This window comes from Enterobacter sp. KBR-315C3_2022 (assembly GCF_041399425.1).
Lineage (GTDB): Bacteria > Pseudomonadota > Gammaproteobacteria > Enterobacterales > Enterobacteriaceae > Enterobacter.
On the sequence record NZ_JBGKEB010000020.1, the window covers coordinates 1 to 56,736 of the forward strand.

Genomic DNA, 56,736 nt, shown 5'->3' on the forward strand with positions numbered 1-56,736 from the left:
ATCTCTGGCAGACTGTATGTAAAGGCACGATGAGGTCTCTTCTGTTTTGTTGGCGCAATCAGTAGATCACACTTCATCGTGCTTTTCATTTTTCTGGGGATTCCTCAGCCCAGGGGGAGAGGGAATGGAATGTAGGCCGGGTAAGGCGAAGCCGCCACCCGGCTTTTTTATATCAAATCACCATATTCAACAGCAGCACCCCAATCAGGCCGCACACCGAAATGATGGTTTCCAGCGCGGACCAGGACTTGATGGTTTCACCGATGGTCAGGTTGAAGTACTCCTTGAACAGCCAGAAGCCCGGATCGTTAACGTGAGAGAAAATCACGCTGCCGGAACCAACCGCGATGACCATCAGCTCTGGGCTCACGCCCGTGGTCGCAATCAGCGGCGCAACGATACCGCCGGCGGTGATTGCCGCAACGGTTGCAGAGCCGAGCGCGATGCGCAGAACCGCTGCAATCGACCACGCCATCAGCAGCGGGGAGACGTTGGTTTCATGCATCATGGCCGCGATGTATTTGTCCACGCCGCTGTCGACCAGCACCTGCTTGAACGCGCCGCCGCCGCCGATGATCAGCAGCATCATGGCGATGATTTTGATGGAAGAGGTCAGCGTGTCGTTAATCTGATCCATTGAACGACCGCGGTTAAGGCCGAAGGTGAACATCGCGATCAGCACCGCAATCAGCGTTGCCATTACCGGGTCGCCGAGGAACTCCGCTACCGCCAGGAACGCGTGGCCTTTTGGCAGAACCATCTCCGCCACGGCGCGCATCGCCATCAGAATAACCGGTACCAGCGAGGTCCAGACGCTGACGCCAAAGCCCGGCATCTCTTCTTCGGTAAAGGTTTTCGCGCTGTACAGGCCTTCCGGGATCGGCTTGTCGATGCCCTTCAGGAAGCGTGCGTACACCGGGCCTGCCAGGATGACGGTTGGGATCGCCAGAATGGTACCGAACAGCAGGGTTTTACCCATATCGGCGTGGAAAATGGTGGCAATGGCGGTCGGGCCCGGGTGCGGAGGCAGGAAGCCGTGGGTCACGGACAGCGCCGCCGCCATCGGCACGCCGACGAACAGCAGAGGGATGTTTGCCGCCGCCGCGATGGTGAAGACCAGCGGCAGCATCAGCACGAAGCCGACCTCGTAGAACAGCGCGAAACCGACGGTGAAGCCGGTTAACACCACGGCCCACTGGATGTGCTGCTTGCCGAATTTATCAATAAGCGTGGTGGCGATACGCTGCGCGCCACCGCAGTCCGCCAGCATTTTGCCGAGCATGGCGCCAAAGCCCATGATCAGGGCGAGGCTGCCGAGCGTGCCGCCGACGCCCGCTTTAATCGAGCTAATGACTTTTACCAGCGGCATGCCTTGCATCAAACCGACTGCAAGCGCCACCAGAACCAGAGCGATAAATCCGTTCATTTTGAAGCGGATCATCAAGAGCAGTAATAACACAACACCGATAGCGACGATGACTAATGGCATGATTTACCTGGCCTTTAATTGTTATGGGTAACGTCAATGTTTCGACGACAATGTCCGATTGTCCCAACCGGGAACAGAGCGATAACGGCACTCAGACTGTTGCCTCATAAACGGATAAGTTTAGTCGGCTGTTATGAAGGTGTTGAGTGCCCGCGTGAATGATACGGGTAACATCACGGGATTGAGAATCACCTGGGAAGGCAAAATTTGAATTATGAGACGCAGGTCAATATATCGAGGGGAGGTAAACGCAAAACGGCAACGCGCGTTGCCGTTTTTAGTGTTTGTTCCCTCTCCGTGTGGGAGAGGGCCAGGGTGAGGGCATCAAACCGCACTGTCCCTGTAGGCCCGGTAAGTGCAGCGCCACCGGGCAAAGGCAGACGGCTTAGTAGTAAGAGTGCTCGCCGCGCTGGTGCTCGGTCAGATCGCGCACGCCCTTCAGTTCCGGGAACTCGTTCAGCAGCTGCTTCTCGATCCCTTCCTTCAGCGTCACGTCAACCATGGAGCAGCCGTTACAGCCGCCGCCAAACTGCAGGATTGCCAGGCCGTCTTCGGTGATTTCCATCAGGGAAACACGACCGCCGTGGCCCGCCAGCTGCGGGTTGATCTGCGATTGCAGCAGATACTCAACGCGCTCCATCAGCGGGGCATCGTCAGAGACTTTACGCATTTTCGCGTTTGGCGCCTTCAGCGTCAGCTGGGAGCCGAGCTGATCGGTGACGAAGTCAATTTCCGCATCTTCAAGATACGGCGCGCTCAGCTCATCAACGTACGCGGTGAGCTGTTCAAATTTAAGGGCAGTATCGGTTGCTTCCACCGCGTCCGGAGGACAATAAGAAACACCACATTCTGCATTCGGAGTGCCTGGGTTGATCACAAACACGCGGATCTGCGTCCCTTCTTCCTGATTTGCCAGCAGTTTGGCAAAGTGCGCTTGTGCAGAATCGGAAATACGGATCATAGCTTTGGCCTAATAGTTGACTAAATTACCTGGGTATAATCATACGCCCATTGAAGAAGGGCTACAAGGTACGGCACAGACACCATACCTGAACCGACGCGGCGCCGCTTTGCAAAAGCAGCCGTGAAAGTTCGGCAACGGTGCTGCCCGTGGTGACGACATCATCCACAATCGCGATATGGAGGCCGTTGACCGGCAATTCAAGGCGAAAGGCGTTTTTCAGGTTTCTTTTCCGCCGCCGCGCGCTGAGCTGATGCTGTATTGCGGTGGCGTGCAGGCGCGTCATCGCGGCCGGCTCGTAGCGGCAGCCCAGCCAGCGGGCGAGCGGACGACAGAGCAAATCACTTTGGTTGTAGCCCCGCCGCCAGTGGCGACGCTGGTAAAGCGGCACGTTGACGATCAAATCAACCCGCGGCAGGGCGCGCGTTCGCCGCGCCTGCAAAACGGCGAGCAGCAGCAGGCGTGCCAGCGGCTGCGCCAGGCTGCTCTGGCGTGAAAACTTAAGCCTGTGAATCAGCCCGCTCAGGGGAGGGGCGTAATCATCTACGGCGACCAGCGCATGCCACGGCGGCGATTTTCGCAGGCAACGCCCGCAGGGGATTTTGGGGCTCACGGCCGGTAAGCCGCACTGCGGGCAGCCGGAAAGGCATCCGCTCTGCGCGCGCGTGCAGACGGAGCAAATCCCCCACCCGCTGAGCGCGAGCGGCATTCGGCATAGCCAGCACAGGCCGGGCGCTGTTAGCATGGTCAACCTCCCTGTAAAAAAAGAGAACAATAGCTGATGAAAACGCTGTGGTGGCAGACCGTTGGAACGGGAAATTGCCATCTTGTGCTGCTGCACGGATGGGGACTGAATGCGGAGGTGTGGCGTTGCGTAACGGAGGAACTGGCCTCGCATTTTACGCTGCACCTGGTGGACCTGCCGGGGTATGGTCGCAGCCGGGATTTCGGCGCCATGTCGCTGGAGGAGATGGCGAACGCGGTGCTGGACGCCGCGCCGCAAAAGGCCATCTGGCTCGGCTGGAGCCTGGGCGGTCTGGTGGCAAGCGAGATTGCCCTGACGCACCCCGAGCGCGTGGAGGCGCTGGTCACGGTTGCGTCGTCACCGTGCTTTAGCGCCAGAGAGGCGTGGCCGGGCATCAAGCCGGAGGTGCTGTCCGGGTTCCAGCAGCAGCTGAGCGAGAACTTCCAGCGCACCGTTGAGCGCTTCCTCGCCCTGCAAACGCTGGGAACCGAGACGGCGCGTCAGGACGCCCGCGCGCTGAAAAACACGGTGCTGTCGCTGCCGATGCCGGGAGTAGAGGCGCTGAACGGCGGTCTGGATCTGCTGAAAACGGTCGATCAGCGCGAGGCGATGGCGTCGCTGGCCGTGCCGCATCTGCGCATTTATGGTTATCTAGACGGGCTGGTGCCGCGCAAGGTTGTGCCGCTGCTTGACGCGCGCTGGCCGCAAAGCGAATCGCTGGTGGTTGCCAAAGCGGCGCACGCGCCGTTTATCTCCCATCCGGCCGAGTTTTGCGCGGCGCTGGTTGCGCTACGTCAACGCTTGCGCTGATTGTTTTTCATTCACCCTGGCAAAAGTCACCCGCGGCAACAATACTCAACGTGTCGCTGCGGTTGTTTCGCCGACGATGATCAAAACAACAATCTAAGGAGAGTCCTGTCTATGAAACTTATTACTGGTATTGTTACGTCTCTGGTTATTGGGTCACTGTCCTTCGGCGTAATGGCTGCACAGGAGCTGGAAAAAGACAAGGTGAAAGAGATGAACCTCACCAAAGTGGGTGAGATCACCACCTCGGACACCACCGCGCCGATGGACGCGAAAAAAGAGCTGTCGAAAAAAGCGGATGAGCTGGGCGGAAAATATTTCGTGGTGACCAGCGCGCAGAAAGATACCAAAAACGTGCACGCCACGGCGGTCGTCTACAAGTAAATTTGCCTGACGGCGCTGCGCTAGCGCAGCGCCCACCACTCCCGAATGCACGCCTTGCCTTCCGGGCAGCTTTTACAGCTTCCAGATAAACATCCGCGCGCATCTTCCTGTAGCCGGACGGCCTTACCCATGGCCTCCAGCCTTTCCAGCATGGCATCGATCATCGGCTGCGGCGTGCCAAGCGCGACGCTAATCTGATTAGCCTCCATGCGCCCCTGTAGCGCCAGCAGATCGCGAACCTGAATCAACGATGCCATTCCTGCCGCCTTAGTGACAGTCGCCCGCCGGGCTGCTGCAGCAGCTCGTTGGCGTCTTGCGGGTGGCAAGCAGGTTGACGTTCACGCGGCTGCGCGCCCGGCGCAGCAGGCCGATGACGAGCACGTTGAACAGCAGGACGGCCAGAATACAAACCAGGCTGTAGCGCGGGTGCTGGCTGAAGTTGACCGTCTGGTAGAAGACCGTGGATAGCGAGTACGCAATGTTCAGCCCCCACAGGACGGAGAAGCCCATCCAGCCGCGGCTCGATTCGCGGGCAATCGCGCCCATCACCGAGATGCATGGAATGTAGAGCAGCACGAAAATCAGGTAGCTGTAGGCCGCAGACGCGCTGCCAAACTTCTCACCCATGACGCCCATCGCGCCCGTTGCCATTTCGCCGTCGCCTTTGCTGGCTTCAATCGGGTTCGCCAGCACGCTCAGGCTGAAGGTGTCCTTCAGGCTCTGCCAGGTCTCTTCCACCGCGCCGAGCAGCTCGTCGCCGAGGCTAAACTCTGCCGGATTAAATTCCGCTTCCTGAATGTTTTCGGCGGTATAGAGCGTGTTCAGCGTGCCGACAACCACCTCTTTGGCCATCGCGCCGGTGAACAGGCCCACGGTCGCCTGCCAGTTATCCTCGTGCACGCCAATCGGCTTGAAAATAGGGGTGATGACGCGGCTGACGGAGGCGAGGGCGGAATCGTTAATGTTATCCGCCGCCTGGCCGCTCAGGGTGAAGCTGTTGAGCGCGCTCAGGAAGATGCTCACGATGACAATCACCTTACCCGCGCGCAGCACGAAGCCTTTCAGGCGCTGCCAGGTCTGGATAATCAGGCTTTTAAGGTGCGGAACGTGGTAAACCGGCAGCTCCATCACGAACGGAGACGCTTCGCCGCGCATGATGGTGTGCTTCAGCATCAGGCCGGTCAGGATCGCCATCACGATACCGAGCACGTACAGCGAGAAGACCGCCAGCGCGCCGCTTTGGCCGAAAAAGGCCGCGGCAAAGACGGCGAAAATCGCCAGACGCGCGCCGCAGGACATAAACGGCGCCATCATGATGGTCATCAGGCGTTCGCGCGGCGCGTCGAGGGTGCGCGCGCCCATCACCGACGGCACGTTACAGCCGAAGCCGACGATCAGCGGCACGAACGATTTGCCCGGCAGGCCCAGCGCCTGCATCAGGCGGTCCATCACGAACGCGGCGCGCGCCATGTAGCCGGAGTCCTCAAGGAAGGAGAGGAACAGGTACATCATGCCGATCTGCGGCACCAGCGGCAGCACGGTGTTGATACCGCCGCCCAGACCCTGTGCGAGGAAGATCGTCAGCCACTCCGGGAAGTGCAGGGTGTAGCCGAGCCACTGAATGCCGTGAACGAAGAGGGCAACCGAGCCCGCGTCGAAAATGGGCTGGAGCGCGCCGCCGATGTTAATGGCGAGCAGGAACATCACGTACATCACCAGCAGAAAGACCGGCAGCCCGAGGAAGCGGTTAAGCACGATTTTATCCACGGCGGCGGTAAAGCGGCTTGGCTCCGCCGTTAAGGCGTTACTGACCACTTCGCAGGTGGCGGCGATGGCCTGATAGCGCGCATCGGCAATATGCAGGGCCGGATCGTCGAGTTCATCCTTCAGGCGAGCAAGAGAGATATCAAGCTTATCCGCCGCTTCGCCCGCATAGGCGCGGCTGTAGATATCGCCTTCGAGCATCTGCAGGCCGAGCCACAGGCGCTGCTTCGCAGGCATGCTGCCGTCCATCTCCTGCGCCAGCAAATTGGCTTCGCGCAGCAGCGGCTGGGCGTAATGCACCAGCTCGACGTCATCGTTGCCCGTGTGGCGGTCAATCGCCAGCTTCAGGGCGTCGATGCCGCGCGCGCGGGTGGAGACCAGCGGCACCACGGGGCAGCCCAGACGCGCGGAGAGAGCGTCAATATCAATGCGCAGCTTCTGCTTTTCCGCGATATCGAGCATGTTCAGCGCCACGATGCACGGAATGCCCAGCTCCAGCAGCTGCAGCGTGAGGTAGAGGTTGCGCTCAAGGTTAGAGGCATCGACCACGTTAATGAGTAAATCGGCATCGCCGCTCAGAATATAGTGGCAGGCGATCTGCTCATCGAGCGACGTTTGCGACGAAATGGTGGTTAACGAATAGGTGCCGGGCAGGTCGACCAGCGTGACCTGATTGTCCGTGGTGGTGAACTGGCCTTCTTTGCGCTCAACCGTTACGCCTGCCCAGTTACCGACGCGCTGGCGCGCGCCCGTGAGCTGATTAAATAAGGTTGTCTTGCCGGAATTAGGATTGCCAATTAAGCCAATAGTTAATTTTTTCATTGTATTAGACTCGCTGAACCGCTGGCTGTTATCGGGATAAAGCTTCAACTTCAATTAAGGCGAGGTCTTTCTTTCGCAAAACCAAATTCACCCGCCGAGTTTCGATATGCACCGGATCGCCCAGCGGCGCGACGCGCACAACCTGGAACGACGAGCCGGGCAGCATGCCCAGGGAGAGCAGCTTTTGCCGATAGGCCGGGCTAATTTCACGGGTAAAACCGATAATTTTCCATGCACTGTCTGGAGTGAATTGCATATCACCTACTTTCACGAGAGGTTAAATAATCTACACTGCGATGATAATGAGAATAGTTTTTATCATCAATAATAAAACTGTGACGGAATGTTGTTTGATGTATTAATTCACGGCCGGTTTGACCTTGCTCAATATTTGCGGAAATGTCGTGAAAACGAAAAGGAGAGTATTTGTTAACGGGGTGATAATTCGTGGTTTAAATATGGATGTGCAATCGGTTTCATATATTACAGCCCTATTTTCCCCTCACCCCGACCCTCTCCCCAAAGGGGCGAGGGGGAAAAGACCGCACCGTGCAGTTCCCTCTCCCGAAAGGGGCGAGGGGGAAAAGACCGCACCATGCAGTTCCCTCTCCCGAAGGGGTGATGGGGGAAAAAGAGCGCACCGTGCAGTTCCCTCTCCCTTTTAGGGAGAGGGTTAGGGTGAGGGTTTAGCGTTTTTTACCCATTGCCGCGGCCAGCGCGTCCATCATCGCGCTGTTGCCCGCAGGCTGCGCGTCGCGCCCGCGCGGTTTTGCCGCTTTGGCTGCCGGACGCTGCTGTTCGCGCGCGCCGCCGCCGCTGCCGCGACGGGCGTTGGTTTCGCCAGGCTGCTCGTCCAGACGCATGGTCAGAGCGATACGCTTGCGCTGCAGATCCACTTCCAGCACTTTCACCTTCACGATATCGCCCGCTTTGACCACGGTGTGCGGGTCTTCAACGAACTTGTCGGCCAGGGAAGAGATATGCACCAGGCCATCCTGATGCACGCCGATGTCCACAAACGCGCCAAAGTTGGTGACGTTTGTGACCGCGCCCTCCAGCACCATGCCGGGCAGGAGGTCGTTCATCGTCTCAACGCCGTCGGCGAAGGTCGCGGTTTTAAACTCAGGGCGCGGATCGCGGCCCGGTTTTTCCAGCTCTTTGATGATGTCGGAAACCGTGGGCACGCCGAATTTCTCATCGGTGAAATCGACCGCTTTCAGGTTGCGCAGCGCGCTGTTGTCGCCCATAAGATCTTTCAGCGCCTGCTGGGTGGCGGCCAGAATACGCTCCACGACCGGATAGGCCTCCGGGTGAACGGTAGACGCATCCAGCGGGTTATCGCCGTGGTTGATGCGCAGGAAGCCCGCGCACTGTTCGAACGCTTTCGGCCCCAGACGGCTCACCTTCAGCAGCTGCTGGCGGTTCTGGAACTGGCCGTTCTCATCGCGCCAGGCGACGATGTTCTGCGCCATCATGCGGGTCAGGCCCGCCACGCGGGTGAGCAGCGGAACGGAGGCGGTGTTCAGGTCTACGCCGACGGCGTTTACGCAGTCTTCCACCACCGCGTCCAGCTTGCGCGCCAGCTGCGTCTGGCTCACGTCGTGCTGATACTGGCCCACGCCGATGGATTTCGGATCGATCTTCACCAGCTCCGCCAGCGGGTCCTGCAGGCGGCGGGCGATAGAGACCGCGCCGCGCAGGGAAACGTCCAGATCCGGGAACTCCAGCGCCGCCAGTTCGGACGCGGAATAGACCGACGCGCCCGCTTCGCTGACGATCACCTTCTGCGCCGTCACTTTCGGGAACTGCTTCTGCACGTCGAGATAGAAACGCTCGGTTTCGCGGGACGCGGTGCCGTTGCCGATCGCCACCAGCTCAACGTTGTACTTCTCGCACAGCGCCGCCACGGCGATCGCCGCTTTCGCGGCCTGCCCGGTGTGCGGATAAATGGTGTCGGTCGCCACCAGCTTGCCGGTGCCGTCAACCACCGCCACCTTCACGCCGGTGCGTAGGCCCGGATCGAGGCCCATGGTCGCGCGCAGGCCCGCAGGGGCCGCCATCAGCAGGTCGTGCAGGTTACGGGCGAACACGTTGATCGCTTCGTCTTCGGCGCGCTCGCGCACGGTGCCCATCAGCTCGGTTTCGAGGTGCATCAGCACCTTGATGCGCCAGGTCCAGCTCACCACGCCCTTGCGCCAGCTGTCCGCCGGGGCGTTGTTAAGGCGCAGGCCGAGGTGGTCGATAATAATCTGCTCGCAGTGGCTCTCTTTTGGCGGCTCGTCAAACTGCGGATCGGCGTTGAGAGAGAGCTGAAGCACGCCTTCGTTGCGCCCGCGGAACATCGCCAGCGCGCGGTGGGAAGGGGTGGTAGAGATCGGTTCGTGATGATCGAAGTAGTCGCGGAACTTCGCGCCGTCGTCCTCTCTTCCTGCAACCACGGTGGAGACGATGTGGGCGTTCTTCCACAGATAGTCACGCACTTTGGCGAGCAGGGCGGCGTCTTCGGCGAAGCGCTCCATCAGGATATAGCGTGCGCCGTCGAGGGCGGCCTTGGTGTCCGCGATGCCTTTTTCTGCGTCGATGAATTTCGCCGCTTCGGTTTCCGGATCGTGCGACGGCTCGTTCCACAGCAGGTCGGCCAGCGGCTCCAGGCCCGCTTCAATCGCAATCTGCCCGCGCGTGCGGCGCTTCGGCTTGTACGGCAGATAGAGATCTTCGAGTTCGGTTTTGCTCAGGGTGCCGTTGATGGCTTTTTCCAGGTCGCTGGTCAGCTTGCCCTGTTCGCCGATGGATTTAAGGATCGCCTGACGACGGTCTTCCAGCTCGCGCAGGTAGCCCAGGCGGGTTTCCAGGTTACGCAGCTGTGTGTCATCCAGACCGCCGGTGACTTCCTTACGATAGCGTGCAATAAACGGCACGGTGTTCCCTTCATCAAGCAGGCGAACGGCAGCTTCTACCTGTTCGGCTCTGGCCTGAAGTTCACCCGCAATAATGCGGCAGAGCGAATCTTTCATCATGGCTATATCATCTGTTGGGTCAAAAATCAGGGGATAGTTATACGGGCTGGCACGGCAAAATGCCAGCCGCGGAGGGCGCTCTCGGACTATTTTACGTACTCGATTTCGTTCACGTACCAGCTGGCTTCGCCGCCGGGCGTCTGGACGACGGCGAGATCGCCCACTTCCTTTTTCAGCAGGGCGCGGGCCATCGGCGAATCGATGGAGATGTAATCATTACGACCAAAAATTTCATCATAGCCGACGATGCGAAAGCGCTTGGTGTCGCCATCGTCGTTCTCAATTTCAACCCACGCGCCAAAGAACACCTTCCCCTCCTGCTGCGGGGAGTAATCGACGATTTTAAGGCGCTCAAGGCACTTCGTGAGATAGCGCACCCGCCGGTCAATCTCGCGCAGACGCTTTTTATTGTACTGATAGTCGGCGTTTTCGCTGCGATCGCCCAGGCTTGCCGCCCAGGTCACTTTTTTGGTCACTTCCGGACGCTCCTCGCGCCACAGGTAATCCATCTCTTTTTTGAGCTTGTCGTACCCTTCGCGGGTGATCAGGGGCGTTTTCATACGTTGCCTTAATACTCATAACCGTCTGTGCGCACAATACGTACCACATCGCTAAACAGACAAGATTAATAATGATTTATGTGATGAAATATGCAGATAAGCTGCTGTTAAATATGCTTTGTAACAATTTCGACTAGAATTTATACCAGAATTAGCTGGTCGAACACGTGCACTTTTTTAGAATACGCTGTTATAAGACTATCCGAACCTTTGGGAGTACACACAATGCAAGAGAACTACAAAATCCTGGTCGTGGATGACGACATGCGCCTGCGTGCGCTCCTTGAGCGTTATCTGACGGAGCAGGGCTTCCAGGTTCGTAGCGTCGCCAACGCTGAACAGATGGACCGCCTGCTGACCCGTGAATCCTTCCATCTGATGGTGCTCGACCTGATGCTGCCGGGCGAAGATGGTCTCTCAATCTGCCGCCGTCTGCGCAGCCAAAGCAACCCAATGCCGATCATTATGGTCACGGCGAAGGGGGAAGAGGTTGACCGCATCGTGGGCCTCGAAATCGGCGCGGACGATTATATTCCTAAACCGTTTAACCCGCGCGAGCTGCTGGCGCGTATCCGTGCCGTGCTGCGCCGTCAGGCGAACGAACTGCCCGGCGCGCCGTCGCAGGAAGAGGCGGTGATCGCCTTCGGCAAGTTCAAGCTGAACCTCGGCACGCGCGAAATGTTCCGTGAAGATGAGCCGATGCCGCTCACCAGCGGTGAATTTGCGGTGCTGAAAGCGCTGGTCAGCCATCCGCGCGAGCCGCTTTCGCGCGACAAGCTGATGAACCTGGCGCGCGGTCGCGAATACTCCGCGATGGAGCGCTCCATCGACGTGCAAATTTCCCGCCTGCGCCGCATGGTGGAAGAAGATCCTGCACACCCTCGCTATATCCAGACCGTATGGGGCCTGGGCTACGTGTTCGTACCGGACGGTTCTAAAGCATGAGGCGAATGCGCTTCTCGCCGCGAAGCTCGTTTGCCCGAACCTTACTGTTGATCGTCACCCTGCTGTTCGTCAGCCTGGTGACGACCTATCTGGTGGTGCTGAACTTTGCGATCCTGCCGAGCCTCCAGCAGTTTAATAAAGTCCTCGCGTACGAAGTGCGTATGCTGATGACCGATAAGCTGCAGCTAGAGGACGGCACGCAGCTGGTCGTTCCGCCTGCGTTCCGCCGCGAAATCTACCGCGAGCTGGGCATTTCGCTCTACTCGAACGAAGCGGCGGAAGACGCGGGCCTGCGCTGGGCGCAGCACTACGAATTTCTCAGCCAGCAGATGGCGCAGCAGCTCGGTGGCCCAACGGAAGTGCGCGTTGAGGTCAACAAAAGCTCGCCGGTCGTCTGGCTGAAAACCTGGCTGTCGCCCAACATCTGGGTGCGCGTCCCGCTGACGGAAATCCATCAGGGCGATTTTTCGCCGCTGTTCCGCTATACCCTGGCCATCATGCTGCTGGCGATAGGGGGCGCGTGGCTGTTTATCCGCATTCAGAACCGACCGCTGGTCGACCTGGAGCACGCCGCGCTGCAGGTCGGTAAAGGGATTATTCCTCCGCCGCTGCGCGAGTACGGCGCGTCTGAGGTGCGTTCGGTGACGCGCGCCTTCAACCATATGGCGGCAGGCGTGAAGCAGCTGGCGGATGACCGTACGCTGCTGATGGCGGGCGTGAGCCACGACCTGCGCACGCCGCTGACGCGCATTCGCCTGGCGACGGAAATGATGGGCGAGCAGGATGGCTATCTCGCGGAGTCCATCAACAAGGACATCGAAGAGTGCAACGCCATCATCGAACAGTTCATCGACTACCTGCGCACCGGGCAGGAGATGCCGATGGAGATGGCGGACCTGAACTCGGTGCTCGGTGAAGTGGTGGCGGCGGAAAGCGGCTACGAGCGTGAAATTGATACCGATCTTCAGGCCGGTGAAATTCAGGTGCAGATGCATCCGCTGTCGATCAAGCGCGCGCTGGCAAACATGGTGGTCAACGCGGCGCGCTACGGCAACGGCTGGATTAAGGTCAGCAGCGGCTCAGAGCTTAACCGCGCCTGGTTCCAGGTGGAAGACGATGGTCCGGGCATTAAGCCCGAGCAGCGTAAGCATCTTTTCCAGCCGTTTGTGCGCGGCGACAGCGCGCGCAGCACCAGCGGGACCGGTTTAGGCCTGGCGATTGTGCAGCGTATTGTTGATAACCATAACGGCCTGCTGGAGATTGGCACCAGCGAGCGGGGCGGGTTAAGCATTCGCGCCTGGTTACCGGTGCCGGTCACGCGAGGGCAGGTGAAAGAGGGTTAAAAAAAGGGTGGCATTGGCCACCCTTTTTTGTAGGTCGGGTAAGGCGAAGCCACCACCCGACAAAATATGCCTTCTGCGGGGGGAGGGGGAACATACGGCTGTGGTGATTATTCCGTTCACTTTACGAGCCTTGCTACTCTGAAATCACGTTACTTGTGAACGTGTTAAGGAGGCTCGCCGCCGCCTCCTTAACAATCCGGGCTCCCGGCAGAGAAAATCGCCGCTTCGCGGTGCCCTCAGCTTATTCCTTCCGGCTTTCGGGTCGGGCACCAGCCTGCATCCATGCAGGCTATGCCCTCGCCCCGCATCCCAGCGCGGCGCCCCGGCCGTCAGGAAACGCATCGGCGATTTTCAGCCGGACCGGGATGTCGCTTTCAGCTATTTACTCTGTTAATCAAAATCTAATCGCTTCTGGTTAGAAATTTTCTGGGGATCCCTCAGCCCACGGGGAGAGGGTGAAAACCGCGCCGAGCAGTTCCCTCTCCCCTATGGGGAGAGGGTTAGGGTGAGGGGAGAAGGACTACAGCTTCGGCCCCGCGCTCACCAGCGCAGCGCCCGCCGGGGTGTCGGTATACTTCTCGAAGTTCTCAATAAACAGCTTCGCCAGCGATTCCGCTTTCTCACGCCACTGCTCAGGCGAGCCGTAGGTGTTGCGCGGATCCAGGATGCGCGTTTCCACGCCCGGGAGCTCGGTTGGGATCGCCAGATCGAACATCGGCAGGGTGAAGGTTTCGGCGTTATCCAGTGAACCGTCCAGAATGGCGTCAATGATGGCGCGCGTGTCTTTGATGGAGATACGTTTGCCCGTGCCGTTCCAGCCGGTGTTGACCAGGTATGCCTGCGCGCCGGAAGCCTGCATGCGTTTCACCAGTACTTCCGCGTACTGCGTCGGGTGCAGCGACAGGAACGCCGCGCCGAAGCAGGCGGAGAAGGTTGGGGTTGGCTCGGTTACGCCGCGCTCGGTGCCCGCCAGCTTCGCCGTAAACCCGGAAAGGAAGTGGTACTGCGTCTGGTTGGCCGTCAGGCGAGAAACCGGCGGCAGCACGCCGAACGCGTCTGCGGTCAGGAAAATCACCTTCGTGGCGTGGCCCGCTTTCGACACCGGCTTCACGATGTTGTCGATGTGGTAGATCGGATAAGAGACGCGGGTGTTTTCGGTTTTCGACGCGTCGTCGAAGTCGATGGAGCCGTCGGCGCGCACGGTGACGTTCTCCAGCAGCGCATCGCGGCGGATGGCGTGGAAGATGTCCGGCTCGGCCTCTTCAGACAGGCGAATGGTCTTCGCGTAGCAGCCGCCTTCAAAGTTAAATACGCCGTCGTCGTCCCAGCCGTGCTCGTCATCGCCAATCAGGCGGCGCTTCGGATCGGTAGAGAGCGTGGTTTTCCCGGTGCCGGACAGGCCGAAGAATACCGCCACGTCGCCTTTTTCCCCGACGTTCGCCGAGCAGTGCATGGAGGCAATTCCCTGTAGCGGCAGCAGGTAGTTCATCACCGAGAACATCCCTTTCTTCATTTCGCCGCCATACCAGGTCCCGCCGATCAGCTGAATGCGCTCGGTCAGGTTAAAGGCGATGAAGTTTTCGGAGTTCAGTCCCTGCTCTTTCCACTGCGGGTTCGTGCATTTCGCGCCGTTCATCACGATGAAATCAGGGGTGAAATCCTGCAGCTCTTCGTCGGTTGGGCGAATAAACATGTTCTTCACGAAATGCGCCTGCCAGGCCACTTCGGTAATAAAGCGAACGGAAAGGCGGGTGTCGGCGTTAGCGCCGCAGAACGCATCGACGATAAACAGGCGCTTGCCGGAGAGTTGGTGAGTGACGAGACCTTTCAGATGCTGCCAGGTTTCAGGGGAAAGCGGCTTGTTATCGTTCTTCCCTTTGCCTTTATCGGCCCACCACAGCGTATCGCGGGTGGTGTCGTCACGGACGATGTACTTATCTTTCGGCGAACGGCCGGTAAAGATACCGGTGTCCACGGCGATAGCGCCCAGGTTCGTCAACACGCCTCGCTCGTATCCTTCCAGGTCTGGATTGAGCTCTTCCTGATACAGCGTATCGTAGTCGGGGTTGTAGACGATTTCCTGGACGTCGTGAATACCATAAGCCTTGAGATCTTGCGGGGTTAAACCAGTAACACGCATATCACTGCTCCTTAGCCAATATGTACTGTCTGAAATTGTAGGGTTTTTCTGAGGTTGTTAACCGCGACGGGGCTCATAGATTTACGTATCTGGACAAAACCCTTGCTAACGGAAAACGCTGCGACTCCAGTCACAGGGCGGGCAGATTATCGCAGGAATCGCTTTTTGGTTGGGGAAAATGTTCTTAAAAGGTTAAGGGCTGGTGAATTTAACCATAGGAATGTGAATGTAATCGCATACATGTAGGAAAGTTACGTAAGGGTTACACTGTGAAAAACGATTCACGTCTCCCGATGTCAAACTTTCAGACAAGGCTCCGGGAGCCGGGCCATCGCCTGGGTGGCACAATACGCTTTTCGTGATTAAGGGATGAAAGATGGAAAACAGTGAAGTGTTATCGCCAGCCGCGCGCGTCGCCGTGGTGCTGACGGGGGCGGTGCAGGGATTAATCTGCTATCTGATTAGCTGGTACATCGACTACGCGAGCCTGCCGTACGATACGCTGTGGCTGGTGTGCGTCGTGCCTGCTACCGTGGTGATGACCGCCACGCTCTCGCTTTCCATCACGACGTTTCGACAACCGCTGCTGTGGCTGGCGCTGGGCTTAGCGGGCGCCGCCGTGGCGGGAATGGGTGCCTGGCTAAAATGGCGCGTTTCGGGGCTGGAGAAATGGGACATCCGGGACGCGGTGCTGCTCTTTGGCTTCCATCTGATGCTGATGACGCTGTTCATGTTGCCCTGGCTGCAGCGGCGGCTTGCCCCCGCGTCGACGGAATCATTTTATAGCGATTTTTACGCCAGGAACTGGCATAACGCGCTGACGCTGATAGTCATTTTTGTCTCAAACGGCCTGTTCTGGCTGGTGCTTTTCCTGTGGGCCGAGCTGTTCAAGCTGATTGGGATCGCCTTTTTCGAGCGGCTGTTCTTCGATACCGGCTGGTTTATTGCTGTTTCGCTCGGTGCGGTATCCGCGAGCGCGGCGGTGCTTTCGCGGGTTCAGGGGCGGCTCATCGTCGCCTTACAAAACCTGCTTACGCTGATTGCCACCGGGCTGCTGCCCCTGATGGCGGCGCTGGCCCTGCTCTTCATTGCCGCACTGCCGTTTGTCGGCTTCGAGACCATTTCAGCGCGGATATCCGCGGCGGGCCTGTTAACCACGCTGGCGCTGCTGCTGCTCTTTCTGGTGACCATCGTCTGGCATCCGCAGCGCCGCGCGTTGCCGTATTTCGCGCCGCTTCGCGGCCTGATCCAGCTTGCCATCGTGATTGCGCCGGTTTACCCCCTGCTTGCCGGATGGGCGCTGTGGCTGCGCATTTCGCAGTACGGCTGGTCGCCCGAGCGGCTCTACGGCGTGCTGATAACGGCGGTGGCGCTGGTATGGGCGACGGGCTTTTGCGCCAGCGTAATATTCACCCGGCGTGAACCGCAGAAGCTTCAGGGATACGTTGTTCCCGCGACAGGGCTGCTCTCTCTGACCTTTCTGATGCTGATCTACACCCCCGTGCTCGACCCGTGGCGCATCAGCGTCAACAGCCATATGGCGCGCTATCATGAAGGACGCATCACGGCGGATCAGGTTAGCCTGTATATGCTCAGCAACAGCGGGCGCGAGGGACGAGAGGCGATGAAGGCGCTGCAAAACGATCCGCAGTTCATCGCCAGCCCTAAACGCCTGCGCGAGCTAAACGGGCTGCTTACCGGAAACGCCGGAGGCACCGCAACGGTTCCGACGCTGGAGAAGGTCATCCAGCTCGCCCCGGGTACGCCGCGTCCTGATGAGGCGCTGTGGCAGGCCATGCTCAAGGAGCAGTATCGGTTTGACACCTGCAGCATTGAGCAGAAAAACTGCCTGCTCATGGCGATGGATCTCAACGGTAACGGCAAGCCTGAGGCGGTGGTGTACCAGTTTAGCGCCCACACGATTACCGCTTTCACCCAAACCAATACGGGCTGGAGGATCGCAGGGGATACCTGGAAAATGCCTGAAGGAATAACCCGTGACGGATTTGACCGCGCGCTGAAGCAGGGGAAAGTGAAGCCGGTCGTGAAGCCCTGGACGGACATTGATATTTCCGGGGAGCGGGTGGAGATGAGCTACGACAGCTACAGCAACGCGCAGTGGCGCTAGCCGTTTTTAAGCCGGGTGGCGCTAACGCCAGCCCGGCCTACAAGCCCCGTAGGCCCGTGCAGGCATCGCGCCGCCGGGCAACGGGCTCAGCGCTTAGTGAACCTGCGGATCCGCCGGGGAGGCGTTATTGCGGATCTCTGCGATATCCATCGAATTGAACACGTAGTGCGTGCCGCAGTAGTCGCAGTGCATGTCGATCTCACCGTCTTCCGCCATGATGCTGTCGATCTCTTCGTCCGGCAGCGTTTTCAGGGCACCGGCGCAGCGCTCGCGGGAGCAGGTACACTTGAACTCAACGTCCTGCGGATCGTAAACCGTCACTTCTTCTTCGTGGTACAGACGCCACAGCACGTCGGTCGCCGACAGGGTGAACAGCTCTTCCGCCTTGACGGTTTCCGTCAGCGTTGCCAGGTGCTCGAAGTCGTTGGTCTGCGCGTCCTGTGCAGGCAGAACCTGCAGCAGCATCCCGCCCGCGGCGGGCTGGCCGTCTACTTCACCGGTGCGGATGAACAGGCGGGTTGGCAGCTGTTCAGAGCGCATGAAGTAATCTTCCAGGCAGGCCGCCAGGGTATCGCCTTCCAGGCCGACAACGCCCTGATAGCGCTCGCCTTCTTCCGGCGAGATGGTGATCACCAGATAGCCGTTACCGACCAGCGTTTTCAGGTCCGCATTTTCAGGCACGTCGCCCTGAACGCGCGCGACGCCGCGCATCTGCTGCTGGTTGTTACCGTTAATCACCGCCAGCGTCATCGGGCCATCGCCCTGCAGCTGCACGGTAATATCCCCGGCAAACTTCAGCGTGGCGGTCAGCAGGCTGGTGGCAACCAGCAGTTCGCCCAACAGGTTTTTGACCGGCAGCGGATAGTTGTGGTTTTCCAGAATCTGTTTCCAGGTTTCTGAAACGGTGACCAGCTCGCCGCGAACGGCAAATTGTTCAAACAGATAGCGGTGTAATTGGTCGTGTTGGGCCATAATAGTCTCTCGTGCAGGTGAGGGTTACTCGGTCTCACCGTGTTTAAATTTCATCAGATCGCGGCGCTCTTTTTTATCCGGACGCCGATCCGGGTGTGGCATCGTCAGCGCGTTCAGCTTCCGCGCAAGCGCGGTCTTTTCTCGCTTCTCAATGCTTTCAGCCGTCTCTTCATAAAGCAGTACGGCTTCGGCTGCGGGCCGACGCTGTTCGGTAATGCCTTTAATCACCACCGTTCGTTCGTCGTTGCCCTGGCGCAGCGTCAGGGTGGCATTCACTTCAACCGTCTTGCTCGGCTTGCTGCGCTGGCCGTTGTAATGCACTTTCCCGCCGTCAACCATCTCGCGGGCGAGGGCGCGCGTTTTATAAAAACGGGCGGCCCACAGCCATTTATCCAGTCTTACCCCTTCTGCGGGTTTTTCCTTCATGGCGTCTCCTTCACGGTGAGTGAGGGGATCATCCGGCGATAGTCGTTCAGCCCCGGATGACGCGAATAGCTTTTTTCAGCCAGGCCAGAATCAGGGTTGGTCACGCCTAAGCAATAGCGAATACCAAATTGGGCTGCGGAATCCAGAATCGGCTCGCTGTCGTCAATAAACAGCGTGCGCTCCGGCTGCAAACCGGTCTCTTCCGCCACCGCGTGCCACAACCGCTGATCTTCTTTCGGATAACCAAATGTGTGGGTGGAAAGTAATAAATCAAGGTGTGAAGCCAGTCCGGTATGTTCCAGCTTCACCGCCAGGTTATGCGGATGCGCGTTGGTAAGCAGGATGCGGCGCTTGCCGCTGGCCTTGAGCGCATCCAGGAACGGGACCGTATCTTCACGCAGCGTGGCGCGCGGCCCCTGGGCGGTGGTCATGGCACAAATATCCAAACCGAGCTTCTCGCTCCAGTAGTCGAGACAGTACCAGTTTAGCGTATGCTGCACCGCGCTATATTGCGAACCAATGAATTTCTGCGCTTCTGCCGGGGAGATCCCCTGCTGTTCACCGTAGGTTTCTGGCACCAGCTTTTGCCAGAAGTAGTTATCAAAGGCGAGATCGAGCAGCGTGCCGTCCATATCCAGCAGGACGGTATCGACCTCCTGCCAGGCGATATCAAAATGCATAGGGGAAACTCTCCAGCCAGAAGAAACGTGCGGGACAGGGTAGCACAACTTGTCGCGCCGTGACGTTATCCGTTCAGGCTCTCCGGAGAGGAGATCAGCTTAGGATTGAGGCAATTTTCGTAGTACTGCTGGATCTCCGCCAGGCGGGTGCGGGAGCGCTGATAGCGGCGTATTGCCGTATAGCCGTTCCAGATAATGCACGCCAGCATCGCTATCATCAGCGCAGACGTGCCGAAGTAGCGCCACAGGCCTGCGCTGTCCGGCATGCGGTGGAGATCGACATGGCGCGTGCCGTTGGCGTCAGTGTAAATGCCGGTGACAATGCCCTCGGCGCTGAACGGCGTTTGCATCAGCATCTGCGCGAGGCGCTGGAACGCGGCCCACTGCTCCTGCGCCGGGTAGTCGTACAGCGAAACCTGAGGATAAGGCTGGTCGACCAGGTCGCTGCCTTCATCGCTGGCTATCACGAAGCCGCCCGGCGCCGGGCTATTTAACGCCTGGGCCGCGCGCGTGGTTTCGCGCATCACAAACGGCGCGGTTGAGGTCGCGACCAGGTTATCCAGCGACTCGGCGCTGACCGGGCGCAGCAGCACGTTGACGCCGTCAAGACGGCCCGCCTCGGCGCGCTTCACCAGCGCTTCCCAGTCTTTGCTGTTGCCCAGGTTAACCAGCGCATTTTTAAGACGCACGCACTCGTCCTGCGCGGAGCACAAATCCTGCGTTTTCAGGACGATTTCGGCAAAGTCATCCAGCAGCACCATGCCCGATTTTTGAATCGCGGAGCGCAGGGCAGGGCTGACGCGCGAGTCATCATCCGGCTTTGGATGAAGCTGGCGGTTGACCGTCTGGGTGAGCGCGTTGGCCTTGTTAACCACTTCTGATTCCGGCAGCGGCAGCGGTGCCGCGTCGTTCCAGATGATTTGCGAGCAGTCGAACGGCGTAAACGGCGAGTTCTGGCGCGTGTTCCAGGCGCCGGGCGCATGGATGTTACACATGCCGGTGCCTTTAAGGCGCAGCGTATCGCCCACTTTAACGCCGGCCTCGTCCAGCTGGCTGACGCTGGTGGCTTCTACCGTTTGCGCCCCTTTAATCCACGACAGGGTGAATTTGATCGGCATATCCAGCGGCACGAACAGCAGCAGCATCGCAAAGACCAGCGCCGCGCCGCCCGCAATCACCGTGCTGCGCAGCCAGTGCTGCAGCGGGAAGTTTTTCACCTCGTCGTGCAGGGACAGGTAACGCCCCTGGCGCGCGACGTGGCGGTCAAGGTAGATATCAATATCGGTCTTGTGCCCTAAGTCCTGCGCAATCCACGGCTGCCAGTGGCGCGGATAGATGAGATCGATAATCCCGAGCGAGATATTGTTGATATGCTCCTGGTCGTTCTCACCAAACAGGCCCCAGCGCTTTGGCGTGCCGCGCAGGCAGTGAATCTCACGCAGCGCGGTTTTCGACGGGGGCGCAAAAAGGCCCCACAGCCCGGCCGCCAGCAGCAGAACGCCGCCGCCCGCAAGCCAGGGAACGAAGACGTCCGGCGTCAGCAGGCAGAAGAAAAAGAGCAGGAATGACGCTACGATTAACACCGCCTCGCGAATGCCGTCCGGGCGGCTCAGGGTGTACTCTTCGCGCGTTTCCTGACGAATATTCAGCAGTTCAATCTGCTCCGTCTCTTCGCCGCGAATAGAGGCTTGCGTCGCGCTGGCGCGCTCCAGGGCGAAGCGCGGCGCTTCCTGAACGTACTCGCTCAGGGTGTGGCCATTCAGGGTGATGACCAGCGGCAGCGAGTCGGTATGGATCAGCTCAACGCTGTTTTCATCGTTGATGTACTGCTCCCAAAACGGCGGGAGATGCACCTCGACGGAATCAAGGTAGTAGCGCCATTTATTGGGATCGTCGGTGGTGATGCCGTAGCGGGTGATCGAGCGCGTCACGCACAGCACGGTGTCGCTTTGCGCGTTGAGATTCAGCGTAATGGGTGCGGCCGTGGCCCCCGTTGGCCCAGGCGTAAGCTGAGAACGGTTAAGGGTCTCAAGGTAGTTTTCGACGGTGCTGCGCTCTTCAGACGAGAGCTTGCGCGTGGTGGCACCCGCAAAGGCGTTCAGGAAGGGCAGCCGAAATTGTCGGTATACGCGGCGTCTGTACAACCAACCCGCAATAAATGCGCCAGCCAGCACAGCCGCGAGAAAAATCAAAATGGTGCTCATGCTTTCCCCATCTTACTTATCTTCTTACAGGTGTAGTCAGTCGCACCCTAAACAATGAATGAGAATCTGTGGTTGGCTATCGGCAAGTATGGAGTCGAACTTGAGCATTTTGAAGCGCATCCCAGTGTTCGCTGATGATAGCAAAGGCTTTACTGGCGCGATATCAGCAAATTCCTGGAAACTTTTCAACCTCTTGACATTTGTTTTGAATTGAGAACTGAATCCTGTTACGTTGCAAAAATGTAAATACAGAGCAATTGACATTGCCCAAACCGTGCGGCATATCGCACAATAAAGCCAGTGCACACAGCAAAGACCCTTCAAGATGAGTAAACCATTACAAAAGCCCACGATCCTGAACGTTGAAACGGTTGCGAAATCTCGCCTGTTTACCGTCGAGAGCGTGGATCTCGAGTTCAGCAACGGCGTGCGTCGCGTATATGAACGTATGCGCCCTTCCGCGCGCGAGGCGGTGATGATTGTCCCCATTGTTGACGATCATCTGATCCTGATCCGCGAATACGCCGTTGGCACAGAGTCGTATGAGCTTGGCTTCTCAAAAGGCCTTATCGACCCGGGCGAAACCGTGTTTGAAGCGGCAAACCGTGAGCTGAAAGAAGAGGTGGGCTTTGGTGCAAAAGAGCTGTCGTTCCTGAAAAAGCTAAGCATGGCGCCTTCCTACTTTTCCAGCAAAATGAACATCTTGGTGGCAGAAGATCTCTATCCTGAAAAGCTGGAAGGGGATGAGCCGGAGCCGCTGCCGCAGGTCCGCTGGCCGCTGGCGCACCTGATGGATCTGCTGGAAGACCCGGACTTTACCGAAGCCCGCAACGTGAGCGCGCTGTTCCTGGTGCGGGAGTGGCTAAAGGCGCAGGGGCGGCTGTAGCCCATAAAAAAAGCCGGGTGGTGGCTTCACCTTACCCGGCCTGTATTGTTGCCCGGTTTTGACCGGGCATTTTTTTTTGCTTAAAACAGCTCGTGCGTCTCGCCGTTATCAATCAGCGTCGTTCCCACCTCATGCACCGCCTGCGTGGTTGGCTGCGTGCCTTCGATGAAATACTCCGCGCGGCTGTTGCCGCCGTTGGCCAGCTGGCCGGTGCTGCGATCGATATTGACGGTCACAATGCCCGGCGGCGGGGTCAGCGGCTGCTCCGGCACGCCCTCGAGGACGGCCTTCATGTACGCGTCCCACGCGGGCTGCGCGCTTTTCGCGCCGCCTTCGTAACCGGAAATCTGATCCTTAATCGCGCCAGACGCCGTGGTGCGGCCCAGGTCACGGCGGTGATCGTCAAACCCGATCCACACGGAGGTCACGACGCCCGGGCCATAGCCTGAGAACCACGCATCCTTCGAGCTGTTGGTGGTCCCGGTTTTGCCGCCGATGTCGTGGCGCTGCAGATCGCGGCCCGCTCGCCAGCCGGTTCCCTGCCAGCCCGGCTCGCCGAAGATATTGGTGTTCAGCGCGCTTTTAATCAGGAACGACAGCGGCGTATTGATGACGTGCGGGGCATACTCCTGCGCGCCCGCCTGCGCCACCAGCGCCTGATTGGCCTGCTCCAGCTGAGGCTTCGGCACGGCCAGATTCTGCTGCTCCTGAGAAATGGCAACGTCTTCCATGTCCTTGTTCTCAAGCACGTTTGATTTCGGCGTATCGCCGTAAATCACCGGCAGGTCGCACTCTGGGCAGGCGATTTTCGGTTTTGCTTCGAACAGCACGCCGCCCTGGTCGTTCTCGATTTTGGTGATGAAATACGGATCGACCAGGAAGCCGCCGTTAGCCATGACCGAATAGCCGCGCGCAACCTGAAGCGGCGTAAAGGAGGCCGAGCCCAGCGCCAGCGATTCGGTGTGCACAATGTTCTGCGCCGGGAAGCCGAAGCGCTGCAGGTACTCTGCCGCATAGTCGACGCCCATCGCGCGCATGGCGCGCACCATCACCACGTTTTTCGACTGCCCCAGACCCTGACGAAGGCGAATCGGGCCCGCGTACTGCGCCGGAGAGTTCTTCGGCTGCCAGTCGGAACCTGCACCGGCATCCCAGCGGGAAATTGGCACGTCGTTTAGAATGCTGGCAAGCGTCAGCCCTTTATCCATCGCGGCGGTGTAGAGGAACGGCTTGATGTTCGAGCCGACCTGACGCAGGGCCTGCGTCGCGCGGTTAAACTTGCTCTGGTTGAAATCAAAGCCGCCCACCAGCGCCATGATGGCGCCGTTTTGCGGATTGATGGAGACCAGCGCCGAGTTTACGTCCGGCACCTGCGCCAGCCACCAGGCATCGTCAACCTGACGGACCCAGATCTGCTGCCCGGTTTGCACCGCGTCGGTGACTTTGCGCGGCGTTGGCCCCTGCAGCGTGTCGGAACGGTACGGACGCGCCCAGCGGATGCCGTCCATGCGCAGCGACACCGACGTGCCGTCTGCCATCATGGCGACCGCTTCCTGCGGATTCGCATCGGTGACCACCGCCGGTAGCAGCGGGCCATACGTCGGCAGCGCTTTCAGCGAATCGGTAATTTTTTTGCTATCCCACGCGCTTTCGCCCACTTTCCACAGCACGTTCGACGGGCCGCGATAGCCGTGGCGCATGTCGTAGTCCATCACGTTGTTGCGCAGCGCCTGCTGTGCCGCCTGCTGCACTTTGCGGGTGACGGTGGTGTAGACGCGATATCCGTCTTCGTAGGCATTCTCACCGTAGCGGCTCATCATCTCCTGACGAACCATTTCGGTGAGATACGGCGCGGAGAAGGCGATCTCCGGCGCGTGGTAATTGGCGTCAATCACGTCGCTGCGCGCGCTGTCGTACTCGCTTTGGCTGATGTAGCCTTCGCTCAGCATGCGGGAAAGCACCACGTTACGGCGCGCGGTTGCGCGGTCCAGCGAGTAGAGCGGGTTAAACGTTGACGGCGCTTTAGGCAGGCCGGCAATGGTGGCCATTTCGCTTAAGGTCAGCTGGTCAATCGGCTTGCCGAAGTAGACCTGTGCCGCCGCGCCCACGCCATAGGCGCGATAGCCAAGGTAGATCTTGTTGAGGTAGAGCTCGAGGATCTCATCCTTGTTCAGCAGCTGCTCAATGCGGATCGCGAGAAACACCTCTTTGATCTTACGCATCAGCGTCTTTTCAGGGCTGAGGAAGAAGTTACGCGCCAGCTGCTGCGTAATCGTACTTGCCCCCTGTGACGCGTGGCCGGAGAACAGCGCTACGCTGGCGGCGCGGAAAATACCCACCGGATCGACGCCGTGGTGCTCGTAAAAGCGGCTGTCCTCGGTCGCGATAAAGGCTTTCACCATCACAGGGGGGATTTGGTTAAGGGTCAATGGGATACGGCGTTTTTCACCGTATTGCGCCATCAGCTCGCCATCGGCGCTGTAGACCTGCATAGGGATCTGAAGCCGCACATCACGCAGTGTGGCGACATCGGGCAGCTGTGGCTCAATATATTTGTACAAACCATAAATCGAGCCTGCTCCCAGCAGAATGCAACAGACTGCAAGGATCAATAAATACTTTACGAACTTCACCGGAGATTTCCCATTTGGTTCCACTTGGGCAGTTTCTAAACAATCGCGCGGTAGTATAAAGGCAAGCCTGATTCATTGATATAGCCGTCAACCCGACGGGCGATAAGGAGATCGTGAAGCATGGCTTTCAAAACGTGGCAAACGGGCGTTCATATTCAACACGATAAGGTGCGGATTGTGGCGCTAACGCGGGAGAAGCAGGCCTGGCGCCTGCGGCGCTGGTGGGCCGTTCCGCTGGCCGAGGGCATCATCCGCGACGGGAAAATTATCGAGCCGCAGCGGCTGATTGATGCCCTGCGCGGCTGGCGGCAGGCATTGCCGCACTACCACCGGATATACCTCTCGTTTCCCGCCTCAAGGACGCTGCAAAAGACCCTGCCGCGCCCGGCGATGTCACTGCGCGACAGCGAGCAGGTCTCGTGGGTTGGATCGGCCTTATCGCGCGAGCTGGAGATGCCCGCTGACGCGCTTTGCTTTGACTACACGCAGGACACCTTCAGCAATACCTATCACGTGACGGCCGCACAAAATAAAGAGGTCGATGCGCTTTTGGCGCTGGCCGAAGCGCTGCGCCTGCGGCTGGTGGCGATCGTGCCGGACGCTGGCGCGCTGAGAAACCTTCTTTCAGCCGCTGCGCCCGCGCAGTGCGTCGCATGGCGCGATGAGCACCAGTGGCTCTGGGCGATGCGCCACCAGTGGGGGAGGCGGCTGGTGACGGAGGCGGCCACTCTTGCCGACCTGGCGGCGCTCCTCGCGCTTTCTGCCCGCGAAATTGCCCTGTTCGACGATGCCCGCGACCCGTGGGAAACCGTCGCGCGCTGCCACCCCCCGCTGCCCGACGGCGGTGCGGATTTTACCGTTGCCATTGCGCTGGCGATGAGCGAGACGCAGCCATGAGAACGGCGAATCTCTTTCCGTGGCGATCGCGTCGACAGGCGCGCTGCCTGCGCGTCTGGGGCGGGGCGTTTGCCGCCTCGCTGCTGGCCGTCGTGGCGCTCATCGGCGGGCTTCGCGCGGACGGGGCCGTGACGCTGCGGGCGAAAAGCAGCGTACTGGCGGGCATAAGGGAGGTGAATCAGGCGCTGGCTGCCCGGCAGGCGCAGGGGATCGCCACGCAAACGCAGGCGCTAGAGCCAATGCATCCTCCGGTGCCGTGGCCGTCGGCGCTGGCGTCCGTTGCCAGCGTGCTTCCCCCGCAGGCATGGCTGAGCGAGCTTCGCTATGAGCCGCCCACGCTGGTGCTGACGGGCTATGCCACCGCGCTTCCGGCGCTCTCCACCCTGCGCGGCGAGCTTGGGAAAATCGTGGGGTTCACGCCCGGACAAACGGGTGAATTGCAGCAGGATGCCGAAGGGCGATGGACGTTCATTTTTCAGGTGAAAAGCCAGGGGTAGCGCGTGGACAGCATTTTTGAACGCTGGTGCGAATGCCGCCGCGGCGCGCGAGCGCTCTGCTGGGGGATGGTCTGCCTCGTCGTGACGGCGCTAGCCTGGGCAACGGTGCTCAAGCCGCTGAACAGGCAGCTTGCCGAGCGTCAGGGGCAGCTAAGGCAGGCACTTCGCGGTAACGCCGCGCTGTGGCCCACCGCCCTCAGGGTCGCGCAGGGCACGGCGCCTGAGGCTCGCGTCGCGCAGCCATTCTCGCCGCTGGCCTTTCAGGGGAACGGCACGACGCTGGTGCGCTGGAAGCCGCTGCCCGCGGGCGGCGAGCTTACGCTTGACGCCGACTGGCCGCGCATCCCGGATATTTTCGACCGGCTGGCGCAGCAGAGCGCCGGGGTCAGCGCCTTCGTCATCGCGCCGCACGCCGGACGGTTACGCATCGCGATTCAGCTGGAGCTTTATCATGGGACGTAACGCACGGTGGCTGCTGCTGAGCGCGCTGTATTTGCTGACCGGCATGCGCGATCCCTTCCGTCCGCCGGACGACATTTGCGGCGTGGGGCAACTGGCGCAGTGGCGCTATCAGGGACACGTCAGCGGGCTGGGCATTTTGCAGAACGGGAATAAGCGGTGGTACCGCGTAAAGCCAGGCGATCGGCTGCCGCCGGGCTGGCGGGTTGTCTCTCTGGACGAAAAGGCGCTGGTCGTTGAGGTTGGCGAAACGTGCGATCCCAAAGCGTGGATCTGGCAACGAGAAGGAATAAAAAAGGATGAAGTTAAGGATAGCGATCGTGCTGCTCATGTTCTGCAAGCCGCTGTGGGCCGCGACGCCAAAGCCGGTCACCCTCGCGGTGGATGATGTGCCCGTCGTGCAGGTGCTCCAGGCGCTGGTTGCCCAGGAGAACCGCAACCTGGTGGTATCTCCCGACGTCGGCGGCTCCCTGTCACTGAATCTTACGCGCGTGCCCTGGCGGCAGGCGCTGCAGACGGTGGTCAACAGCGCAGGGCTAGTGATGCGCGAAGAGGGCGGCATTTTTTATGTCAACACGGCGGCGTGGCAGCGCGAGCAGCAGGCGCAAAAGGAGCAGGAGAAGGCGCGAAGGCAGCTTGAGGCTCCGCTGGTGTCGCACAGCATTCCCTTTTCCTACGCGGACGCCGGAGAGCTTCAAAAAGCCGCGGAAAAGCTGTTGAGCCCGAAAGGGAGCTTATCCGTCGACAAACGCACCAACCGCCTGCTGGTACGGGATATCCAGACGACGCTGGACGCGCTTCAGCGCTGGGCCGAGCAGATGGATCTGCCCGTCGAGCAGGTAGAGCTGGCGGCGCACATCGTGACCATTAACGAAAAAAGCCTGCGCGAGCTGGGCGTGAAGTGGAATCTGGCGGAGGCTGCGGACGCGGGCAAAATCGGGCAAATAACCGCACTCGGTGCTGACCTGTCGGTAGCGAATGCCACAACCCACGTCGGGTTTAACATCGGCCGCATCAACGGCAGGCTGCTGGATCTGGAGCTCTCTGCGTTGGAGCAAAAGCAGCAGGTGGATATCATCGCCAGCCCGCGCCTGCTGGCGTCGCATATGCAGCCGGCCAGCATTAAACAGGGCAGCGAGATCCCTTATCAGGTATCCAGCGGGGAAAGCGGTGCAACGTCTGTGGAATTTAAAGAGGCCGTGCTGGGGATGGAGGTCACGCCGGTTGTTCTGCCGGGGGGCCGCGTGCGCCTTAAGCTGCACATCAGCGAAAACATGCCGGGGCAGGTGCTGCAGCAGGCAGACGGCGAAACGCTGGCGATTGATAAACAAGAAATCGAAACGCAGGTGGAAGTGAAAAGCGGCGAGACGCTGGCGCTGGGCGGTATTTTTTCGCAAAAAAATAAAACGGGCCGCGACAGCGTGCCGGGGCTCAGCGCCATTCCCTGGCTCGGGCAGCTGTTTCGCCACGACGGTAAGGACAACGAGCGGCGGGAGCTGGTGGTATTCATTACGCCGCGTCTGGTAGGGATTCATTAATGGGTCACGATCCCCGCAATGATTTTGCAGTCAGTTTGTTGCAGATGTTTGACGTGGGGCATGAATTAGCATACAAGGAGTACCGATTCGAGTTGGACTTACGTCTTGATACGCTATGCGTTTGGTGCGGTGATTTAATCAGTTGCCAAACAAGCCGGAGTATTGAGATAATTTTTAGTCTGACTCTCGCTCTATTGCATATGAGGTTTCAGTTCATGTCCTGCTACGCGAGGTGTCTGCGAAGCGGGGATTACCATTAACGAATAGTCTTAGTAGTACCGAAAAAATGGCAGAGAAACGCAATATCTTTCTGGTTGGGCCTATGGGTGCCGGCAAAAGCACTATTGGGCGTCAGTTAGCTCAACAACTCAATATGGAATTTTACGATTCTGATCAAGAGATTGAGAAACGAACCGGAGCTGATGTGGGCTGGGTCTTCGATGTAGAAGGCGAAGAAGGTTTCCGTGACCGAGAAGAAAAAGTGATCAACGAACTCACGGAAAAACAGGGCATTGTGCTTGCGACTGGCGGCGGCTCTGTGAAATCTCGCGAAACCCGCAACCGTCTCTCCGCCCGTGGCGTTGTGGTCTATCTTGAGACGACCATCGAAAAACAGCTGGCACGCACGCAGCGCGATAAAAAGCGCCCGCTGCTGCAGGTGGAAACGCCGCCACGTGAAGTTCTGGAAGCCCTGGCTGGTGAACGCAATCCTCTGTACGAAGAGATTGCAGATGTGACCATTCGTACTGACGACCAGAGCGCTAAAGTGGTTGCAAACCAGATTATTCATATGCTGGAAAGCAACTGATTCTGGCTTTATATACACTCGCCTGCGGGTAAAAGCATTATTAAGGTGGATGTCGCGTCATGGAGAGGATTACAGTTACTCTCGGGGAACGTAGTTACCCTATCACCATCGCGGCTGGTTTGTTTAACGACCCAGCTTCCTTCTTACCACTGAAAGCGGGTGAACGGGCGATGTTGGTAACCAACGAAACCCTGGCTCCGCTTTATCTCGACCGCGTTCGCCACCTGCTTGAACAGGCGGGCGTGCACGTCGACAGTGTGATTCTGCCTGATGGCGAGCAGTATAAAAGCCTGGCGGTGCTCGATACCGTCTTTACCGCACTACTGCAAAAACCGCATGGTCGCGATACAACACTGCTTGCCCTGGGCGGCGGTGTTGTGGGCGATCTGACGGGGTTTGCCGCCGCCAGCTATCAGCGTGGCGTGCGCTTTATTCAAATTCCTACCACGCTTCTTTCGCAGGTCGACTCTTCTGTCGGCGGTAAAACGGCGGTGAACCATCCCCTCGGCAAAAACATGATCGGCGCGTTCTACCAGCCGGCATCGGTTGTTGTGGATCTCGACTGCCTGAAAACCCTGCCAAAACGCGAGCTGGCCTCCGGGCTGGCTGAAGTGATCAAGTACGGCATTATTCTTGACGGCGAGTTCTTCAACTGGCTGGAAGAGAATATGGATGCCCTGCTGCGCCTTGACGGTTCGGCTATGGCGTACTGCATTCGCCGCTGCTGTGAGCTGAAGGCGGAAGTTGTCGCGGCAGACGAGCGTGAAACGGGCTTACGTGCTTTACTCAATCTGGGGCACACGTTTGGTCACGCCATTGAAGCCGAGATGGGCTATGGCAACTGGCTTCACGGAGAAGCCGTCGCGGCTGGCATGGTGATGGCGGCACGTGCGTCTGAGCGTCTCGGTCAGTTTAAACCGCAAGAGACGGCGCGCATCATTGCACTGCTTGAGCGTGCGGGATTACCGGTCACTGGCCCGCGTGAGATGTCAGCACAGGCGTATTTACCCCACATGATGCGCGATAAAAAAGTATTGGCAGGCGAGATGCGTCTTGTGCTCCCGCTTGCAATAGGGAAAAGTGAAGTGCGCGGTGGAGTATCGCACGATGTCGTTCTTGGCGCTATTGCTGATTGCCAGCAGGCGTAACTACTAGAAAGGTCAGGCCACTTTTACGGGTGGTCGTTTAGCTTCAGGCGAAATGCAAAGACGTTGGCATAAGCCTTTGAGTGGGGTGTTAAATGGATGAATTCAAACCAGAAGACGAGCTGAAACCCGATCCCAGCGATCGTCGTACTGGTCGTTCTCGTCAATCTTCAGAACGTGATAACGAGCCGCAGATCAATTTTGACGATGTCGATCTGGATGCAGACGATCGTCGCCCTTCGCGCACGCGCAACGCGCGCGACGAGCGTGCAGAAGAAGGTTATGAGTCCGATGAAGAGCCAATGGACGAAGAGCCTGTAGAGCGTCGCCCGCGTAAACGTAAAAAAGCCGCAGCCCAAAAGCCGGCCTCCCGACAGTACGTCATGATGGGACTGGGCGTTCTGGTTTTACTTCTGCTGATTATCGGCATTGGTTCAGCCCTGAAATCGCCATCCTCAACCTCAGGTCCGCAAACCGCGTCCACTGAGAAAAATATCGACCTGTCCGGTTCTGATGCAGCCGACCAGGCTAACGGCGCGCAGCCCGCACCGGGCACCACGTCTGCCGAGCAGACTGCCGGTAATACAACCACGCCGCAGGACGTCTCCCTGCCGCCGGTGTCTTCTACCCCGACTCAGGGACAGGCACCCGCCGCGCCTGAAGGCCAGCAGCGCGTTGAGGTTCAGGGCGATCTGAACAACGCGCTGACGCAGCCGCAAAATCAGGAGCAGATGAACAACGTTGCGGTAAGCTCTACGCTGCCGACTGAACCTGCCACCGTTGCGCCAATTCGTGGCGGCAATGCGCAGCAGCAAACTGCCGCAGCAGAAACCAAGCCGCACCAGACTCAAACACAAACAGCGCCGCGCCATGAGCGCAAGCAGGCTGTGATTGAGCCGAAGCGTGAAACCAAACCGCAGACCGTGGCAAAAGCACCTGAAGCGAAAGCGCCAGCGCAGCCGAAACGCACGGAAACGGCCAGCCAGCCAGTAAAAGCGCCTGCGGCAACGCCAGCGCCAAAAGCCACGGCAACCACGGCTGCCCCTGCAGCTACGGCAGCGCCTGCCGCCGCGGCAGCCAGCTCTGCTGCGGGTAAAACGACGGGCAACGTGGGTTCCCTGAAGTCTGCGCCAGCCGGTAACTACACGCTGCAGCTGAGCAGTTCGTCTAACTATGACAACCTCAACGGTTGGGCGAAGAAATCGAACCTGAAAAACTACGTGGTTTATCAGACTACCCGTAACGGGCAGCCATGGTATGTGCTGGTGAGCGGCGTTTATGCGTCAAAAGACGAAGCAAAACGTGCCGTTGCAACGCTGCCAGCCGATGTTCAGGCGAAAAACCCGTGGGCGAAGCCGATTCATCAGGTCCAGGCCGATCTGAAGTAATGTTTAAAGCGCAGGATGCTGTCGGAGCTTTCTCCACAGCCGGAGAAGGTGTAACCAGTTAGTCAGCATGAAAAAAAATCGCGCTTTTCTGAAATGGGCAGGGGGTAAATACCCCCTGCTCGATGATATTAAAAAACACCTGCCGAAAGGCGAGTGCCTTATTGAGCCCTTCGTGGGGGCGGGATCGGTGTTCCTGAACACCGATTTTTCTCGTTATATCCTGGCGGATATCAACAGCGATCTCATTAGCCTCTATAACATCGTTAAGCTGCGTACCGACGAGTACGTGGAAGAGGCGCGCAAGCTGTTCACGCCGGAGAACAACAGCCCGGACGTTTACTACCAGTTCCGCACTGAGTTTAACCAGTGCCAGGATCCGTTCCGCCGCGCGCTGCTGTTCCTCTACCTCAACCGTCACGGCTACAACGGCCTGTGCCGTTACAACCTGCGCGGTGAATTTAACGTGCCGTTCGGCCGCTATAAGCGTCCTTACTTCCCTCAGGCCGAGCTGCACCATTTTGCTGAAAAAGCGCAAAACGCCGAGTTTCACTGCCTCTCCTATGCGGAGTGCATGGAAAAAGCGGATGCACAATCCGTGGTGTACTGCGATCCGCCTTATGCCCCGCTGTCCGCTACGGCGAATTTCACGGCGTATCACACCAACAGCTTTAGCCCAACCGAGCAGGCGCATCTGGCGCAAATGGCGGAAAAGCTGGTCAGCAAAAGAATTCCGGTGTTAATTTCGAATCACGACACGCCTGATACGCGCGAATGGTACAAAACCGCGCAGCATTTTCAGGTCAAGGTGCGGCGTAGCATAAGCAGCAACGGCGGCACGCGTAAAAAGGTGGACGAACTTCTGGCTCTTTATCGCCCCTGAGCCGTTTTGCCCGCCGGTAAATACATTTCAAGGAGATGCGGATGAAACAGTTTTTGATTGCTCCCTCAATTCTGTCGGCCGATTTTGCCCGCCTGGGTGAGGACACCGCCAACGCCCTCGCGGCTGGCGCGGATGTCGTCCATTTCGACGTTATGGATAACCACTACGTTCCCAATCTGACCATCGGCCCGATGGTGCTCAAGGCGCTGCGCAGCTACGGCATCACCGCGCCGATTGACGTGCACCTGATGGTGAAGCCGGTCGATCGCATCGTGCCGGACTTTGCCGCCGCGGGGGCCAGCATCATTACCTTCCACCCGGAAGCGTCCGAACACGTGGACCGCACCCTTCAGCTGATTAAAGAAAACGGCTGCAAGGCGGGCCTGGTCTTTAACCCGGCCACGCCGCTGACCTACCTGGACCACGTGATGGACAAGCTGGACGTGATCCTGCTGATGTCCGTTAACCCGGGTTTTGGCGGTCAGTCGTTCATTCCGCACACGCTGGATAAGCTGCGTGAAGTGCGTCGCCGTATCGATGAGTCCGGCTACGACATTCGTCTGGAAGTGGACGGCGGGGTGAAGGTCAATAACATCGGTGAGATTGCCGCAGCGGGCGCGGATATGTTCGTTGCAGGCTCGGCCATCTTCGATCAGCCAGATTACAAAAAAGTGATTGATGAAATGCGCCAGGAGCTGGCGAAGGTAAGTCATGGATAAATTGCAAAAAATACGCGGCGTCGCTTTTGACCTCGACGGCACGCTGGTGGACAGCGCGCCGGGCTTAACGAGCGCCGTAGACCAGGCGCTGTACGCGCTTGAGCTGCCCGTTGCGGGTGAAGAACGCGTCGTGACGTGGATTGGCAACGGTGCGGACGTACTGATGGAGCGCGCCCTGACCTGGGCTCGCCAGGAGCGCGCGTCTCAGCGTTCAGCGCAGGGTAAACCGAGCGTTGACCACGCGGATATCCCTCAGGACGAACAGCTGCGCGTTCTGCGCAAATTATTCGATCGTTTCTACGAAGAGACGGTCGAAGAGGGGAGCTTCCTGTTCCCGGACGTGGTCGACACGCTGAGCGCGCTGCACGCCAGCGGCATTCCGCTGGGCCTGGTGACCAATAAGCCGACGCCGTTTGTCGCGCCGCTGCTGGGCGCGCTGGATATCGCCCACTATTTCACCGTGATTGTTGGCGGTGATGACGTGCAGAACAAAAAGCCGCATCCGGAACCGCTTCTGCTGGTGGCAGGAAAATTATCCTTAACGCCTGCGGAGCTGCTCTTTGTGGGGGATTCCCGCAATGATATTCTGGCTGCTAAAGCGGCAGGCTGTCCTTCCGTTGGCTTAACCTATGGCTACAACTACGGTGAGGCTATTACGCTGAGTGAGCCGGACGTTGTGTTCGATCGCTTCAAAGATTTATTGCCCGCGCTCGGGCTCTCGCAAAGTGAACAGCAGGAATTGAAAAATGACTAAGCCCATCGTTTTTAGTGGCGCACAGCCGTCGGGTGAATTGACCATTGGTAACTACATGGGTGCGTTGCGTCAGTGGGTAAACATGCAGGACGACTACCACTGCATCTACTGCATCGTTGACCAGCACGCCATCACGGTTCGTCAGGACCCGCAGCAGCTGCGTAAAGCGACGCTGGATACCCTGGCGCTCTACCTGGCGTGCGGTATCGATCCTGAAAAGAGCACGATTTTCGTGCAGTCTCACGTGCCGGAGCACGCGCAGCTGGGCTGGGCGCTGAACTGCTACACCTACTTCGGCGAGCTGAGCCGCATGACGCAGTTTAAGGACAAATCGGCCCGCTATGCCGAGAACATCAACGCCGGTCTGTTCGACTATCCGGTGCTGATGGCTGCCGATATTCTGCTGTATCAAACGAATCAGGTTCCCGTTGGCGAAGACCAGAAGCAGCACCTGGAGCTGAGCCGCGATATAGCCCAGCGCTTTAACGCCATTTACGGCGACGTGTTCAAAGTGCCCGAGCCGTTCATTCCGAAATCCGGCGCGCGCGTGATGTCGCTGCTGGAGCCGACCAAGAAGATGTCCAAGTCTGACGATAACCGCAACAACGTTATCGGCCTGCTGGAAGATCCGAAGTCGGTGGTGAAGAAGATCAAACGTGCGGTGACAGACTCTGAAGAGCCGCCTGTCGTTCGCTACGATGTGAAAGAGAAAGCGGGCGTGTCCAACCTGCTGGATATCCTTTCCGGCGTGACCGGTCAGAGCATTTCTGAGCTGGAGCAGCACTTCGAAGGCAAGATGTATGGCCACCTGAAGGGCGAAGTGGCGGAAGCCGTTTCCGGCATGCTGGTCGAGCTGCAGGAGCGCTACAACCGTTTCCGCAACGACGAAGCTTTCCTGCAGAAGGTAATGAAAGACGGCGCGGAAAAAGCGAGCGCACGCGCGTCAGAAACCCTGAAAGCGGTGTACGAAGCGATTGGGTTTGTGGCCAAACCTTGAGTCTGCTTGCCGGGTGGCGCTGACGCTTACCCGGCCTACGGGATCGAGTAGGTCGGGTAAGGCGAAGCCGCCACCCGACAAAAACAGCCCAAACAAAAAAACCGGGAAATCCCGGTTTTTTTACGCCTGAAAATCGCTTACTGCTGAGCCGCCGGGCCGCAGCCACCGATGATCTTAGAAATGGAGATCGCCGGGTGCAGCAGGTAGTCATAGCTGCAGTTATTTTTGGTGTTTTCAACGTGGCCGGTGCAGGCGGTCAGGGTTGTTAAGACGCCCACCAGAACGGCGGCTTTTGCCAGTTTGAACATACTAATTCCTTGTACTCAAATCGATAATGTATTTAACACGAGGGGAAAAAATGGAAAGGTTCCATTTCGCAGGCGGTATGTTATCGACAGCAGTAACAGGGGAGTAGTCCGGTTAAGGACTACTCGAAGAGGGGAGAGTATGCGTCAGTGATGTGAAAACCAGTTCAGCTTCTCGCGCAGTTCCACCACGCGGCCCACGATAATCAGCGCCGGGCTTTCCACCTGCTGCGCCAGGTCGCCTAGCTGAGTCAGTACGCCATCCACCACGCGCTGCTTAATGGCCGTGCCATTTTCCACCAGCGCGACCGGCATATCCGCTTCCATACCGTGCTCCAGCAGCTTCGCCTGGATCGTTGTGGCCTGGTTCAGCCCCATATAGAACACCAGCGTCTGCTTTTCGGCCGCCAGATTATGCCAGTCCAGCTCGCTGCCGGTTTTCAGGTGGCCCGTCACCAGGCGCACGCTTTGCGCGTAATCGCGATGGGTTAACGGAATGCCGGAGTAGGCCGAGCAGCCCGATGCCGCCGTAATGCCCGGCACCACGGAGAACGGAATGCCCGCATTGCACAGCGTTTCCAGCTCTTCGCCGCCGCGGCCAAAGATAAACGGATCGCCGCCCTTCAGGCGCACCACGCGCTTGCCCTTCTGCGCTTCGCGCAGCAGGATCTGATTAATCTCTTCCTGCGGCACGCAGTGATAGCCCGCGCGTTTGCCGACAAACACGCGGTCGGCGTCGCGGCGGACCAGATTCATGATGTCGTCGGACACCAGGCGGTCATAAACCACGATGTCCGCCTGCTGGATCTGCTGTAGCCCTTTGAGCGTCAGAAGCCCGGCATCGCCCGGCCCGGCGCCGACCAGCACCACCTCACCGCGATGGTCCAGCGGCTCGGAGAGTAACCGCTCGGTCGTCTCTTCTACGGCTTTCGCGTCCTGATTGGCCAGCGACTGCGCCAGGCGATCGTTGACGAAGAACTTCTCCCAGAAGCGACGGCGCTCGCCCACGGTTGCGAAGGTTTTCTTCACCCGGGAGCGCAGCTGGCCCGCGTAGCGCGCCACCTGGCCAAGATGCTGAGGCAGTATCGACTCCAGCTTTTCGCGCAGCAGGCGGGCCAGCACCGGTGACGTTCCGCCGGACGAGACGGCCACCATCAGCGGAGAACGGTCGATAATCGACGGCATGATGAAGCTCGCCTCTTTCGGCGCATCCACCACGTTGCAGAAGATGCGGCGCGCTTCGCAGGCCTCGCTGACGCGCTGGTTAACGGCGTCATCGTCGGTTGCGGCAATGGTCAGCCAGCAGGTCTCCAGCAGGGATTCATCAAACTCCCCCTGAACCAGCGTCAGCATTCCCTCCTGCGCCCACACGTCGAACTGCGGTGCAAAGGCGAGGGCGTTAACCGTGAGGCGCGCACCGGCCTCTAACAGCAGGCGCGCTTTGCGTTCAGCGACATCGCCACCGCCGACGAGCAGGCAGTCGCGGTTGCGTAATTGACAGAATATGGGCAGGTGATCCACGACATTACCTCTCAAGAATGGGCTTTCGCCAGCGTCGTTGCGATGAAGCGCGAAGTCGGGTGCTTCGCTTTGGGGTGTAGCATAGCAGCATCGTGCCAACAGCAATACGGGGGCATTGCGCCCCCGTCTATTTAGCCTTTCAGCTGAACCATACCGTCTTTGACGCGCACGTCGTAGTGCTTCACGGAATGGCTTTCATCTTCCATACAGTGCCCGTCGGTTAAGCGGAAACGCTGCTTTTTCAACGGGCTGGCGACCCACAGGTCACCCTGATGTTCAGCGATAATCCCGCGTGACAGCACGCTGGCGTCGAAGAACGGGTCGATGTTGCTGATGGCAAAAACCTGCTCGTCGCGGCGCGGGCGGAAGATGGCCACCTGTTCCTGGCCCAGCAGCGCGCACACGCCGGTTGCGGGCAGAATGTCGTTAATGCTGCAGATATCTAGCCACTGGCTCATGCGTTTTCCTCCACCAGGGTCACCGGAATGCGTTCATAAGGCGTTGCCGGACGGTGCTGTTCACGCTCAGGAACGACCTGCACGTTCGGATCGCGCTGGATGCTGTTGATAAAGTGCTTGAAGCGAACCTGGGAGGACGGCGTGTTGACCGTTTCCGTCCACTCGCAAATCACCGCTTCGCGCAGGCGAGACATCTCTTCTTCCAGATGCGCGTTCAGGCCAAGCTTATCGTCGATAATGACCGATTTCAGATAATCGATGCCGCCTTCGAGGTTATCTAACCACGGCGCGGTGCGGGTCAGCTTGTCGGCGGTGCGGATGTAGAACATCATGAAGCGGTCGAGGTAGGCGATCAGCGTCTCGCGGTCGATATCCGCTGCCAGCAGGTCCGCGTGGCGGGGTTTCATCCCGCCGTTACCGCAGACGTACAGGTTCCAGCCCTTCTCGGTGGCGATGATGCCCACGTCTTTACCCTGCGCCTCAGCACATTCACGGGTACAGCCGGAAACGCCGAACTTCATTTTGTGCGGGGTGCGGATGCCTTTGTAGCGGTTTTCCAGCTCAACGCCGAAGCCCACGCTGTCGCCCACGCCGTAGCGGCACCAGGTGCTGCCCACGCAGGTTTTCGCCATGCGCAGCGCTTTGGCGTACGCGTGGCCGGTTTCAAAGCCCGCTTCAATCAGCTGACGCCAGATTTCCGGCAGGTCGTCTTTCTGCGCGCCAAACAGGCCGATGCGCTGAGAGCCGGTGATTTTGGTGTACAGGTTAAATTCGCGGGCGATGCGGCCCACTGCCACTAGCCCTTCCGGGGTGATTTCCCCACCGGCGGAGCGTGGGATCACGGAGTAAGTGCCGTCTTTCTGGATGTTGGCCAGGAAGTTATCGTTGGTGTCCTGCAGCGGGGTATGTTCCGGCTTCAGAACGTATTCGTTCCAGCAGGAGGCCAGCAGGGAGCCGACGGTCGGTTTACACACTTCGCAGCCGTAGCCCTGGCCGTGTTTTTCCAGCAGTTCGTCGAAGGACTTAATGCCTTCCACGCGGATCAGGTGGTACAGCTCCTGGCGAGAATAGGCAAAGTGCTCGCACAGGTTGTTGTTCACCTCGATGCCCTGCTTCGCCAGCTCGGCGTTGAGCACCTGAGTGACCAGCGGAATACAGCCGCCGCAGCCGGTACCGGCTTTGGTTTCGGCCTTCAGCGCCGCCACGGTGTGGCAGCCCTTGTTGATGGCCGCAACCAGCATGCCTTTGGTGACGTCGAAGCAGGAACAAATCTGCGCGCTGTCCGGCAGCTTATCAACGCCGATGGACGGCTTGCCGCTGGAGGCGTGAGCCGGAAGGATCAGCGCGTCCGGGTTTTCCGGCAGCTCGATGGCGTTCAGCACCAGCTGCAGCAGGTTGCCGTAGTCGCTGGTATCTCCCACCAGCACCGCACCGAGCAGGGTCTTGTTGTCCTGGCTGACAATCAGGCGCTTATAGACTTCTTTGCTTTCGTCGAGGTAGACGTAGCTGCGCGCGCCCGGCGTGCGGCCGTGCGCATCGCCGATGCCGCCAACGTCTACGCCCAGCAGCTTCAGCTTGGCGCTCATGTCCGCGCCTTCGAAGGCGTTTTCGCTGCCGAGGATATGGTCAACGGCGACCTGCGCCATTTTGTAGCCCGGCGCGACCAGGCCATAAACGCGGTTGTTCCAGCTGGCGCATTCGCCGATAGCGTAGATGTCCGGGTCTGAGGTCTGGCAGGAATCGTTGATCATGATGCCGCCGCGCTGGGCGACGGCCAGGCCGCACTGGGTCGCCAGCTTGTCGCGCGGGCGAATGCCGGTGGAGAAGACGATGAAGTCCACGTCCAGATCGCTGCCGTCGGCAAAGCGCATGGTTTTACGCGCCTCGGTGCCTTCCTGCACGATCTCTTTGGTGTTCTTGCTGGTGTGAACCTTCACGCCCATGCTTTCAATCTTGCGGCGCAGCTGGTCGCCGCCCATGTGGTCAAGCTGCTCGGCCATCAGCATCGGGGCAAATTCGATGACGTGAGTTTCAACGCCGAGGTTTTTCAGCGCGCCAGCGGCTTCCAGACCGAGCAGGCCGCCGCCGACCACCGCGCCGCGCTTGCTGCGGCGGGCGCAGGATTCAATGGCGTTCAGATCTTCAATGGTGCGGTAAACGAAGCAATCCTGCGTTTCAGACCCTTTGATCGGCGGGATCCACGGGTAGGAGCCCGTCGCCATGATCAGCTTGTCGTAAAAAACCGTGCGTCCGGCGCTGGAGTGGATCACCTTTTCCTGACGGTTAATGGTGATCGCGCGCTCGCCCACCAGCACCTTCACGCCGTGCTTCTCGTAAAAACCTTCGCGCACCAAAGAGAGCTCTTCGGCGGTATGATGGGAGAAGTAGGAAGAGAGGTGCACGCGGTCGTACGCCTTGCGGGGTTCTTCACAGAACACGGTAATATCGAACTGGGCGGCGTCGGCTTTATCGAGAAGATCCTCAATAAAGCGGTGACCGACCATGCCGTTACCGATGATAGCGAGTCTGACTTTGCTCATTTTTGCCTCGATTTCTTTTCTATTACCGCCTACCTTAACGATTCAGCAGGGGCGCTTATTGATGCAAATCAAATACGCCTTAACCTACCCCCTAGGTGGTAGATGCCTGATTTGTCAGGTTTTTTATAAGTTATGGAAATCGCAGGCTTTTCACGGTCGTCGGTTTTATGTACAAAAATGGGTACAATTCCGTAAAGTGTTGTACTCCTAAATTTCAGCCGCGTTTTTCGGGGGAGAGGTATGTCAACGTCACCGCTTTGGCTTGTTCAGAATGTTCGTTTACCGGGTCGTGAAGGGCTGTGGCAAATCGCCATTGAGAACGGTCTTTTCGGCGACATTACGCCGATGGATGCGACCCACGACGAAAGTTATGAGGTGTTAAACGGGCGCGGCGGCCTGGCCATACCTCCGTTTATCGAGCCGCATATTCACCTGGATACCACCCAGACGGCGGGCGAGCCGAGCTGGAACCAGTCCGGCACGCTGTTCGAAGGCATTGAGCGCTGGGCGGAGCGCAAGGCGCTGCTCAGCCACGAGGACGTTAAGGCGCGCGCGTGGAAAACGCTGAAGTGGCAAATCGCTAACGGCATTCAGTTTGTGCGCACCCACGTCGACGTTTCCGACCCGTCGCTCACCGCCCTGAAGGCGATGCTGGAGGTGAAGCAGGAGGTCGCCCCGTGGGTCACGCTGCAAATCGTCGCGTTCCCGCAGGAGGGCATTCTCTCTTACCCGAACGGCGCCGCCCTGCTGGAAGAGGCGCTACGCCTTGGCGCAGACGTGGTGGGCGCCATTCCGCACTTTGAATTTACCCGCGAGTACGGCGTGCAGTCGCTGCACATCGCCTTCGAACTGGCGAAGAAATACGATCGCCCGCTGGATATCCACTGCGATGAAATCGACGACGAGCAGTCCCGCTTTGTGGAGACGGTGGCGACGCTGGCCTACGAGGCAGGGATCGGCGATCGCGTGACGGCTAGCCACACCACCGCCATGCACTCCTACAACGGCGCGTATACCTCGCGGCTGTTCCGCCTGCTGAAGATGTCGGGCATCAACTTTGTGGCCAATCCGCTGGTGAACATTCACCTGCAGGGGCGTTTTGACGACTATCCGAAGCGCCGCGGGATCACCCGCGTGAAGGAGCTGCTGGAAGCGGGAATCAACGTCTGCTTTGGCCACGACGACGTCTTCGACCCATGGTATCCGCTCGGTACGGGCAACATGCTGCAGGTGCTGCACATGGGGCTGCATGTTTGCCAGATGATGGGATATTCCCAAATCGACAGCGGCCTGAACCTCATTACCCACAACAGCGCGCGAACCTTTGGCCTGCGCGATTACGGCATTGAGACGGGGAACCCGGCGAACCTGATTATCCTGCCCGCTGAGAGCGGCTTTGAGGCGGTGCGCTGCCAGGTGCCGGTGCGCTGGTCGATTCGTCAGGGCAGGGTGATTGCCACGACGCAGCTTGCGCAGACGTGGATCCAGATGGACAGCGGGGGAGAAGAGCTGTTCTTAACCAAAAACAGCCCCTTCGCAGAGCGCAAAGGGGCGTAGGGATAGGCGTTACGCCGCTGGCGTATTGTGCTGGCGGTGTCGGGTCACGAAGCCCAGCACGAAGCACATCACAAACACCACGGCGTACAGGCCGTTAGCGGTGTGCAGCGCCGCCAGCGGGCCGCTGTGGGCCACGATCGGGCCGGTCACCACGAAGGTCAGCATCGTACCGATGGTGCCGCAGGTCAGCACGAAGTTCACCAGCTTCGGCGAGGCCACTTTGGTCTGCAGCGAGCCCAGGGTGATGATCGAGGTGTAAATCGCGCTGGAGAAGAAGCCCAGGGTCAGGATGAACCACGGCATATGCTCCGGGGAACCGTTGATGAACAGGTACATCAGCACGGTCGCCAGGCCTGCCAGCACGGTCAGAATGCGCTGCAGGTCGAAGAAGCGCAGGATGAAGCTAAACGCCCACATGCCGAACATGTAAGACATCCAGAAGTCGCTCACCAGCTTGCCCGCGTCGTTCAGGCTCATGCCCAGCCCTTTCGCGTATTCCGGCACCCAGGAGATAAAGCCCAGCTGGCCGAGGATGTAGCACAGGGCGGCGATGGAGAGGAACAGCACGCCGATGCCCCATTTTTCTTTCGCTACGGGTTCCGCCGCGGTCTGCGCCTTTTTACCCAGCACCGGGAACTCGCAGCCGAAGGTCAGGATAAAGATCGCCACGTAGACCAGGCCGATGCAGGCATACACCCAGTACCACTCGATGCTGCGCGCCAGCAGAACGGCGGCGACCATCGGGAAAATCATCCCGGCCATGCTGAAGAAGGAGTCGGTAAACAGCAGGCGCGCGCCGCGCTGGCGGCCCTCATACATGTGGGTAATGAGGAACGTCCCGATCGACATGGTGATCCCGCTCACCAGGCCAAGCACGAACATGGCGGCGGAGAACAGGGCGATGCTGTGGCTCAGCATCAGGCCCGCCACGGCGGCGACCATCAGCACAAAGCCGAAGCGCAGCTGGGTTTTCAGCGGCACGATTTCCATCAGCCAGGCGTTCAGGAAAATGGAGATCAGGATCCCCGCGTTGAGGAAGGTGAAGGTGTTACTCATGCTGGAAACGGGCAGCTGGAAGTAGTCTGCGATATTTCCCATCACCATCCCGGTGACGATCACCAACGCGCCGGTCAGGGCGTAGGAGAAGAAGCTGATCCATGTGAGCTTGATGCGATTGCTGTTAGTCATGTCTGGCCTGTTGAAAAAAGAAAAGCGCCGGAGGGCGCTGAGAGCGGGCAAATTCTAGTCTTGAAAGTGATCCATTCCCACCTTTTCAGAGAAATTTACGATCGATTGCAGTTTTTTATGTGATCCTGATCACGCAAACTGGCGCGAAAACCAAACGTTTGCGTCGTTACAACTGTTTCAATTTCGTAAAATTAGGTAAAAGTCTGGCCTCGGTCCATACTGCTCTTTAGAATCAAGCCATTCGCTTTATACACTGCGCTTTGTTAAGGAATTCTCATGCTCAAATCAACGCTGGCGGCTGTTGCAGCTGTGCTTGCTCTTTCTGCCGTTTCCCCTGCTGCGCTGGCAGCAAAAGGAGACCCTCACGTCCTGCTGACGACCTCCGCCGGGAACATTGAGCTGGAACTGAATAGCCAGAAAGCTCCTGTATCAGTGAAAAACTTCCTCGATTACGTGAACAGCGGTTTCTATAACGGCACCACGTTTCACCGCGTGATCCCAGGCTTTATGGTGCAGGGCGGCGGTTTTAATGAACAAATGCAGCAAAAGCAGCCTAACCCGCCGATCAAAAACGAAGCGGATAACGGCCTGCTGAACAAGCGCGGCACCATCTCTATGGCGCGCACCGCGGATAAAGACAGCGCGACCAGCCAGTTCTTCCTCAACGTGGCGGATAACGCCTTCCTCGACCACGGCCAGCGCGACTTCGGCTACGCCGTGTTCGGTAAAATCGTGAAGGGCATGGACGTGGCGGACAAAATCTCCCAGGTTCAGACGCACGACGTCGGTCCGTACCAGAACGTGCCGTCCAAACCGGTGGTTATCCTTTCTGCAAAAGTCCTGCCGTAATCTCCCTTAACGCGGGCAACGTCCTGCCCGCGTCATCCCCCTCCCTGCGAAAGCGCGTTTTGCTGCTTATAATTGTGGCAAACGGAAATCTTCAGGGAGGCATTAGTGAAAAAACTCACCGACAGGCAAAAATCCCGTCTCTGGGACCAGCAGCGCAGCGTTAATTTTCAGGCCAGTTGTCTCCTTGAAAAAGGCAATGGTCCTTCAGAACCCGAGATTGAGACGCTTGAGCTTGGGCCCGCCGCGCCCGGCCTGCCCCAACTGTGCCTCATCCACCGCCATCTGTACCGCAAAGAGACGAAGCGGGCTGGCGAGTTCCGCACCGACGACATCATCAAGGGCGACATTCCCTTCTGCCATTTCGAATACATCGAGAAGATGGGAAACGAGCTGATGGCCGATCTGGAAGCCGACAAGTATCTGGTTGGCCTGGATAAAGACGCGTTTGTTGAGAAAATTAGCCACTACTACTGCGAAATCAACATGCTTCACCCGTTCATCAGCGGCAACGGCATCGCCCAGCGCGTCTTCTTTGAGCAGCTGGCGATCCACGCGGGCTACGCGCTGGACTGGCGGGGTATCGATCCCGAACGGTGGGTCGCGGCGAACCGCAGCGGCGCCACGGGAGACCTGACCGATCTGAACGCCATCTTTGCCAAAGTAGTGAGCGACGCGCGGGAAACTGAGTAGAATAGGGCGGCCTTTTTTTCTGGAGCCGCCATGATCCTGCTGATTGATAACTACGATTCCTTCACCTGGAACCTTTACCAGTATTTTTGCGAACTCGGCGCCGAGGTGGCGGTGCGCCGCAATGACGAGATCGCGCTCGCCGATATCGACGTGCTGGCCCCGCAGAAAATCGTCATTTCGCCGGGGCCGTGTACGCCGTCAGAGTCGGGCGTTTCGCTGGACGCTATTCGCCACTACGCGGGCAGGCTGCCGATTCTGGGCGTTTGCCTGGGCCACCAGGCCATTGCGCAGGTTTTCGGTGCCACCATCGTCCGCGCCGCGAAAGTGATGCACGGTAAAACCTCACCAATTACCCATACGGGCGCGGGCGTCTTTGCGGGGTTAAATAACCCGCTGACCGTGACGCGCTACCATTCTCTGGTCATTGACCCGCCGACGCTGCCCGCCTGCTTCGAGGTGACCGCCTGGAGCGAAACTCAGGAGATCATGGGCATTCGCCATCGGGAATGGGATCTCGAAGGCGTTCAATTCCACCCGGAAAGCATTCTCAGCGAGCAGGGGCACCAGCTGCTGGCGAATTTCCTCAATCGCTGAATATCTATTGCCTTGTTGTGATTTTTTATGCATATTTTTGATTATATTTTCACAATCTCTGTGACATAAAATGGATGGGCATGACATGGCAACTGAACAATCCGCAATTACCCGCGCAACATTCGACGAAGTGATCCTGCCGGTTTATGCACCGGCCGAGTTTATCCCGGTGAAGGGAAAAGGCAGCCGCGTGTGGGATCAGCAGGGCAAAGAGTATGTGGATTTCGCGGGCGGCATTGCGGTGACGGCGCTGGGCCATTGCCATCCTGCGCTGGTGGAGGCGCTGAAAACCCAGGGCGAAACCCTGTGGCACACCAGCAACGTCTTTACCAACGAACCTGCGCTGCGCCTGGGGCGCAAGATCATCGAGGCCACCTTCGCCGAGCGCGTGCTGTTTATGAACTCCGGCACCGAGGCCAACGAAACCGCCTTCAAGCTGGCGCGTTACTACGCCTCTACCCGCCACAGCCCCTACAAAACCAAGATTATCGCCTTCCATAACGCCTTCCACGGCCGCTCGCTGTTCACCGTGTCCGTTGGCGGCCAGCCGAAATATTCCGACGGCTTTGGCCCGAAACCGGCCGACATCATCCACGTGCCGTTTAACGATCTGCACGCGGTGAAGGCGGTGATGGACGATCACACCTGCGCGGTCGTGATCGAGCCGATTCAGGGCGAAGGCGGCGTGACGGCAGCCACGCCGGAGTTCCTCAAAGGGCTGCGCGCGCTGTGCGACGAGCACAAGGCGCTGCTGGTGTTTGACGAGGTGCAGTGCGGCATGGGGCGTACCGGCGATCTCTTCGCCTATATGCACTACGGCGTGACGCCGGACATTCTGACCAGCGCCAAGGCGCTCGGCGGCGGGTTCCCGGTGAGCGCGGTGCTCACCACTCAGGAGATTGCCTCCGCGTTTCACGTCGGTTCCCACGGCTCCACCTACGGCGGTAATCCGCTGGCCTGCGCCGTGGCGGGCGCGGCGTTCGATATCATCAACACGCCGGAGGTGCTGAGCGGCGTAAGCGCGAAGCGCGAGCAGTTTGTGAAGCACCTTCAGCAGATTGACGCGCAGTACGACGTGTTCAGCGAGATCCGCGGGATGGGGCTGCTGATCGGCGCCGAGCTGAAGCCGCAGTACAAGGGCCGCGCGCGCGACTTCCTGCACGCCGCCGCCCAGGAAGGGGTGATGGTGCTCAACGCCGGGCCGGACGTGATGCGCTTCGCGCCGTCGCTGGTGGTGGAAGAGAAGGATATTGAAGACGGGTTAGTTCGGTTTGCCGCAGCGGTCGGGAAAATCGTTCGGGGATAATCTCACGCGACACGCTCAATACGGCGTGCGTTTCAGAATGCGCGTTAACCAAATCCCGTGATGCGGGCGCTGGCGCCATGCCACCGACGAAATGGTGTGCATGGTGTTTAAATGCCCGAGCACGCGCTGTAAATGCTGCTCGAGGGTGCTCATCGGCCCGTGGGTGAGCGTCTCCGGCGCTTCCAGAATGTTCGAATCCCCCGACTCGCCCGGCGCGTCATACTCCAGCCGCTGCTGACAGCGCTGCAGGGCGATTTCACACGACTGCAAATAGCGCTGCGCCAGATCCGGCGTCAGCATCGTGTGCTCGCGCGCCAGCGTGGTCATGGCGTTGATATGCTCAACGATAAACTGGCTGTGCGTCACCCACAGCTTCATATCCGCCAGATAATGCGAATTAAAGCCCGGCTCCAGCATCGCCTGGTTAAGGGAGTTAAACAGGGCGTTGTGCGCCTGGTTGACCCGCATGCGCTGATACGCCAGCGGCGAAGGCTGCGGATCGTTGCTCAGGATTAAGCGGATGGCCTCCTGGTCGGCTTCGAGCGCGTCGTGGGCGTTCTGGCGCAGCAGCCCGCTCTGCCACTGCGGCCACAGCCAGACCATGCCGCCGAAGGCGATCAGGCAGCCAATCAGCGTATCAACCAGCCTGGCGACGATAAACTGTTCGCCGTTGAGCGTGAGCAATTGCAGGGTATATACCGCGGTCACCGTAAAGCCGACCATCGCCCAGCCGTAGTTTTTACGGATAATCAGGTAGCTCACCAGCGTCACCACCAGCATTCCCGCCAGCGTATACCCTTCCGGCACGTGGAAGTGCAGCGTCACGCCCGCAATAATTAGCCCCGCCATCGTGCCGCCCGCCCGGTGCAGAATGCGCACGCGCGTCGCTCCGTAGCCGTTTTGGGTAACAAACAGCACGGTCATGAGGATCCAGTACGGCTTCGGCAGGTGCAGCGCCATGCCCATCAGGCTGGCGATGCTCAGCATCACGCTGATGCGCGCGGCGTTGCGCAGGGCGGCGGACTTGAGCGACAGATAGCTTTTCAGGGCAGGCAGCAGCGGCAGGCGCTTCTGCTTGTCGGCCATCAGGTCGCGCGGATAGAGCGGGCGATGCGTGCGCAGAACGCGGGCGATGCGGCTGAAGTGCCATGCCGCGAACTGGCCAACCGGGTTATCGGGGTGCTGGCGGGCAATTTTCTCCAGCGCGCCGAGCTGTTTTTCCATGCTGAAGCGCGTGGGAAAGCGGTGATACAAAATGTCGTCGGCCAGCACGCGCAGGCGCGCCGAAACCGTCTGCGCGTTCCAGCGGATCACCGCTTCCGCGTGGCTGCGCTCGACCAGCTTCTGCACCTCCTGCGGATGGTGCAGGCTGACGGAGATGTGCTCCTGCAGGTCCAGCCCCACCTGGAAGATGCGCAGCAGCCGCTTGTACTCGTGGTTTTTATTGGCGGCGAGCATGTGCAGCTGCTGGTAGCACTGGCTGATGAGATCCACCACCTTCTGCTGGCGGGTCAGCAGCGGCGGCAGGGATTTTTCCGGGTCGGTATGCTGCGTGAGCAGGGTGTATTTGGCTTCGCAGTAGTCGGCCAGCTGCACGTAGAGCAGGCTCAGGGATTCGCGCAGCGGCTGTTCCCGCCACAGCCAGAACCAAAACCAGTTGAACACGCCGTACCACAGCGTGCCGAGGGCGTAGATCAGCAGCGGCTCCCACACCGGCATATTGCCCGCAAGGCTCAGGGTGAAGATGGCGGCGATCAGCGAGGCGGGCAGCAGGCGCGCGTGCAGGGAACTGATTTCCGCGGTGACGCCGAGCGTCATCGCCAGCACGGTTAAAATCAGCGGCAGCGGAATATCGCGCGCCAGCAGCAGCTGAACGGCGAGGCTACAGCCAGCAAACAGGCAGCCGCCAATTATAAGTCGTTTGAAAAAGCGCTTGTGCGGCGTGTCCAGCCCGGCAATGTTGCAGCAGGCGGGCACCAGGGAAAACAGCAGCCCCTGCTGGAGATGTCCAAGAATGAGGCCAACGGCCACGGGCAGGCACAACACCAGCGTTTGTCGCAGTGCGTAGTTAACTTCCGGGTGATAGATCAGCCTGCGCCACATGGGGAATAGAGACAAAAACGGCGTGACACCCTGCGGTGGCACGCCGTTTGACCGGAATTAACGGGTTCCGTAAACCACAATGGTTTTACCGTGCGCAGAGATCAGGTTCTGATCTTCCAGCATTTTCAGGATGCGGCCCACCGTTTCGCGGGAGCAACCGACGATCTGACCAATCTCCTGACGGGTAATTTTAATTTGCATGCCGTCAGGGTGGGTCATCGCGTCCGGCTGTTTCGCCAGGTTCAGCAGGGTCTGCGCGATACGGCCGGTAACGTCCAGGAAGGCGAGGTTACCCACTTTCTCCGACGTAACCTGCAGACGGCGCGCCATCTGGGAAGAAAGACGCATCAGGATGTCCGGGTTAACCTGGATCAGCTGACGGAACTTCTTGTAAGAAATTTCAGCCACTTCACATGCTGTCTTTGCACGAACCCAGGCGCTACGTTCCTGGCCTTCTTCAAACAGGCCCAGTTCACCGATGAAATCGCCCTGGTTCAGATAAGAAAGGATCATCTCTTTCCCTTCTTCATCTTTGATCAGCACTGCCACCGAGCCTTTAACGATGTAATACAACGTTTCCGCTTTTTCACCCTGGTGAATCAGCGTGCTCTTCGATGGGTACTTATGAATGTGGCAATGAGACAAGAACCATTCGAGAGTTGGGTCTGTTTGCGGTTTGCCAAGCACCATGCGCTGTTATCCTCTGTTATAAGCTGTCTCCAGAGCCATACGTTGCATCCTGACTCTGGGTTTGCAATCGAATTCTTACCCATACCTGGGAAGTCGGCCGTCTAATGTGTCGCAGCCAGTAAAGTTTGATGTCCTCTGCATACATGTGTAACGTCAATGTATTACTGTAGCATCCCGAGTGTTTTAGCATAGCTTTTGCCGCGTGTCTCCTGGTGTCTCGCTTCAGCATGATGCAGGTCGCCTTCCGTTGCGAGAAATGTAACGCACGCGTAATCTGTCACCAAAAATGCAACGTTGGAGTTAATCATTATGCAAGCGCGTGTGAAATGGGTTGAAGGGTTAACCTTCCTGGGCGAGTCCGCTTCCGGCCACCAGATTTTGATGGACGGCAACTCCGGCGATAAAGCGCCAAGCCCGATGGAGATGGTGCTGATGGCGGCAGGCGGATGCAGCGCGATTGACGTGGTGTCTATCCTGCAGAAAGGCCGTCAGGACGTGACCAACTGCGAGGTTAAGCTGACGTCGGAGCGTCGTGAAGAGGCGCCGCGGCTGTTCACGCACATCAACCTGCACTTTATCGTCACCGGTAAAGAGCTAAAAGATGCGGCGGTATCGCGGGCAGTAGACCTTTCTGCGGAGAAATACTGTTCAGTGGCGCTCATGCTGGAGAAAGCGGTGAATATTACCCATTCGTATGAAGTGATCGCGGCGTGATTTTTTGGCGGGTGGCGCTTCGCTGACCCGCCCTACAAAAGCACGACCGTAGGCTCGGTAAGCGCAGCGCCACCGGGCAACAACTACGCGATCTGCTTCCCTTCCATCAGCCGCTGTACCAGCGGCGTCATGATTAACTCCATCGCCAGCCCCATTTTCCCGCCCGGCACCACCAACGTATTCATGTGGGAAATGAAAGAGCCCTGCAGCATCGCCAGCAGCCACGGATAATCAATCCCTTCCAGATTGCGGAAATGAATCACCACAAAGCTTTCGTCCAGCGAGGGGATGCTTTTCGCCGCGAACGGGTTGGAGGTGTCCACCGTCGGCACGCGCTGGAAGTTGATGTGGGTGCGCGAGAACTGCGGCGTCAGGTAGTTAATGTAATCTTCCATGGAGCGCACCACGGAGTCCATCACCGCCTCGCGCGAATGCCCGCGCTCGCTGATGTCGCGGGTGAGCTTCTGGATCCACTCCAGGTTGACGATAGGCACCACGCCGACCAGCAGGTCAACGTGGCGCGCCACGTCGTGCTGCGGGGTGACCACGCCGCCGTGCAGCCCTTCGTAAAACAGCACGTCGGTTGGCTCCGGCAGCGGCTGCCAGGGGGTGAAGGTGCCCGGAACCTGGTTCCAGGGCACGGCTTCGTCATAGGTGTGCAGGTACTTGCGCGACTGCCCTCTGCCGGTCTGGCCGTATTCGATAAAGGTCTGCTCCAGCAGGCCGAAGTCGTTCGCGTCCGGGCCGAAATAGCTGATGTGCTTGCCCATGTCGCGCGCCTTGCGGATCGCCATGTCCATTTCGGGGCGCGTGTAGCGGTGAAAGCTGTCGCCCTCAACCTCTGCCGCCCGCAGGTTTAGCTGGGCGAAGATCTTGCGAAAGGCGAGGCTGGTGGTGGTGGTGCCCGCACCACTCGAACCCGTTACGGCAATAACCGGATGTCTGGCAGACATAGCAACTCCCTGACTGGAAAGGTGTAAAGATCAGCCGTGAAACGCGTTGCGGGGCATGATATTGACCGTTTCATGCAGTTCTGACCACACCAGCACCACGTCGCCGCTTTTCAGCTGGCGCTTCACATCGTCGACCTTTTGTTCAAGCGAACGCTCCTGTTCACCATAATCGGTGCCTTCGCGTAATACAAAGCTTTCAATCAGATTATCGAGCGTTTCGGGAGACAGATCCTGCCAGGGAATAATCATTTAGCACCTTCCAGATAAGTCGTGAGCCAGTCGGGGATGCGCGTCTCCAGCCACATTTTCGGACGGCGCAGCGTGCCGCCGACGAAGCCGACGTGCCCGCCGTACTCGGTGAGCTGGTACTGCACGTTCGCCGGTAAATGCTCGGGAGCCGGAATCGAGTGATGATCCATGAACGGATCGTCCTTCGCGTGGACGATCAGCGTCGGTTTAGTGATCTGGTTCAGCAGCGGCATCGCGCTGCACTGGCGGTAGTAGTCAATCGCGTCGGCGAAGCCGTGGATCTTCGAGGTAATCAGATCGTCGAACTCGCGCAGGCGTTTTACCCGCTTGAGCTGCTGCAGGCTGACGGGCAGCGTATCCGGATAGGCCTTGAGCTTGCGCGCGGCGTTGGCCTTCAGCAGGTTGAGCAGGTAGCGCTGGTAGACCCGGGAAAAGCCTTTTTCCATATGGTAGCTGCACTGCTCGAGCATAAACGGCGCGGAGACGATGACGGCGGCATCCAGCGGAACCGCGTCTTTTTCTTTCGCCAGCAGGCAGGCCAGCATGTTTCCGCCGAGCGAGTAGCCGACCGCCGCCGTCGGCACGCTGCCGAAGCTGTTCCGCAGCCACGTTAAAAACCACGTGCCGTCTTCGGTTTCACCCGAATGGTAGATGCGCTTCTGGCGGTTCGGCTCGCCGCTGCATCCGCGGAAGTGCATCACCACGCCGAGCCAGCCGCGCGCCTTCGCCGCCTGGATTAAGCCGTGCGCGTACGGACTGTGCAGGCTGCCCTCCAGACCGTGAAACACCACCAGCCGCGGCTTGTGGCGGGCCTGCTCGGGATCTTCGCTCCAGGCGAGGTCCACGAAGTCGCCGTCCGGCAAATCCAGGCGCTGCCAGTGCGGCGTGAACTGAAGCCTGCGGCGGATCAGACGCGGCAGCATGGTTTGCAGGTGCGGGTTTGCCGCGCCGCGCATGGGCACGAACTCGGCGCTCTCTTCGCCTGCGATCTCGAAGTCGGACGGGATTATTTGGGTCATAACGGCGATGTTAATTGTTGTCAGTTATTTACGATACCTTCCGAATTGTACCCCGATTAGCCTGGTTTTCCGCAACATGAACTGATCCCGATCACAAATCTTTACCGTGATTATTACTCTCAGGCTAATGAATCCGCTCTACGCTTAATTGATGCCTTTCTCACCAGCGCGCACACTTTACTCAACGTTAAGCAAATCAGAATGATGTGCTGAATCAGGAGGTTAATAATGTTATCTGGGCAAACACCTACCCGGCAGTGGAACACTCGACGCACCGAGAAAGCGCGTCGTCTGGCCTCCGTGCCGGTGCAGGGCAAGGTACTGCCAACGGGCGATCTGGTCGCCATGCTGGAAAAACTGATCGCACCGGGCGACAAGGTTGTGCTGGAAGGCAACAACCAGAAGCAGGCGGATTTCCTTTCCCGCTCGCTTGCTGAAGTGAACCCGCAAATCGTCCACGACCTGCATATGATCATGCCAAGCGTGGGCCGCAGCGAGCATCTGGATATCTTCGAGAAGGGCATCGCCCGCAAGCTGGACTTCTCCTTCTCCGGCACGCAGAGCCTGCGTATCTCGCAGCTTCTGGAAGATGGCCAGCTCGAAATCGGCGCGATCCACACCTACATCGAACTTTACTCCCGCCTGTACGTCGACCTCTCGCCGAACGTGGCGCTGATTGCCGGCTTTAAGGCCGACCGCAAAGGTAACCTCTACACCGGCGCGAGCACCGAAGATACGCCAGCGCTGGTGGAAGCCGCCGCGTTCCACGACGGGATCGTCATCGCACAGGTGAACGAGCTGGTGGACGACGAGTGCGACCTGCCGCGCGTCGACATTCCGGGCTCGTGGATTGACTACGTGGTGGTGGCCGACAAGCCGTTCTTCATCGAACCGCTGTTTACCCGCGACCCGCGCCTGATCAAGCAGGAACATATCCTGATGGCGATGATGGCGATTAAGGGCATCTACGCGGAGCACCAGGTGCAGTCCCTGAACCACGGGATTGGCTTTAACACCGCGGCGATTGAGCTGCTGCTGCCGACCTACGGTGAACAGCTCGGCCTGAAGGGCAAAATCTGTAAGCACTGGACCCTGAACCCGCACCCAACGCTAATCCCGGCGATTGAAAGCGGCTGGGTCGAAAGCGTGCACTGCTTCGGCGGCGAGCTGGGGATGGAAGAGTACATCCGCGCCCGTCCTGACGTCTTCTTTACCGGTGCCGACGGCTCCATGCGCTCCAACCGCGCCTTCTGCCAGCTGGCAGGCCAGTACGCGGTGGATATGTTCATTGGTTCAACGCTCCAGGTGGACGGCTACGCCAACTCCTCAACCGTGACCCGCGGCCGTCTTTCCGGCTTCGGCGGCGCGCCAAACATGGGCCACGATCCGCACGGTCGTCGCCACGCCACACCGGCCTGGCTGAACATGATCACCGAGCCCGATCCGATGCAGCGCGGTAAAAAGCTGGTCGTGCAGATGGTCGAAACCTTCCAGGCGGGCGTGAAGCCAACCTTCGTGGAAAAACTCGATGCGGTGGACGTGGCAAAAGCTTCCGGCATGCCGCTGGCACCGGTCATGATCTACGGCGATGACGTCACCCACGTGCTGACGGAAGAGGGGATTGCCTACCTCTACCGCGCCAAAGACATGGAAGAGCGCCGCGCCATGGTAGCTGCCGTGGCCGGCATCACCGATATCGGCCTCGGCGTTGACGCCAAACGCGTGGCGGAACTGCGCCAGAGCGGCAAGGTGGTCTACCCGGAAGATATGGGCATTCGCCGCACCGACGCCACCCGCTCGCTGCTGGCGGCGGGCAGCGTGTCTGACCTCGTTGAGTGGTCCGGCGGCCTGTACAACCCACCTGCGAAATTCCGGAGCTGGTAATGAAACTTCTGCCCCAGATCCAGGTTGAAGGCGGTGCCGAATGGCTGGCGCGAACCGCCACGCAGTGTCTGATTGACGAAGCGCGACTGAGCCCGAAACCCGGTCTGGTGGACAGCCGGGGGAGCGGCGCGCACCACGATTTATCGCTCGCGCTGATGGAGCGCTCCGCGCACAGCCTGACCCCTACGTTTCAGGCGCTGGCGCAGCAGAGCTGGCAGCGTCCGGCGGATATTGCCCTCAGGCAAACCGTGGGCCGCCTTGGCCGCGAAGGTGAACGGCAGATGATGGCCGCCACCGAGGGGGTCAACACCCACCGCGGCGCAATTTGGGCGCTGGGGCTGCTGGTGAGTGCGGTCGCCATGCTGGGCGGGGACGCGTCTGCACGGGCCGTCGCGAACGCCGCCGCCCGGCTGGCAACCCTGCCGGACGACGCAGCGCCGAAAGTGTTCAGCAAAGGGCTGCGCGCCACGCACCGCTACCGCGTGCCGGGCGCGAGAGAAGAGGCTCAGCAGGCGTTTCCTCACGTGATGCAGCGCGCGCTGCCGCAGCTTCGCCTCAGCCGCCTGAACGGCAGCAGCGAAGCGCAGGCCCGTCTCGACGCGCTGATGGCGATCATGACCACGCTCACCGACACCTGCGTGCTGTCGCGCGCCGGAATGGAGGGGCTGGACGCCATGCAGGACGGCGCCCGTGCCGTGCTGAACGCCGGAGGATGTGCCACGCCCGCGGGCCAGCTGGCGCTGGCGAAGTTAGATCGCCAGATGCTGGCGCTCAACGCCTCGCCGGGCGGCGCTGCCGACCTGCTCGCCGCCACGCTGTTTCTCGACCGCGTCGAAACGCCTAATTCAAAGCATTAAGAGGATGTTATGGAAAAAATCACATTGACCGTGCCAGCCAGCCGCGCGTTACGCGGCAGGGCGCTGGCAGGGGTAGTCGGCTCCGGGGATATGGAGGTGCTTTTCGCCGCCGAACCGGGCCAGACCTTAACCATCGATATCACCACCTCCGTCGACAACAGCCGCGGCCGTTGGGAAGCGCTGTTTAACCGTCTGCAGACCGTCAGCAGCCTGCCCGCAGGCACGCTGACCATCCACGACTTCGGCGCGACGCCGGGCGTGGCGCGCATTCGCATTGAACAGGTTTTTGAGGGGGTAAATCATGCGTGATGACAGCAGCTTTATCGAACTAAAAGCGCGCCAGCGCGCGCAGGCGCTGCTGGACGACGGCAGCTACCGCGAGCTGCTGGATCCGTTCGAAGGCATTATCTCTCCGTGGCTGGGGCCGCAGGGCATTGTGCCGCAGGCCGATGACGGCATGGTCGTCGCGAAAGGCACCATCAACGGCCAGCCTGCGGTGGTTGTCGCGATTGAAGGCGCGTTCCAGGGCGGCAGCATGGGCGAAGTGTCCGGGGCCAAAATGGCGGCGGCGCTGGAGCTGGCGGCAGAAGATAACCGCAACGGCATCCCGACTCAGGCGGTGCTGTGCCTCGAAACCGGCGGCGTGCGCCTGCAGGAGGCCAACCTTGGCCTGGCGGCGATTGCCGACATCCACGCGGCGATCGTTGACCTGCGTCGCTACACCCCGGTGGTCGGCATTGTTGCCGGGACCGTGGGCTGCTTCGGCGGGATGTCCATCGCGGCGGCGCTGTGCAGCTACCTGATTGTGACCCGCGAAGCGCGTCTCGGCCTGAACGGCCCGCAGGTTATCGAGCAGGAAGCGGGGATTGAAGAGTACGACTCCCGCGACCGTCCGTTTATCTGGAGCATGACCGGCGGCGAAGTGCGCTTTGAGAGCGGCCTGGTGGATGCGCTGGTGGGCGACGGCGTCAACGCGGTGAAAGCGGCGATGAACGACGCGATTGCCAAAGGCGTACCCGCGAAGCACCGTACCGATAACTACGACGATTACCTGAATCGCCTGACGAATTTCGACACCCGCAAACAGGCCGATGCCGAACAGATTAAAGCGCTTTTTGCCCGGGAGGTGAAATGATGAGTAACTCAATAAGCCGTGGCGAACTCTGGCTGGAAACCCTCGCCCCGAACGCCAAACGTATCGAAGGGCTTTGCCCGTCCGTGCAGGCGGCAGACGGCGAGCTGAACGGTGAAGCGGTGCGTTTTGTTGCCGTGGTGCCGGACGCCAACAACCACTTCCCGCGCGCTGCGCAGGGCGAAGTGGGCCTGCTTGAAGGCTGGACGCTGGCGAAGGTGGTGAGTGAAACCGTCGCCGCGGATGCGAACAGCGCCGTGAAGCGCCCGATCGTGGCGGTGATTGACGTGCCAAGCCAGGCCTATGGCCGTCGCGAAGAGGCGTTTGGCATTCACCAGGCGCTGGCGGGTGCGGCTGCCGCATATGCCAACGCGCGTCTGGCCGGGCATCCGGTGATTGGGCTTATCGTCGGCAAGGCGATGTCCGGCGCGTTTCTGGCGCACGGCTACCAGGCCAACCGCCTGATCGCCTTCAACGATAAGGGCGTGCTGATCCACGCGATGGGCAAAGAGTCCGCGGCGCGCATTACCCTGCGCACCGTAGAGGCGCTGGAAAAACTGGCCGCGACGATCCCGCCGATGGCCTATGACATCAGCAACTACGCCACGCTGGGCCTGCTCTCTAACCTGCTGGACATCAGCAATCCGGATGCACCTTCTGATAACGATCTGACGCAGGTGAAAACCACGCTGCAACAGGCCATCAACGACGCGCGTCAGGACACCACGCTGAAAAACCGCCTGGGTGCCGACAACCGCCGCAGCTCTGCCCTCGTACGCGAACGCATGCGGGCAAGCTGGTAAGTAAAAAGAGACCTGCCAGATGCATAACCCCGTGGGCGCGCCCGCTGCGCCCGCGCGGGAACCTGCATCCTGAAAATAATAATCATCGCGCCAGTGCTTAAACTTTTTTACTACAGGTGAATTATGACTTACGTAATTGTTCATGCTCTTGCACCGATTTTCGTCATCATGCTGCTGGGATTCTGGGCCGGTAAGGCAAAGATGGTCGATAACAAAAATGTTTCCCTGCTTAATATCTTCGTGATGGATTTCGCCCTGCCCGCCGCGTTGTTCAGCGCGACCGTGCAAACGCCGTGGACCGGCATCGTCGCTCAGTCGCCGCTGATCCTGGTGCTA

At 59.2% G+C, this 56,736-nt stretch carries 54 protein-coding genes (1 of these 54 only partly in view); 30 read left to right on the plus strand and 24 right to left on the minus strand.

The window, feature by feature from the left end:
* Positions 1–172 precede the first annotated feature (172 nt).
* The 3 genes from gntT to gntX form a co-directional block, all read right to left on the minus strand.
* On the minus strand, positions 173–1,489 hold the full coding sequence (gene gntT / locus AB8804_RS18140) for a gluconate transporter (RefSeq protein ID WP_371188636.1): 1,317 nt from the start codon (positions 1,487–1,489) through the stop codon (positions 173–175).
* Positions 1,490–1,874: 385 nt separating this feature from the next.
* Positions 1,875–2,450 (minus strand): Fe-S biogenesis protein NfuA, encoded by a 576-nt coding sequence (nfuA, locus tag AB8804_RS18145; RefSeq protein WP_003861601.1) that lies wholly within the window; start codon positions 2,448–2,450, stop codon positions 1,875–1,877.
* Between the two features lie 61 nt (positions 2,451–2,511).
* Positions 2,512–3,195, minus strand: a complete 684-nt coding sequence (gntX, locus tag AB8804_RS18150; protein WP_371188640.1) for a DNA utilization protein GntX — start codon at positions 3,193–3,195, stop codon at positions 2,512–2,514.
* Between the two features lie 36 nt (positions 3,196–3,231).
* Here gntX and bioH point away from each other — a divergent pair, with 36 nt between their 5' ends.
* Together bioH and AB8804_RS18160 are read left to right on the plus strand one after the other, a co-directional pair.
* Positions 3,232–4,005 (plus strand): pimeloyl-ACP methyl ester esterase BioH, encoded by a 774-nt coding sequence (gene bioH / locus AB8804_RS18155; protein ID WP_371188642.1) that lies wholly within the window; start codon positions 3,232–3,234, stop codon positions 4,003–4,005.
* A 111-nt stretch (positions 4,006–4,116) separates the two neighbouring features.
* Positions 4,117–4,386: a YdgH/BhsA/McbA-like domain containing protein gene (locus AB8804_RS18160; protein WP_371188644.1), complete on the plus strand. Its 270-nt coding sequence runs from the start codon at positions 4,117–4,119 to the stop codon at positions 4,384–4,386.
* A 20-nt stretch (positions 4,387–4,406) separates the two neighbouring features.
* On the opposite strand, the gene feoC is transcribed toward AB8804_RS18160, so the two are convergent.
* The 5 genes from feoC to greB all read right to left on the minus strand — a co-directional run bounded on the left by feoC (position 4,407) and on the right by greB (position 10,549).
* Positions 4,407–4,643, minus strand: coding sequence for a [Fe-S]-dependent transcriptional repressor FeoC (gene feoC, locus AB8804_RS18165; RefSeq protein WP_371188646.1), 237 nt, complete (start codon positions 4,641–4,643; stop codon positions 4,407–4,409).
* A 10-nt stretch (positions 4,644–4,653) separates the two neighbouring features.
* Positions 4,654–6,972 carry a Fe(2+) transporter permease subunit FeoB gene (gene feoB / locus AB8804_RS18170; RefSeq protein ID WP_371188648.1) on the minus strand — a complete coding sequence of 773 codons (2,319 nt, stop codon included), beginning with the start codon at positions 6,970–6,972 and terminating at the stop codon, positions 4,654–4,656.
* Between the two features lie 28 nt (positions 6,973–7,000).
* Positions 7,001–7,228 carry a ferrous iron transporter A gene (gene feoA, locus AB8804_RS18175; RefSeq protein ID WP_024907908.1) on the minus strand — a complete coding sequence of 76 codons (228 nt, stop codon included), beginning with the start codon at positions 7,226–7,228 and terminating at the stop codon, positions 7,001–7,003.
* 430 nt (positions 7,229–7,658) lie between these two features.
* Positions 7,659–9,989 carry a Tex family protein gene (locus AB8804_RS18180; RefSeq protein WP_371188651.1) on the minus strand — a complete coding sequence of 777 codons (2,331 nt, stop codon included), beginning with the start codon at positions 9,987–9,989 and terminating at the stop codon, positions 7,659–7,661.
* Positions 9,990–10,075: 86 nt separating this feature from the next.
* Positions 10,076–10,549, minus strand: a complete 474-nt coding sequence (gene greB, locus AB8804_RS18185; RefSeq protein ID WP_371188653.1) for a transcription elongation factor GreB — start codon at positions 10,547–10,549, stop codon at positions 10,076–10,078.
* Between the two features lie 225 nt (positions 10,550–10,774).
* Here greB and ompR point away from each other — a divergent pair, with 225 nt between their 5' ends.
* The gene (gene ompR / locus AB8804_RS18190; RefSeq protein ID WP_001157751.1) at positions 10,775–11,494 is read left to right on the plus strand and encodes a two-component system response regulator OmpR; all 720 of its coding nucleotides are present in this window, start codon (positions 10,775–10,777) and stop codon (positions 11,492–11,494) included.
* Positions 11,491–12,837, plus strand: coding sequence for a two-component system sensor histidine kinase EnvZ (gene envZ / locus AB8804_RS18195; protein WP_371188655.1), 1,347 nt, complete (start codon positions 11,491–11,493; stop codon positions 12,835–12,837). Before ompR ends, envZ begins: the two co-directional genes overlap by 4 nt.
* A gap of 520 nt (positions 12,838–13,357) precedes the next feature.
* Here envZ and pckA read toward each other — a convergent pair.
* Positions 13,358–14,977, minus strand: coding sequence for a phosphoenolpyruvate carboxykinase (ATP) (pckA, locus tag AB8804_RS18200; protein ID WP_371188657.1), 1,620 nt, complete (start codon positions 14,975–14,977; stop codon positions 13,358–13,360).
* Between the two features lie 376 nt (positions 14,978–15,353).
* On the opposite strand from pckA, the gene AB8804_RS18205 reads away from it, so the two are divergent.
* On the plus strand, positions 15,354–17,105 hold the full coding sequence (locus AB8804_RS18205; protein WP_371188659.1) for a DUF4153 domain-containing protein: 1,752 nt from the start codon (positions 15,354–15,356) through the stop codon (positions 17,103–17,105).
* A gap of 93 nt (positions 17,106–17,198) precedes the next feature.
* On the opposite strand, the gene hslO is transcribed toward AB8804_RS18205, so the two are convergent.
* The 4 genes from hslO to AB8804_RS18225 form a co-directional block, all read right to left on the minus strand.
* Positions 17,199–18,077: an Hsp33 family molecular chaperone HslO gene (gene hslO / locus AB8804_RS18210; RefSeq protein WP_371188661.1), complete on the minus strand. Its 879-nt coding sequence runs from the start codon at positions 18,075–18,077 to the stop codon at positions 17,199–17,201.
* Between the two features lie 24 nt (positions 18,078–18,101).
* Positions 18,102–18,503 (minus strand): ribosome-associated heat shock protein Hsp15, encoded by a 402-nt coding sequence (gene hslR, locus AB8804_RS18215; RefSeq protein ID WP_371188663.1) that lies wholly within the window; start codon positions 18,501–18,503, stop codon positions 18,102–18,104.
* Positions 18,500–19,183 (minus strand): GMP/IMP nucleotidase, encoded by a 684-nt coding sequence (gene yrfG / locus AB8804_RS18220; RefSeq protein WP_371188665.1) that lies wholly within the window; start codon positions 19,181–19,183, stop codon positions 18,500–18,502. Before yrfG ends, hslR begins: the two co-directional genes overlap by 4 nt.
* A 65-nt stretch (positions 19,184–19,248) precedes the next feature.
* Positions 19,249–21,387 (minus strand): intracellular growth attenuator family protein, encoded by a 2,139-nt coding sequence (locus AB8804_RS18225; protein WP_371188667.1) that lies wholly within the window; start codon positions 21,385–21,387, stop codon positions 19,249–19,251.
* Between the two features lie 325 nt (positions 21,388–21,712).
* On the opposite strand from AB8804_RS18225, the gene nudE reads away from it, so the two are divergent.
* Positions 21,713–22,273 (plus strand): ADP compounds hydrolase NudE, encoded by a 561-nt coding sequence (nudE, locus tag AB8804_RS18230; RefSeq protein ID WP_371188669.1) that lies wholly within the window; start codon positions 21,713–21,715, stop codon positions 22,271–22,273.
* A gap of 80 nt (positions 22,274–22,353) precedes the next feature.
* Here the strand turns inward: nudE and mrcA are convergent, their stop codons facing one another.
* On the minus strand, positions 22,354–24,906 hold the full coding sequence (gene mrcA, locus AB8804_RS18235) for a peptidoglycan glycosyltransferase/peptidoglycan DD-transpeptidase MrcA (RefSeq protein WP_371188671.1): 2,553 nt from the start codon (positions 24,904–24,906) through the stop codon (positions 22,354–22,356).
* A 120-nt stretch (positions 24,907–25,026) separates the two neighbouring features.
* Between mrcA and pilM the strand changes: the two genes are divergently transcribed.
* From pilM to trpS, 12 genes are all read left to right on the plus strand, one after another.
* A complete protein-coding gene (gene pilM, locus AB8804_RS18240) occupies positions 25,027–25,803 on the plus strand; it encodes a pilus assembly protein PilM (protein WP_371188673.1) in 777 nt (258 codons plus the stop codon).
* Positions 25,800–26,300 carry a PilN domain-containing protein gene (locus AB8804_RS18245; protein ID WP_371188675.1) on the plus strand — a complete coding sequence of 167 codons (501 nt, stop codon included), beginning with the start codon at positions 25,800–25,802 and terminating at the stop codon, positions 26,298–26,300. Before pilM ends, AB8804_RS18245 begins: the two co-directional genes overlap by 4 nt.
* A gap of 3 nt (positions 26,301–26,303) precedes the next feature.
* Complete coding sequence (locus AB8804_RS18250) at positions 26,304–26,762, plus strand: HofO (protein WP_371188677.1); 459 nt, start codon at positions 26,304–26,306, stop codon at positions 26,760–26,762.
* The gene (locus AB8804_RS18255) at positions 26,752–27,147 is read left to right on the plus strand and encodes a HofP DNA utilization family protein (protein ID WP_371188679.1); all 396 of its coding nucleotides are present in this window, start codon (positions 26,752–26,754) and stop codon (positions 27,145–27,147) included. The genes AB8804_RS18250 and AB8804_RS18255 overlap by 11 nt, the downstream gene beginning before the upstream one ends.
* Positions 27,059–28,297 (plus strand): DNA uptake porin HofQ, encoded by a 1,239-nt coding sequence (gene hofQ, locus AB8804_RS18260; RefSeq protein ID WP_371188681.1) that lies wholly within the window; start codon positions 27,059–27,061, stop codon positions 28,295–28,297. The genes AB8804_RS18255 and hofQ overlap by 89 nt, the downstream gene beginning before the upstream one ends.
* Positions 28,298–28,583: 286 nt before the next feature.
* On the plus strand, positions 28,584–29,105 hold the full coding sequence (gene aroK / locus AB8804_RS18265; protein ID WP_010436374.1) for a shikimate kinase AroK: 522 nt from the start codon (positions 28,584–28,586) through the stop codon (positions 29,103–29,105).
* 59 nt (positions 29,106–29,164) lie between these two features.
* Positions 29,165–30,253 (plus strand): 3-dehydroquinate synthase, encoded by a 1,089-nt coding sequence (gene aroB, locus AB8804_RS18270; protein ID WP_371188684.1) that lies wholly within the window; start codon positions 29,165–29,167, stop codon positions 30,251–30,253.
* A 92-nt stretch (positions 30,254–30,345) separates the two neighbouring features.
* On the plus strand, positions 30,346–31,638 hold the full coding sequence (damX, locus tag AB8804_RS18275; RefSeq protein WP_371188686.1) for a cell division protein DamX: 1,293 nt from the start codon (positions 30,346–30,348) through the stop codon (positions 31,636–31,638).
* A 67-nt stretch (positions 31,639–31,705) separates the two neighbouring features.
* Positions 31,706–32,518 carry an adenine-specific DNA-methyltransferase gene (gene dam / locus AB8804_RS18280; protein ID WP_371188688.1) on the plus strand — a complete coding sequence of 271 codons (813 nt, stop codon included), beginning with the start codon at positions 31,706–31,708 and terminating at the stop codon, positions 32,516–32,518.
* Positions 32,519–32,559: 41 nt separating this feature from the next.
* Positions 32,560–33,237, plus strand: coding sequence for a ribulose-phosphate 3-epimerase (gene rpe / locus AB8804_RS18285; RefSeq protein WP_371188690.1), 678 nt, complete (start codon positions 32,560–32,562; stop codon positions 33,235–33,237).
* Positions 33,230–33,991, plus strand: a complete 762-nt coding sequence (gene gph, locus AB8804_RS18290) for a phosphoglycolate phosphatase (RefSeq protein ID WP_371188692.1) — start codon at positions 33,230–33,232, stop codon at positions 33,989–33,991. The genes rpe and gph overlap by 8 nt, the downstream gene beginning before the upstream one ends.
* Complete coding sequence (gene trpS / locus AB8804_RS18295) at positions 33,984–34,988, plus strand: tryptophan--tRNA ligase (RefSeq protein ID WP_371188694.1); 1,005 nt, start codon at positions 33,984–33,986, stop codon at positions 34,986–34,988. The genes gph and trpS overlap by 8 nt, the downstream gene beginning before the upstream one ends.
* 137 nt (positions 34,989–35,125) lie before the next feature.
* Here trpS and AB8804_RS18300 read toward each other — a convergent pair whose 3' ends face one another.
* The 4 genes from AB8804_RS18300 to nirB form a co-directional block, all read right to left on the minus strand.
* Entirely contained in the window at positions 35,126–35,296 is a 171-nt protein-coding gene (locus AB8804_RS18300; RefSeq protein WP_371188696.1) for a YhfL family protein, read from the minus strand.
* Positions 35,297–35,440: 144 nt separating this feature from the next.
* The gene (gene cysG, locus AB8804_RS18305) at positions 35,441–36,814 is read right to left on the minus strand and encodes a siroheme synthase CysG (RefSeq protein WP_371188698.1); all 1,374 of its coding nucleotides are present in this window, start codon (positions 36,812–36,814) and stop codon (positions 35,441–35,443) included.
* Positions 36,815–36,945: 131 nt separating this feature from the next.
* Positions 36,946–37,272 (minus strand): nitrite reductase small subunit NirD, encoded by a 327-nt coding sequence (gene nirD / locus AB8804_RS18310; RefSeq protein ID WP_371188700.1) that lies wholly within the window; start codon positions 37,270–37,272, stop codon positions 36,946–36,948.
* A complete protein-coding gene (gene nirB / locus AB8804_RS18315) occupies positions 37,269–39,812 on the minus strand; it encodes an NADPH-nitrite reductase large subunit (RefSeq protein ID WP_371188702.1) in 2,544 nt (847 codons plus the stop codon). Before nirB ends, nirD begins: the two co-directional genes overlap by 4 nt.
* Before the next feature lie 240 nt (positions 39,813–40,052).
* Between nirB and AB8804_RS18320 the strand changes: the two genes are divergently transcribed.
* Complete coding sequence (locus AB8804_RS18320; RefSeq protein ID WP_371188704.1) at positions 40,053–41,369, plus strand: cytosine deaminase; 1,317 nt, start codon at positions 40,053–40,055, stop codon at positions 41,367–41,369.
* 9 nt (positions 41,370–41,378) lie between these two features.
* Here the strand turns inward: AB8804_RS18320 and tsgA are convergent, their stop codons facing one another.
* Positions 41,379–42,557 carry an MFS transporter TsgA gene (gene tsgA / locus AB8804_RS18325; protein ID WP_371188706.1) on the minus strand — a complete coding sequence of 393 codons (1,179 nt, stop codon included), beginning with the start codon at positions 42,555–42,557 and terminating at the stop codon, positions 41,379–41,381.
* A 276-nt stretch (positions 42,558–42,833) separates the two neighbouring features.
* On the opposite strand from tsgA, the gene ppiA reads away from it, so the two are divergent.
* The 4 genes from ppiA to AB8804_RS18345 all read left to right on the plus strand — a co-directional run bounded on the left by ppiA (position 42,834) and on the right by AB8804_RS18345 (position 45,996).
* Positions 42,834–43,406: a peptidylprolyl isomerase A gene (gene ppiA, locus AB8804_RS18330; protein WP_371188708.1), complete on the plus strand. Its 573-nt coding sequence runs from the start codon at positions 42,834–42,836 to the stop codon at positions 43,404–43,406.
* A 105-nt stretch (positions 43,407–43,511) separates the two neighbouring features.
* Complete coding sequence (locus tag AB8804_RS18335; protein ID WP_371188710.1) at positions 43,512–44,096, plus strand: putative adenosine monophosphate-protein transferase Fic; 585 nt, start codon at positions 43,512–43,514, stop codon at positions 44,094–44,096.
* Between the two features lie 30 nt (positions 44,097–44,126).
* Positions 44,127–44,690: an aminodeoxychorismate synthase component 2 gene (gene pabA / locus AB8804_RS18340; protein ID WP_371188712.1), complete on the plus strand. Its 564-nt coding sequence runs from the start codon at positions 44,127–44,129 to the stop codon at positions 44,688–44,690.
* An 85-nt stretch (positions 44,691–44,775) separates the two neighbouring features.
* Positions 44,776–45,996, plus strand: coding sequence for an aspartate aminotransferase family protein (locus AB8804_RS18345; protein WP_371188714.1), 1,221 nt, complete (start codon positions 44,776–44,778; stop codon positions 45,994–45,996).
* A 15-nt stretch (positions 45,997–46,011) separates the two neighbouring features.
* Here the strand turns inward: AB8804_RS18345 and AB8804_RS18350 are convergent, their stop codons facing one another.
* Both AB8804_RS18350 and crp read right to left on the minus strand, forming a co-directional pair.
* Positions 46,012–48,099 carry a YccS/YhfK family putative transporter gene (locus AB8804_RS18350; protein ID WP_371188771.1) on the minus strand — a complete coding sequence of 696 codons (2,088 nt, stop codon included), beginning with the start codon at positions 48,097–48,099 and terminating at the stop codon, positions 46,012–46,014.
* Positions 48,100–48,156: 57 nt separating this feature from the next.
* Positions 48,157–48,789, minus strand: a complete 633-nt coding sequence (crp, locus tag AB8804_RS18355; RefSeq protein WP_000242758.1) for a cAMP-activated global transcriptional regulator CRP — start codon at positions 48,787–48,789, stop codon at positions 48,157–48,159.
* A 309-nt stretch (positions 48,790–49,098) separates the two neighbouring features.
* Here crp and AB8804_RS18360 point away from each other — a divergent pair, with 309 nt between their 5' ends.
* The gene (locus AB8804_RS18360; RefSeq protein ID WP_371188735.1) at positions 49,099–49,503 is read left to right on the plus strand and encodes an OsmC family protein; all 405 of its coding nucleotides are present in this window, start codon (positions 49,099–49,101) and stop codon (positions 49,501–49,503) included.
* 83 nt (positions 49,504–49,586) lie between these two features.
* On the opposite strand, the gene AB8804_RS18365 is transcribed toward AB8804_RS18360, so the two are convergent.
* Genes AB8804_RS18365 through AB8804_RS18375 form a run of 3 tightly spaced genes read right to left on the minus strand, consistent with a single transcriptional unit; the run spans position 49,587 to position 51,724 of the window.
* Positions 49,587–50,456, minus strand: a complete 870-nt coding sequence (locus tag AB8804_RS18365) for a phosphoribulokinase (RefSeq protein ID WP_371188737.1) — start codon at positions 50,454–50,456, stop codon at positions 49,587–49,589.
* 30 nt (positions 50,457–50,486) lie between these two features.
* Positions 50,487–50,705 carry a YheU family protein gene (locus AB8804_RS18370; protein WP_112011749.1) on the minus strand — a complete coding sequence of 73 codons (219 nt, stop codon included), beginning with the start codon at positions 50,703–50,705 and terminating at the stop codon, positions 50,487–50,489.
* Positions 50,702–51,724: a hydrolase gene (locus tag AB8804_RS18375; RefSeq protein ID WP_371188740.1), complete on the minus strand. Its 1,023-nt coding sequence runs from the start codon at positions 51,722–51,724 to the stop codon at positions 50,702–50,704. The genes AB8804_RS18370 and AB8804_RS18375 overlap by 4 nt, the downstream gene beginning before the upstream one ends.
* 228 nt (positions 51,725–51,952) lie before the next feature.
* Here AB8804_RS18375 and mdcA point away from each other — a divergent pair, with 228 nt between their 5' ends.
* The 6 genes from mdcA to AB8804_RS18405 form a co-directional block, all read left to right on the plus strand.
* Positions 51,953–53,608 carry a malonate decarboxylase subunit alpha gene (mdcA, locus tag AB8804_RS18380; protein WP_112011747.1) on the plus strand — a complete coding sequence of 552 codons (1,656 nt, stop codon included), beginning with the start codon at positions 51,953–51,955 and terminating at the stop codon, positions 53,606–53,608.
* Positions 53,608–54,465 carry a triphosphoribosyl-dephospho-CoA synthase gene (locus tag AB8804_RS18385; RefSeq protein ID WP_371188743.1) on the plus strand — a complete coding sequence of 286 codons (858 nt, stop codon included), beginning with the start codon at positions 53,608–53,610 and terminating at the stop codon, positions 54,463–54,465. Before mdcA ends, AB8804_RS18385 begins: the two co-directional genes overlap by 1 nt.
* A gap of 9 nt (positions 54,466–54,474) precedes the next feature.
* Positions 54,475–54,774, plus strand: coding sequence for a malonate decarboxylase acyl carrier protein (gene mdcC / locus AB8804_RS18390; protein ID WP_371188745.1), 300 nt, complete (start codon positions 54,475–54,477; stop codon positions 54,772–54,774).
* Positions 54,767–55,600 (plus strand): biotin-independent malonate decarboxylase subunit beta, encoded by an 834-nt coding sequence (locus AB8804_RS18395; RefSeq protein WP_063933682.1) that lies wholly within the window; start codon positions 54,767–54,769, stop codon positions 55,598–55,600. The genes mdcC and AB8804_RS18395 overlap by 8 nt, the downstream gene beginning before the upstream one ends.
* Positions 55,600–56,400 (plus strand): biotin-independent malonate decarboxylase subunit gamma, encoded by an 801-nt coding sequence (mdcE, locus tag AB8804_RS18400; protein ID WP_371188773.1) that lies wholly within the window; start codon positions 55,600–55,602, stop codon positions 56,398–56,400. Before AB8804_RS18395 ends, mdcE begins: the two co-directional genes overlap by 1 nt.
* Positions 56,401–56,523: 123 nt before the next feature.
* Positions 56,524–56,736, plus strand: partial view of an AEC family transporter gene (locus AB8804_RS18405; RefSeq protein ID WP_297117013.1) — the 5' portion only. 747 nt of this gene lie beyond the right edge of the window; the window shows 213 of its 960 coding nt (coding positions 1–213); the start codon lies at positions 56,524–56,526; the stop codon falls past the right edge of the window.

Coding starts and splice junctions, on each gene's coding strand:
- greB (WP_371188653.1), bottom strand. CDS start 10,549: ATGAAAACGCCCCTGATCACCCGCGAAGGGTACGACAAGCTCAAAAAA.
- feoA (WP_024907908.1), bottom strand. CDS start 7,228: ATGCAATTCACTCCAGACAGTGCATGGAAAATTATCGGTTTTACCCGT.
- AB8804_RS18180 (WP_371188651.1), bottom strand. CDS start 9,989: ATGATGAAAGATTCGCTCTGCCGCATTATTGCGGGTGAACTTCAGGCC.
- bioH (WP_371188642.1), top strand. CDS start 3,232: ATGAAAACGCTGTGGTGGCAGACCGTTGGAACGGGAAATTGCCATCTT.
- AB8804_RS18370 (WP_112011749.1), bottom strand. CDS start 50,705: ATGATTATTCCCTGGCAGGATCTGTCTCCCGAAACGCTCGATAATCTG.
- damX (WP_371188686.1), top strand. CDS start 30,346: ATGGATGAATTCAAACCAGAAGACGAGCTGAAACCCGATCCCAGCGAT.
- gph (WP_371188692.1), top strand. CDS start 33,230: ATGGATAAATTGCAAAAAATACGCGGCGTCGCTTTTGACCTCGACGGC.
- yrfG (WP_371188665.1), bottom strand. CDS start 19,183: ATGCATTTTGATATCGCCTGGCAGGAGGTCGATACCGTCCTGCTGGAT.
- AB8804_RS18365 (WP_371188737.1), bottom strand. CDS start 50,456: ATGTCTGCCAGACATCCGGTTATTGCCGTAACGGGTTCGAGTGGTGCG.
- AB8804_RS18160 (WP_371188644.1), top strand. CDS start 4,117: ATGAAACTTATTACTGGTATTGTTACGTCTCTGGTTATTGGGTCACTG.
- pabA (WP_371188712.1), top strand. CDS start 44,127: ATGATCCTGCTGATTGATAACTACGATTCCTTCACCTGGAACCTTTAC.
- AB8804_RS18245 (WP_371188675.1), top strand. CDS start 25,800: ATGAGAACGGCGAATCTCTTTCCGTGGCGATCGCGTCGACAGGCGCGC.
- nirD (WP_371188700.1), bottom strand. CDS start 37,272: ATGAGCCAGTGGCTAGATATCTGCAGCATTAACGACATTCTGCCCGCA.
- AB8804_RS18385 (WP_371188743.1), top strand. CDS start 53,608: ATGAAACTTCTGCCCCAGATCCAGGTTGAAGGCGGTGCCGAATGGCTG.
- AB8804_RS18395 (WP_063933682.1), top strand. CDS start 54,767: ATGCGTGATGACAGCAGCTTTATCGAACTAAAAGCGCGCCAGCGCGCG.
- AB8804_RS18350 (WP_371188771.1), bottom strand. CDS start 48,099: ATGTGGCGCAGGCTGATCTATCACCCGGAAGTTAACTACGCACTGCGA.
- AB8804_RS18320 (WP_371188704.1), top strand. CDS start 40,053: ATGTCAACGTCACCGCTTTGGCTTGTTCAGAATGTTCGTTTACCGGGT.
- envZ (WP_371188655.1), top strand. CDS start 11,491: ATGAGGCGAATGCGCTTCTCGCCGCGAAGCTCGTTTGCCCGAACCTTA.
- hofQ (WP_371188681.1), top strand. CDS start 27,059: ATGAAGTTAAGGATAGCGATCGTGCTGCTCATGTTCTGCAAGCCGCTG.
- AB8804_RS18205 (WP_371188659.1), top strand. CDS start 15,354: ATGGAAAACAGTGAAGTGTTATCGCCAGCCGCGCGCGTCGCCGTGGTG.
- dam (WP_371188688.1), top strand. CDS start 31,706: ATGAAAAAAAATCGCGCTTTTCTGAAATGGGCAGGGGGTAAATACCCC.
- hslR (WP_371188663.1), bottom strand. CDS start 18,503: ATGAAGGAAAAACCCGCAGAAGGGGTAAGACTGGATAAATGGCTGTGG.
- aroK (WP_010436374.1), top strand. CDS start 28,584: ATGGCAGAGAAACGCAATATCTTTCTGGTTGGGCCTATGGGTGCCGGC.
- feoC (WP_371188646.1), bottom strand. CDS start 4,643: ATGGCATCGTTGATTCAGGTTCGCGATCTGCTGGCGCTACAGGGGCGC.
- ompR (WP_001157751.1), top strand. CDS start 10,775: ATGCAAGAGAACTACAAAATCCTGGTCGTGGATGACGACATGCGCCTG.
- ppiA (WP_371188708.1), top strand. CDS start 42,834: ATGCTCAAATCAACGCTGGCGGCTGTTGCAGCTGTGCTTGCTCTTTCT.
- rpe (WP_371188690.1), top strand. CDS start 32,560: ATGAAACAGTTTTTGATTGCTCCCTCAATTCTGTCGGCCGATTTTGCC.
- aroB (WP_371188684.1), top strand. CDS start 29,165: ATGGAGAGGATTACAGTTACTCTCGGGGAACGTAGTTACCCTATCACC.
- mdcA (WP_112011747.1), top strand. CDS start 51,953: ATGTTATCTGGGCAAACACCTACCCGGCAGTGGAACACTCGACGCACC.
- crp (WP_000242758.1), bottom strand. CDS start 48,789: ATGGTGCTTGGCAAACCGCAAACAGACCCAACTCTCGAATGGTTCTTG.
- pckA (WP_371188657.1), bottom strand. CDS start 14,977: ATGCGTGTTACTGGTTTAACCCCGCAAGATCTCAAGGCTTATGGTATT.
- nfuA (WP_003861601.1), bottom strand. CDS start 2,450: ATGATCCGTATTTCCGATTCTGCACAAGCGCACTTTGCCAAACTGCTG.
- AB8804_RS18225 (WP_371188667.1), bottom strand. CDS start 21,387: ATGAGCACCATTTTGATTTTTCTCGCGGCTGTGCTGGCTGGCGCATTT.
- AB8804_RS18360 (WP_371188735.1), top strand. CDS start 49,099: ATGCAAGCGCGTGTGAAATGGGTTGAAGGGTTAACCTTCCTGGGCGAG.
- trpS (WP_371188694.1), top strand. CDS start 33,984: ATGACTAAGCCCATCGTTTTTAGTGGCGCACAGCCGTCGGGTGAATTG.
- pilM (WP_371188673.1), top strand. CDS start 25,027: ATGGCTTTCAAAACGTGGCAAACGGGCGTTCATATTCAACACGATAAG.
- gntX (WP_371188640.1), bottom strand. CDS start 3,195: ATGCTAACAGCGCCCGGCCTGTGCTGGCTATGCCGAATGCCGCTCGCG.
- feoB (WP_371188648.1), bottom strand. CDS start 6,972: ATGAAAAAATTAACTATTGGCTTAATTGGCAATCCTAATTCCGGCAAG.
- AB8804_RS18255 (WP_371188679.1), top strand. CDS start 26,752: ATGGGACGTAACGCACGGTGGCTGCTGCTGAGCGCGCTGTATTTGCTG.
- AB8804_RS18300 (WP_371188696.1), bottom strand. CDS start 35,296: ATGTTCAAACTGGCAAAAGCCGCCGTTCTGGTGGGCGTCTTAACAACC.
- mdcE (WP_371188773.1), top strand. CDS start 55,600: ATGAGTAACTCAATAAGCCGTGGCGAACTCTGGCTGGAAACCCTCGCC.
- AB8804_RS18345 (WP_371188714.1), top strand. CDS start 44,776: ATGGCAACTGAACAATCCGCAATTACCCGCGCAACATTCGACGAAGTG.
- hslO (WP_371188661.1), bottom strand. CDS start 18,077: ATGGCCCAACACGACCAATTACACCGCTATCTGTTTGAACAATTTGCC.
- nudE (WP_371188669.1), top strand. CDS start 21,713: ATGAGTAAACCATTACAAAAGCCCACGATCCTGAACGTTGAAACGGTT.
- nirB (WP_371188702.1), bottom strand. CDS start 39,812: ATGAGCAAAGTCAGACTCGCTATCATCGGTAACGGCATGGTCGGTCAC.
- tsgA (WP_371188706.1), bottom strand. CDS start 42,557: ATGACTAACAGCAATCGCATCAAGCTCACATGGATCAGCTTCTTCTCC.
- AB8804_RS18375 (WP_371188740.1), bottom strand. CDS start 51,724: ATGACCCAAATAATCCCGTCCGACTTCGAGATCGCAGGCGAAGAGAGC.
- gntT (WP_371188636.1), bottom strand. CDS start 1,489: ATGCCATTAGTCATCGTCGCTATCGGTGTTGTGTTATTACTGCTCTTG.
- mdcC (WP_371188745.1), top strand. CDS start 54,475: ATGGAAAAAATCACATTGACCGTGCCAGCCAGCCGCGCGTTACGCGGC.